We start from the raw sequence: 55,731 nt of genomic DNA, 5'->3' as shown, positions 1-55,731 counted from the left end.
GGCAACAGTTTCTTGAGGATGGCGGCTTTTCTTTCTTCGGAATATCTCGGCATAGTGTCCTCCATTAGCCCTCCATAGCTGGATTTTAGGGCGATTCAAGATCTGGACAACTATCCTGACACCGGGGGGAGGTGCGCCACTTGAGATCGTGAAGCAATACCTAGATCAGCAAGAAGGGTTTGATTAAAGCCACCACTTCGTGGTGGTGCGCCTTTCACCACCACCTAAATTAACTCGCTTTGGCTCATTAGATTTAGATGGAGCACTAGGCGCTATTGGGTAGACGCTCTTGTTGCTATCCACTAGGCTGTGAGTACATCATATTGTCAGGAGGACGTATGCTATCTCCGTGCTTGATTGTCGACGATCATGAGATGATCCGAGACACGATTGGATTAATGGCACAGGCACTCGGTATTAAATCAGTGATCACCGCAGCAGACGGCGCCGAGGCGATATCTCGCGCCTATCATGACGAGCCGAGCCTTATCATTACCGATTTACAAATGGATCCTATCGATGGTTTAGAAATGTTGCGTCTCATGCGAAGTGGCCGCTATCATCTACGCCACGACACACCCATCATTATTCTGACCGCAAACGCTTCTAAAGCCGTGATCAGCGAGTGTATCCGCTTTGATGTTGACGCGTTCATGATAAAACCTGTTAAAAAGCAAGACCTTGAAAATCGTGTCAAGCAACTGTCCAAACATACCAAGGCGAAAAAACCCCCACAGTTCTATTTCGAGATGTACCAGTCTGACCCGGCCAAATCGACAGAGTTCGAGCACAATGGTGCGGTTGTGTTTACGGAAGAAGAACAACAGCAAATCGAATGCATCACCGAACCTGTAGAAGAGACGCCGATAGCGCCTGATACACTAGGAGATGTAAAGGCATCACCGCAACCCTCTAGTGAGCCCAAAGATCGCAAATTTATACGCTGGCAAGAGAAGTACACAGTCGGTCATCAAGAATTGGATAACAGCAATAAGCAATTGTTGGCTATTATCAACGATACCTACGAGGCCATTGCTTACCATCACGATGATGATGACAAAGCTGACTTCGATGCCTTAGCTCAACGTTTCCGTGACTACATCGCTTCGCACTTTCTGCTAGAAGAAGACATTCTTGAAGCACGCGCCTACCCCAAATACAAAGAGCATGCAGCCATCCATCAACGCCTAGCGCGACAGGCTCAATATGTACTGCTTCAGTGCCAGGCCGATCCCACGCTCTATCGCTCCGAGTTTTTTAAATTTCTACGCTATTGGTGGATTCATCACGTGGTTCACGAAGACACGAAATATCGCGACTTCCTGGTACAAGGTCTTTAATACTTGCGTCCCGACTCACAGCCTTGCTCAGCGCTGTGAGTCTGCCCTACATCCACAACTTACCATCCACTAGACAGCAAAAGCAGTCTGTTTAGCAAACCATCGTATCGATTGGGAACCTGCCCACACCTTTAGGCCAGTAAATGTTACGCCTCGAAACACTTACTTTAATAAAAAATTTAACAATATAAATATACATATAAATCATTAACTTAATTATTATTGACAGGCCGAACACAAAAATTCGGGGTTGATAAACCAAATCAATCGCCTATTATGTAAAGCGAATTCGTTAGAGCACAAAACAATTATGTGGCGATCAAAAACGACAGATACGGCAGTGCTGGATTCTGAAGTACTCGACCGTAAACAGACAAAATCTAACACGCAGTTCGTGTTTCGTAAGCCTGCCATCGGCGATGGTGGCAACATTTATCGACTAATCACGCAATGCCCGCCGCTGGACGTGAACTCCGCTTACTGTAATTTTTTACAGGCGACGCATTTTAAAGAAACGTGTGTTGTTGCAGAGCGAGAAGGCGATGTGCAGGGCTTCATCTCCGGTTATATCCGCCCTGAGCAGCCAGATACCTTTTTCGTCTGGCAAGTTGCGGTGTCGCCAAAAGCACGTGGTGAGGGGCTTGCCCTATCGATGATTGAGGCGCTACTGGCTCGCAAAGTCGCGCAAAACGTTCACTTCATCGAAACCACAATCACAGAAGACAACGCCGGTTCTTGGGCGCTGTTTAAAAAGGTAGACCGCCTCTATGGCTCTGGTGGTCAACGCTCGGTGTTCCTTGATGAACAAGAGCATTTCAACGGTGAGCACGACACCGAATACCTTTTCCGAATTCCACTCAAAAAATAACAGGATGAGTTATGGATATCTTTAAGTCGCAGGAATCAAATGTTCAATGTTATGCCAACAACTTTCCCGTTGTATTTGAGAGCGCAAAAGGCTGTTGGATGACTGACGTAGACGGTAAGCGCTACCTTGATTTTCTAGCCGGCGCTGGTTCACTGAACTATGGACACAATAATCCGACGCTGAAAAAAGCGCTGATCGAGTATATCGAGAAAGACGGCATTACACACGGCCTAGACATGTATACAGAGGCGAAAGCACGCTTTCTCGAAGTATTTAAAAATCACATCTTGGCCCCACGTGGTTTGGACTACAAGTTCCAATTCACAGGCCCTACTGGTACCAACGCTGTAGAAGCGGCAATGAAGCTAGCTCGCAAAGTGACTGGGCGTTCAAACATTGTTTCTTTTACTAATGGCTTCCACGGTTGTACTTATGGTGCACTCGCGGTGACAGGTAACCATCACCATCGTGGTGGCGGCGGTATTCCAGTCAATAATTCAGTCACGCGTATTCCGTATGACGGCTATGCAAACGTTGATGGTCTCACCTTGTTTGAGACGATGCTTAATGACGCTTCAAGCGGTTTAACCGGTGGTGATAAACCTGCCGCTGTATTACTTGAGGTCGTTCAAGGTGAAGGTGGCTTAAATGCCGCATCTAATGAATGGTTACAACGCTTACAAACTATCTGTAAAGCACACGATATCCTGGTGATTGTCGATGATATTCAAGCAGGTTGTGGGCGTACGGGGACTTTCTTTAGCTTTGAGCCTTCAGGCATCAACCCTGATATTGTGACCTTGTCCAAATCCATTGGTGGTTACGGCTTACCTATGGCAGTCGTTCTACTCAAACCTGAGCTAGATCAATGGGCACCGGGTGAGCATAACGGTACATTCCGTGGTAACAACCATGCCTTTGTGACCGCTGCCGAAGCCATCGAAACCTATTGGCTAGATGATCAGTTCCAAACCCATATTCAAGCGCGTGCGGATCAGCTCAACAAAGTCCTGCAAGATATGCTTGCTAAAAATAGCGACTTATTTGAGATCATCAAAGGACGAGGATTGATGCAGGGTATTGCCTGTAAGAACGGTGATATTGCCGACGACATAACCAGCTTGTGCTTTGATAATGGCATGATCATCGAAACAGCCGGCCCAGAAGACGAAGTGATTAAATTCTTCTCTCCGCTGACCGTCAGTGAAGCTGAAATGGAGAAAGGCTTACAAATTTTCGTTAAGTCCGTTGAGCAGTACAAGAAAGAGAAGCTCAAAAAAGCATCATAAAGACATAACGAATAGACAAATAATAAGGAACAATCATGATTGTCCGCACATTAGAAGAATGTCAAAACAGTGATCGCCGCGTGGTCGCAGAAAATTGGGAAAGCGTACGCATGTTGCTACGTGATGATAACATGGGATTTTCATTCCATATCACCACCATTTATGCGAACACAGACACGCATATCCATTATCAGAATCATCTAGAATCAGTCTATTGCATGTCTGGTGAGGGTGAGATTGAAACGACTGACGATGGCAAGGTTTATCCAATCAAGCCCGGCACGCTGTATATTCTAGATAAACATGACGAGCACCAGCTACGCGCAAATAAAGGTGTTGATATGGTCATGGCCTGTGTGTTCAACCCGCCTATCACAGGGAAAGAGACACACGATGAAAACGGTGTTTATCCATTAGTCGATTAACCGTCAAGGGGCAGCGGGATGCTGCCCCTGTAAACCCAATCGACCTTTTTGTTCATAAAGCCCACAAGGAGCTCACATGAATCATACCGTTGAAAAGATCGGCGGTACGTCGATGTCAGCCTATGACGCTGTCATGGATAACATCTTTTTGTACCCGTCAAACCCATATAACCGAATTTTTGTTGTTTCTGCTTACGCTGGCATCACGGATGCATTGCTGGAGTGTAAGCGTTCGGGTAAACCAGGCATTTATCGCTTACTCGCCGCGAACAACCCAAAATGGCGCGATGCGATGGATGAGCTAGAACAGCGTATGCTATTGATTAATAGCAACATGTTCCCTGACCCTGTTTTTCGTGAGCGTGCCGATAATTTTATTCGCCAGCGAATGGAAAAAGCGCATAGCTGTATCGAAGGCATACTCGAAACCTGTAACTATGGGCAGTTTTCTCTGGAAAGCTATTTGCCGCAAGTCCGTGAGTTCCTGTCGTCAATTGGTGAAGCACATAGTGCACACAACTCGACGCTGCTCCTCGAAAGTGTTGGCATCAACTCACGATTTGTCGACCTGTCTGGCTGGGACAATCCGGATGAAGGCAAAGGTGATCTCAATACAGTCATCGCCAATGCGATGGACGACATTGATTTCAGCAATGAGCTGCCCATCGTTACCGGCTACGTCTACTGTGATGAAGGTCTGATGAAGACCTACGACCGCGGCTACAGTGAAATGACCTTTAGCCGAATTGCAGTGCTGACTAAGGCAAGCAGCGCCGTGATTCATAAAGAATACCATTTGAGCAGTGCAGACCCCCGCATTGTCGGCCCTGAACGTGTACAGCCAATGGGCCTCAGCAACTACGATGTGGCTGACCAACTGGCAAACCTTGGTATGGAAGCGATTCATCCTAACGCGGCCTCTGGCATGCGCGCTGTAGGTATTGAACTGGTCGTTAAAAATACCTTTGAACCTGAGCATGCTGGTACGGTGATCTCTCACAAATACCGTCCAAAGGACAATGAGATCGAAATCATTGCTGGCCGTGACAAAGTGCTTGCGCTACACATTTTTGACCAATCAATGGTCGGACATTGCGATCAAGTCAGTTACGACGTGATGGAAATCATTCGTGAAGAGAACGTTCAGCTAATCAGTAAAGAGATGAACGCTAACTCCATTACTTACTACTTAGATGGTAAGACCGCGAGCCAAGATAAGGTCATTAATCGGGTTGAAAAGCTATATCCAAAAGCGAAGATTACCGGTGAAATGGTCGCACTGATTTCTGTTATCGGCAGCCGTATCGATTCAAACCAAACAATGAGTAAAGGGATGCTTGCGCTACTTGATGCGGAGATCAACCCTAAAGCGGCTCACTCTTCAATGCGCGATGTGGATGTGCAATACGTTGTCCTTGATAAGTATTACCATGCCGCTATCTGTGCATTACACGCTTGCTTTATTGAAAAGCCCGCACCAAAACCGACAGTGCGTGCTGCATAACCTAGCAGCAACACATTGTGAGTTTGAAAATGCCTCCAACCTGGGGGCATTTTTATGCGCATTTTTCGCGTAGTTGACCAAGCTTACCCTTATAAACCACCAGCCTAATGTTTAATCATTATTGATAATGCCTAGATAGAAGGTAAAATGCCGCACTTTATTTGGTTAAGTGTTCTTCGTTTATGATCGACCCTAATTTGCTTCCTGTTTACTTAACAGCCGTTGCCGCGCTGCTATTCGTCCCCGGGCCAGATATGTTATTGATTATTAGCGCGAGTCTTAGCTATGGTCGACGGGTCGGTGTTGCCGCGAGTTTAGGCAACGCTACCTCTGGACTGATTCTTACCGTATTAGCGGCCACTGGCGTTTCAGCCGTGATTGCAATGTCCCCGATTGCGTTAACGGTTCTCCAGTATGTTGGTGCAGCGTATCTACTCAAAATGAGTATTGATACGTGGAGAGCATCACCTGCTGAAAGCGAAGCGGTACAGTATCAACAAAAAATGGGGCGCTATCTCTATAAGCGTGCCGTGATGACGAACCTGCTCAACCCTAAAGCGTTACTCTTTTTTGTTTTATTCTTGCCGCAGTTTATCTCACAGCAGATACAAGCATCATCGAGCACTCAGCTATTAACGCTCGGCCTTCTACTTAATGCACTCGGCCTTGCGTTTAATATCATACTGGTCGCGATCGTAGGTAAACTTGGTAAGCAGATGCTGACCAACACCCACATTCAAAGCTATCAACACAAAATTATGGCCATCGTCTTTGCATTATTGGCTATTTGGCTTTTTACTCAGCAGTTATCTGTATAGCGAGCTCCGCAGCGAAGCGGTAAGCCTGCAAAGATGAAAATCCAGCAATCAACAAACGTGAACTTAGACATCAAACTTTGTCATAATGGTCGCTCAGCTATCAATAGGAGAACGTGTAATGGATGAAAACACCGCCACGCTACTTAACTTGCGTGTTATAGAAGTTAGCGATTATCAACCCTTAGCAGAGTTGATGGACCTCGTCTTTCCAGATGTCGGCGGTGCTTGGCCAAAAAGCACGATCATGCAACTGGTAACGGCCTTCCCTGATGGCCAGATATGCATTGAAGATAACGGTAAAATCGTCGCCGCTGCCCTCACACTCAAAGTCTCTTACAACCGTTTTTCTCTCCCTCATACTTATAGCGATATCATTACTGACGACGGCGTAGTGTTTCATGATGCCAAAGGTGATGCGCTTTACGGGTTAGATGTGTTCGTGCATCCGGACTACCGCGGGCACCGCTTGGGACGTCGTCTCTATGAGGCGCGCAAAGATCTTTGCCAAGCATTAAATCTAAAGGCAATTCTAGCGGGTGGGCGCATTCCTGGTTATCACAAACATACCGATGTGTCAGTGACTGACTACATTAACAAGGTAAGACGTAAAGAGATTCACGATCCTATCCTCTCGTTTCAGCTGTCTAATGACTTTGACGTCAAACGGCTAATGAATCGTTATTTGCCCGAAGATGATAAATCCGCAGGTTACGCAACATTATTGGAGTGGGATAACTTCTTTTATGAGGAAGACGCATCATCGGTGCACGATATTGATAAAACCATTGTGCGCCTCGGGGTTGTGCAATGGCAGATGCGCCACGTGTTATCCGTTGACGATCTGCTCAACCAAGCCGAGTTTTTTGTTTCTTCTTTAGCCAATTATCAATCGGACTTTGCCCTATTCCCGGAGTTTTTCTGTGCACCGTTAATGGGGCTTGCACCAGATAAACGCTCGGTGGAGGCGATACGTTTTCTTAGTGAGTTTACCCAAGCCATTAAACAACGCTTTTCTCAGCTTGCGGTGACTTACAACATCAATATTATCGCAGGGAGTATGCCCGTCCTCGAAGATGGCAAGCTCTACAATGTGTCTTACCTGATGCATCGAGACGGCAGCATTGACGAACAGTACAAAATCCATATCACGCCACATGAGCAACGAGACTGGGTGATCGATGGCGGTGATACAGTAAAAGTTATCGAAACCGACGCAGGCCGCGTTGGCATTCTTACTTGTTATGATGCGGAATTCCCAGAGTTAGGGCGGATCCTTGCCGAGCAAGGGGTACAGATTTTATTTGTTCCTTTCTGGACAGATACCAAAAATGGTTATCTTCGAGTCCGTTTGTGCGCTCAAGCTCGCGCAATTGAAAACGAATGTTATGTTGCTATTGGTGGTAGTGTCGGCAACTTGCCCCGTGTCGATAACGTTGATATTCAATATGCCCAGTCGGCGGTCTTTTCACCGTCTGATGTGTATTTCCCTCACGATGCGACACTCGCAGAGGCGAACGCAAACACGGAGATGATGATCTTCGCGGATGTTGACCTTGATAAGCTCAAAATGCTGCATGAACGAGGCTCAGTCACCAACTTGAAGCACCGCAGACCTAAGCTCTATGCCAGTCATTTAAGCCAAGAATAAGCCAAAGCCCGGTGACTCAGGCAAGGGCCATTTAGACATCAAGAGAGTGTGATTCGTGTCTATCGCACTGACTTTGTCAAAGGTCAGTGCATTTACTGGTGCAAAGGAACACTCTCTTGATAGAATTACCCCGTATCTGCGAAAGCGTTATTAAGAGAGATTCCCAATGGGACGAAGTTTTGAAGTTCGTAAAGCGTCAATGGCCAAAACCCAAGGCGCAAAAATTAAGGTTTACTCAAAATACGGTAAAGAGATTTACGTATGTGCTAAAAATGGTGGCTCAGATCCAGAGAGTAATCTATCACTGCGCCGCTTGATGGAAAAAGCCAAAAAGGATCAAGTGCCTGGGCATGTCATTGACAAGGCACTTGATAAAGCTAATGGCTCTGGTGGTGAGAACTATGAAGTAGCTCGATACGAAGGATTCGGCCCTGGTAGCTGTGCGGTGATTGTTGATTGTTTAACCGACAACAACAGCCGTACCTACATGGATGTTCGCCAATGCTTTGTCAAAAATGATGCCAAAATTGGTACACCGGGCGCGGTGTCTCATATGTTTGAACATCAAGCGGTGTTTCAATTTCAAGGTACAGATGAAGAAGGCACGCTGGAAACCCTGGTCATGGCTGATGTGGATGTCTCCGACATCGAAGCAGACGAAGGGGTGATTACGGTTTTCGCGCCTCATACAGAGTTTTTCAAAGTGAAAAATGCGCTGAGCGACTTTCTTGGCGACACGCCGATTGATCTTGAGGAGATCACCTTTGTCCCTCAAATCGATACTGAGGTCAGTGGCGATGATGTTGAACGTTTTGAAAAGTTCCTCGACATGCTTAATGATTGCGACGACGTACAAAACGTCTATCACAACGCTGAGCTAGTATAGTTCCGTGCTTGACACACTAGAGCGCCTCACCTCAGAGATGGCGCTCTATTTTTCATCAAGTTGGGTTAATAACATTTGTGAGAACAACGCCCAACTCTGACGAAACCGATCCTCGCCTTGCGATAAATAGCTTTGTAAGCCCGCCCCGAGAAAGAAAGCGTCCACTACCCGAATTGCCGTATCTATCTGATACTGCGGAATCTTCCCTTGATAAAAGTACTCAATTGCTCGGGTATATTCAGTTAAGCCGTGCTGAGAAAAACGTTGTATTGCCGCACGAAATTGCCCATCAAATAATGCTTGAGTCGTGAAGCTATACATCGCCTTCATCGCATAAGGCTCGCATTGCATGGTCAGGTATAAGGTATCGCCTGTCACCGCTAAATAACTGTCAAAGTCCTCGAAATTAGCCGGTTCAGCCACGGCTAAAAACATCGAAATGAGCTCATCCACAGCCGCATATTTTACTGCATCAAGATTATCAAAGTGATGATAGAGCGCGCCTTTGCTGATCCCCGCTTTTTTACCCAACTTTGTTGCTGTGAGTGCCGCAAGCCCTTCATTACCAACGATTTCCAATGTGGTTGAAAGAATATGTTGCCGCATCGCCCGCGACGCAATTTCATGCTTATTCATCGTTATTTGATCAAATTTGAAAGTCCAAGTGAAAAAATAAAACATACCGAATGTTCATTCAAATATTTACGCGCAAAATGTGACCGATAACCGAATGATTTATCGACAGCTATGCGTGCCAAAAAAAGGATAAGTGAAAGTCGATGTTGTAAAATAACAGCCGAGTACGCAAAGACAGGTGCGGTCTCTGTGTCTACAATAACAAGAGGAAAATCAACGAAAGTCGGATAGGAACGATGAAAAGATTATGGGCTTTATTACTGATTATGAGTGTCTCGGTATCCGTGAATGCCAAAACGACTTATGTGGTAGGCGTACAGAGCTTTTCTCAGTATTATCCCTTTTCAGCGTATTCTAATCGCAGTTATTCAGGGTTTAATCGCGAGTTACTCGATATGTTCGCCAACACGCATCACTATCGCTTTGTGTACAAAGCTTTACCACTCACAAGCCTTCCTTCCCGTTTTGTCGATGGTGTCGTTGATCTTAAATATCCAGATAGTCCCGATTGGGATCGCGACATCAAAAAAGGCGTCAATGTCATTTATAGTGAGCCTGTGGTTGATTATATCGACGGCGTCATGGTTATCGACCAAAACTATGGCCAACCTATTGACCAATTACAGCGACTAGGAACCGTCGTAGGCTTTACCCCTGAACTTTATCAATCACGTATCCGTTCGGGCCAAACACGCTTAAATGAGAGCTACAAATATGATTCTTTGATGATGAAGCTTGTCAGCGGTCGTATTGATGGCGGCTATGCCAATATCGCTGTTGCACAGTTTTATCTTGATCAAATGGGCTTTAAAAAAGGATCGGTACGCTTTGATGATACCTTGCCCCATGAAAAAGGGACTCGACGGCTTTCCACCATCCATCATCCCAAGCTCATCGACGAATTCAATCAGTTTCTATCCGATAAGCAAGAGGCGATATCTGCACTAAAAGCGCGCTATGGCATAGAGTAAGGGAGGATTATCAGAGCAACGCTGTCAACGCCTTCCTTTGAGGGAGCGAATCAGTTAATGCTTTAATTCAGTATACGATATTGTATACTCGAGCCGCCCGTTCGGGCAGGATAAGTGTGTTGTGTCAATATAGTGAAGAGTACTCTTGAATAATCAGCTTATCAGTTTGGATTTATTTTACGCGATAGAGCATCTAATGCCCGGTAAGCGCACGGCGGCATTGTTTCGTCGCTCGATCAAACATCTCCCTGTCACGACCTTGTCTCTCCCTCACTATGATTCTGCAGCCGGACTTCAGCTCGCGCTCTTTCGCCACTGTCGAAACTATGTCGCGTTTACGCAAGGCAAACCCATCTCACCCGATTTTGACTTTTCTGGTACCGCTGAACAGATCCTAGCGGCAGAGTCGGTAATGAAGGCATTTATTCGCGGCGCCTATTGGTGGGTTGAGTATCATATGGGGCTATATCGTGAAGACTGGAGTCAAGAGCAGACGCAACGTTGGTTAAGAGATTTACGGCTGTTGGTACAAGTTATTATTGGGATTGGTAATTGCACGAATGCTGCCTTTTTAATCACCCACCGTGGCCCGATTCAAGCGCTCACTTATGATACGCATTTAGAACCCTTCCTAAACAATTATTAGCGCGGTGATTGAGCGCGCTATTCATTGACCGTTTCGCTGTTTCGTCATGTTTTTTCGATAGCCTGAGTTCAATACTCATAAAATAGGCTCTTGTATGAAGCGATTGAAACGCTATCAATATGAGCGATACGCCATACTCTGTCGTGCCTCTTACCCTACCTATTTTGATCACACCCAGTATGGATTCAGTCCCCATGGCCGGCGTGATATTTATGACCGATGGAGACGATGTATTATCCGGGTGCTGTGGCGGGAAAACGATGATGCGGTCGTGGTCTTTCGTGGTTCGCAAACCGCCTGGGATTGGTTGGTCAACTGTGCGTGCACGCCTAAAACGATCACTATCGATGGTAAGAAGTGTCACGTCCATTGGGGGTTTCACTATCTTCTCACACAAAAAAGTTTGTCATGGCAACCTCACAAACGCCAATACCGACACATGACAGACAGCCAATTTGCCGATATTGCCCAAGCGGCCGATCACACCGTGCTTGAAGGAGAGACAGTACTCACTAAATTAATCTCTGCGTTAACCCCTTTTTTACACGCAGGTAAACATATTTCTTTTATCGGCCATTCTTCAGGGGGCGCCATGGCGATTGTCGCTGCAGCAAAGCTAAATCATCAATTTGGCGGGGCGATCAAGCGCATCGTGACGTTTGGACAGCCGGCTGCCGGAATGTGGCGTTTTAAGCAATTATACCCTTTCTCAACACGTACCTATCGTATCTGTTGTGATGTCGATATGGTCACATTCTTACCTGCCATTCCCTTCGTGTACTGGCATGTAGGACGATTACTTTGGTTACACGAGAATAAAATTTATACCAATACACCCTCTTTATTCCGAATCTTGCGCGTCCTCTATAGTTGGTTAACGCGCCCGATTGCCTACCATTACATGGATAAATATATCCGGCGCAAGGATTACTTTGACCAGCACTAGCCCTCACATCAGTCAGGCGGTGAAGTGTAAACTATGTTGAAGCGTGATCCTGTGCGCACGGATCCCGGCTGACTCGAGAAGTTAACCAATGATTCATGAGGTTTTAACAGTGGCTCACCATGCTCGCAGACGCGCCCACAATTTATGATGGGTCAGTATAACTATTTAATCACGATCAGAAAGGAACCATGCCGTGAGCAAGCATATTGATCAACGTCCATTAGATACAGAGCCTGACTTCAACCGCTTTATTGATGCAGCATTAAGTCGTCGCCGTTTTTTACAAGGCACCGGAGCGGCCAGTGCTGTCGCTTTTTTTGCTGCCAATCCAGTTGCGAAAGCAGTAGCAGATACAATGAGCCAAAGTGAACTGCTCGGCTTTGAGGCGATCCCAACATCAACAACTGATACAGTGAACGTACCTTCAGGATATAAAGCTGACGTACTGGTCTCTTGGGGCGATCCTCTTTTCGCTAACGCACCTGCTTTTTCCCAACAAAATGGCGCCGATGCCCAAGCACTCCAATTTGGTGATAATAATGATGGCATGACGTTTTTTCCTCTAGCCAGTGATCGTGCTTTATTAGCGGTAAATAATGAATACATCAATGATGAATATTTATTTGAGCACGGCGGTAAAAATATTTCGGCCGATGATGCACGTAAGTCACAAGCGGCGCATGGCGTCTCTTTGGTTGAGTTGAAAAAAATGGATGGCCGCTGGCACGTCAACCAAGAGGGCCGCTTGAATCGTCGTATTACGGCCTACACTGAAATGGCCATGACGGGCCCCGCAGCCGGGCATTCGTTACTCAAAACCGCCGCCGATCCTTCAGGAAAAAAGATCCTGGGCACCTTTAACAATTGCGCTAATGGCGAAACACCCTGGGGCACGTACCTGACTTGCGAAGAGAACTTTAACGGCTATTTTGCCAGCGCAAAAAACGTTACCTTGGGCAAAACGTATCAGCGCTACGGTATCAGCGATTCTGATTGGGGCTATGATTGGTACAAACATGACGAACGCTTCGATGTGGCTAAACATCCCAACGAGCCACATCGCTTTGGTTGGGTGGTTGAAATTGATCCTATGGATCCGAACTCAACGCCGAAAAAGCGCAGTGCACTAGGGCGCTTTAAACACGAGAATGCCGCACTCACTGTTAATGACGATGGTCATGTTGTGGTTTACATGGGTGACGACGAGCGTGGCGAACACCTTTATAAATTTGTCTCTGAGGGAAAATACGATCCGAGTAAAGGTAGCGCTAATCGTGATTTGCTCGAAAATGGCACCTTGTATGTCGCCAAATTTACTGGCAGCGACGACGAGCTAAACGGCCAAGGTGAATGGTTAGCGCTGACCTTTGGCAAAAACGGTCTCACGCCAGAAAACGGCTTTCCTGATGAGGCCAGCGTGCTCATTTTTGCCCGAGAAGCAGCAACACAAGTGGGGGCCACTACCATGGACCGCCCAGAATGGGTGGCCGTGCATGCCGACAAAAAACACGTTTTCTGCACGTTAACCAATAATAAGTACCGCGGCGTCAAAGACAATCACCCCCTCAATGCCGCTAACCCCCGCACGGAAAATCCTTATGGCCATATTATTCGTTGGGCTCCTACTCAAGGCGATCATACCCGTGACACCTTTGAGTGGGATATTTTTGTGATGGCAGGCCATCCTGAAAAGCAATCTGGCCTAATGGCAGGCACAGACAACATCAACAAAGACAATATGTTTAACAGCCCGGACGGCATCGGCTTTGATCGCGCCGGACGTCTTTGGATCCAAACCGACGGCAATTATTCCAACGAAGGCGATTTTGCCGGCATGGGCAATAACCAAATGTTATGCGCGGATACTCAAACAGGCGAAATTCGTCGCTTCCTCACTGGGCCTACCTCATGTGAGATCACTGGGCTGACGTTTACCCCTGATTCACGCACTATGTTTGTCGGCGTCCAACACCCTGGTGCTCACTTTCCTGCTGGTGGCAACGCTATACCGCGCTCTTCGGTCATCATGATCACCAAAGAAGACGGCGGAGTCATTGGTAGTTAAGCCGTTTAACTCACGAATTGCCGCCAAGGCCCTTGTGTTTATGAGGGCTTTTTTATATGTCGTGCAAATCACCACACCCGGCGTTCAAACACGTGCGGCCCATAAGCTTATATCTTGGTGCCGAGCAGCTGAATGAACACTATTTGCAAAGTATGCGTTTTATTTTTGTTAACTTAGGGGCAGAATAGCGCCATCACTCGGGTAGGCGTTAACGGAAACCATGGAGATAGATTTGTTGTCTGAGTTAAGCAATATTGTCCAACTACTGTTAGAAAACAAGTTATTAACCACCATCGGAGTGGTTGTCGTAGTCAGTCTCGTTCGCCGACTGATCCTACGCCACATTCGTGGTGACAGTAATTTTCTTAGCGAAGATCAGCGTAAATGGATGTCTCGCACGAAAAACGGGGCGTTTACTACCCTGTTACTTTTTCTATTCCTGTTTTGGAACACCGAAATCAATGAATTTGCGTTATCATTGACTGCCATCGCCGTTGCTGTTGTCGTCGCCTCAAAAGAGATCATTTTATGTTTCACCGGTTCAATTCAACGCGCGAGCTCTCGCTCGTTTCGTATTGGCGATTGGATTGAAGTCGGTAACACACGCGGTGAGGTGATCGAACACAATTTAATGGCGACGAAAATTCAAGAAATTGATACCCATAATGGCCATTATTGCTACACCGGAAAAACCGCGACCCTCCCAAATAGCTTGTTCTTTGCCACCACGGTGAAAAATCTTAACTTTATGAAGCGGTATGTGTATCACCATTTTCATCTGGTGATCCGCGGCGATATTAATTTATATCCGCATATTCCCGCGTTATTGGCACGTATTGACGATCATAGTGAAGATTTTATGGATATCGCTCGGCGATACAATCATGTGATAGAGCGTCATGCGGGCGTCGATTTACCCGGCCCTGAGCCACATTTATATTTATCGCACACCGAAACAGGCGAACAGCTTGTTCACGTTCGACTCTTTTGCCCAACAGAGCGCGCAGCGGAACTGGAGCAGCTGATCCGTGAAGATATTATGACATTGTATTGCGAGAAGCTGCTTCCCATCGCAGACGGTAAACAACTGGAAGCGGAAGAGCCACAGACAACAGATACCTCTGTGCCGTTGGCCAACGCGTAACAACTAGAAGCGCTCATTCCCCTCATGAGCGCTTTTTTGATCGAAAGCACTTTTTTCGAAAGATTTTGGGGTCGAAAAAAGCAAATTATCGTCGAAAAAAATTATAGCAGAAACAGTGTCCCTAAACCCAAAAAGGCGACAAAGCCGACAATGTCCGTCACTGTGGTTAAGATCACTGAGCCGGAGAGTGCTGGGTCAATTTTCAGTTTATTTAATAGCACTGGAATAAATATTCCTGCCAAGGCGGCACTGATAATATTAGCGACTATTGCACTCCCAATCACCGCACCTAAGCCCCAACTATCAAACCAATATCCTGCAATAACACCAATCACCACAGCCCATAAAATCCCATTAAATAAGCCGACTTTAAACTCTTTCGTAAGCAGGGGTTTTAAGTTGGCCTTAGAAATTTGTCCAAGTGCTAAACCACGTACGATCAAGGTGAGCGTTTGGCTGCCGGCAATTCCTCCCATGGATGCAACAACTGGCATTAATACCGCCAGCGCCACCACTTGTTGTAGCGTAGCTTCAAACAAACCGATAAACCAGGAGGCGAGAAAGGCCGTCATTAAGTTGATACCCAGCCATAGTGCGCGATTTCGAGCACTTTTCATCACCGGCGAGAATAAGTCCTCGTCTTCATCTAGACCCGCAGAGGCCATAATTTGCGCTTCGGCGCGCTCGGCTTGCATCTCATAGGCGGTGCCCAAATCGAAACGACCAATCAAGAGCCCTCCCTCGTCGAGTACGGGTAAGGCAATCTCTTCACTGTTTGCCACTTTGTCAGCACTGGCGTAGATGTCGTCGCGCGCATTCAAGCTAGGAAATTGGTCTCGAACCAGCTCGCTAATTTTTAATCGTCCATCCGCGCCAAATAACTGGTGGATTGGCACCGCACCCACCCAAAAACCTCGACTATCGACCACAAATACGTGATCACAATACTTTGGCATGACACGCCGCAACCATCGTAATACCACGTTAATTTTCGTTTTTGCAGGGACGACCAAAGGCTGATGATCACACCAATGCCCAACCTGATTATCTGCATACTGCTGGGCGGAGGCATAACGTTGCTTTTGCTCTGAATCCATCCGACCTAGCGCTTCTTCCAGTAATGGCTCGGTCAGCACATCTTGCAGCTCAAGTAAGGTATCAGCATCCAAGTTGGCGAATAGTGCATGCAACTGATCATCATCCACCGCACGGATAATCGCTTCACTGGCATCATCTCGCATTTCAGCCAGCACAGGCAGCTGCAATGACGACGACAGTTGTTCCCAGAATCCCACACGATCGGTCAACGGTAAGGCTTCTAACAATAACGCAAGGCTATCTAAACTATGTGCTTGCTCAATATCTTGCACGACATCAAGCGAACCTTGATCGACTTTTGACAGCAGATCATCAATCACTTCTTGTCTCTCACTGGTTTGCATGGTATTTCCTTTATAACGAAACCATGGGCGGAAAACGCATTGGCTAGGCCCGATGAGGATCATCCGTCACCCCCAAAATGCCATGACATCGCCGCAATTGGTATGCGATGGTTATCACATATCATCGCTGATTTTTCTGATTCTTACCACGCATAATCATTATCGCTTCTATGGTGAGACAAGGGCTAAATAACAACGAGTAATGATGACAATGCCTGTAAAATCGAACGATAAAGTCTGTGTCGGTTGGCGCGAATGGGTGAGCCTTCCTGAGCTCGATATAGCCCGCATCAAAGCGAAAATCGATACGGGTGCACGCACCTCCTGTTTACACACGTTTAAAATTGAAGAGTTCGAGAAAAGCGGCCAGGCGTGGGTAAGATTCTGGGTCCATCCGAACCAAGGCGATGACGAAACCGCTATTCAAGCCGAAGCACCGGTTCTCGCACGACGCCTCGTACGTGATTCCGGAGGACACGAGCAACTACGATATGTGATACAAACAACGATAAAAGCGGGAACCTTGTGTTATCCCATCGAAATGACACTCACCGCACGCGATAACATGCGATTTCGTATGTTACTGGGACGCACCGCAATGGCAGGTAAGATCATTGTCGATCCCATGTCTTCATTCCTCCTCGGTAAATAAGGAGCCCCAAGCGCAATGAAAATCGGTATTCTTTCGCGTAACAAAAATCTTTACTCTACGCGCCGCCTCATCGAAGCCTGCGAACAACGTGGCCATGATTACAAGATCATCGACGCATTACGCTGCTATATGAGTATCAACTCAACCCAACCGTCTATTCATTTAGCAGGGGAAGATCTCGGTGGGTTCGATGCGATTATTCCACGTATTGGCGCGTCCGTTACCTACTATGGCTGTGCTGTTTTACGCCAGTTTGAAATGATGGGCGTCTTTCCGATGAACGAGTCTGTCGCCATCACACGTTCGCGGGATAAGCTGCGTTCTATGCAGCTGCTATCACGCAAAGGCATCGGTATGCCGCACACTGGTTTTGCCAGTAAACCGGGTGATATTGCCGATTTGCTGACGATGGTCGGAGGCACGCCAGTGGTGGTGAAACTGCTTGAGGGAACCCAAGGTATTGGCGTTGTGCTCGCCGAGACCAAAAAAGCCGCAGAAAGTGTGATCGAAGCATTTATGGGCCTTAAAGCCGATATCTTAGTGCAAGAATATATTCGAGAATCAAGCGGTGCTGATATTCGCTGCTTTGTTATCGGCGATAAGGTGATTGCGTCGATGAAACGCCAAGCACAACCTGGCGAGTTTCGATCGAATCTTCATCGTGGCGGGACCGCGACCCTCGTTCGGATCACACCTACAGAGCGCAGAACCGCAGTGGCGGCAGCCAAAGCCATGGGACTGAATGTCGCGGGCGTCGATCTGTTACGTTCAGAACGTGGCCCGTTGGTCATGGAAGTCAATTCATCACCAGGTTTAGAAGGCATCGAGCGCGCAACAGGAAAAGATGTTGCCGGACTAGTGATTGATTATATAGAAAAAAATGCCAAACCTCAGAGGACACGCACACGTGGGAAGGGCTAAACAAAGCGACGCCATCGAGATCGGTGGACAACATATTCAAGCCGGTCAGCGAGCGAGTCTCGAACTTGAAATTGCTCGTTTGTACACACATTCACCGCTTAACGTCAGTGTTGAAGTACTGCATGGTAAGTTAAATGGCCCTGTGCTGCTTGTTTGTGCCGCCATCCACGGAGATGAGCTCAACGGTATTGAAGTGGTTCGTCAAGTCATGGCCAAAATCGATCCGAAAAAGTTACATGGCACCTTAATCGCGATTCCTGTTGTGAATGTGTTTGGGTTTATTCACAAATCACGGTATCTCCCTGACCGCCGAGATTTAAATCGCTCATTCCCCGGATCAGAGCGAGGATCAATAGCGGGAAGAATGGCGTATCAGCTCTTTGAGCAAGTGATTCGCCAATGTAGCCATGTTATCGATTTACATACCGCGGCCATTCATCGCACCAACCTGCCTCAGATTAGAGCCAATCTGGAGAATCAAGAGGCGGCGGCGATGGCAACCGCATTTGGCGCGCCTGTGGTGGTCGATGCCGCATTGCGTGAAGGATCGCTACGCGCCGAAGCTGAGCGTATTGATATTCCCGTGATCACCTATGAAGCCGGTGAGGCGCTTCGTTTTGAGCCTTATGCGATTAATGCCGGTGTACGAGGGGTGATTCGTGTGATGCGCTATCTGGGCATGTTACGCCAAACACGTCGAAAAACGCCTTATCAGCCCGTCACAGCCCGATCAACAAAATGGGTGCGTGCAGAAGCCGATGGTTTATTGAGAAGTCACGTGGCGCTTGGACAAAGTGTCAACCGCGATCAAGTCATTGGCATTATCAGTGATCCCGCAGGCACAACAGAAACCGAAATCAAAGCCCAGCAAAGTGGTATCGTCATTGGTCAGCATACCCTCCCTGTAGTGAATGAAGGGGATGCGATTTTCCATATTGCGTTCTTCTCACAGCCCGATGACTTGATTGAGCAACATATGGAAGATTATCGCGATCAAGTGAAAGATGATCTCGATGATGAAATAAAATGGGGGATTGGCACCCTATCAAGTTGATCCCAGCAGTAAAAAGCAACCGTACTACTTGCATCGATCACCAGGATTCATAACACTAGACGCCTGTAGCACGGACTCCTGTCCGGTCAACAAGAGGAATAACATCATGCTGACATGGCAAGACATCGTCGCTCGAAGTGAAAACGGCAATCTCACACCGCCGTCGCGAGTAGAAAAAACCGAACAAGAGTGGCAAGCACAACTCAGTGATGACGCTTTCCGAGTGACACGCCAAAAGGGCACAGAACGCGCGTTTAGCTCGGGCATGTGTACTCTATTTGAGCCAGGCCTCTACGGCTGCGTGTGCTGCGGCACCTTGCTGTTTGATGCCGGCGAAAAGTTCGATTCAGGCACAGGTTGGCCGTCGTTTACCCAGCCAGCGCAAGACAATGCCATTGCCTATCACAAAGATACAACCCATGGCATGACGCGTATTGAAACCACCTGTGCCAGCTGTGATGCTCACCTGGGTCACGTCTTCCCTGATGGTCCCGAGCCATCCGGCTTACGTTTTTGTATGAATGCCATTGCACTTAAAAAAATGGATTAATGCTTTAAAGGGCGAGTCTGCCTCGCCCCGTATTTTACTCAGCGATACCGCCTTGTGTCAGTTTGGTTGGATCAAGCAACTCAGCCAGCTTTTCTCGGCCTAGGTCAGTTTCTTCTTCGGCAACATCCAAAATAGGGCGGCCTTGTTGATACGCTTTTTTCGCGATGTCAGCCGCTTTCAAGTATCCAACTACAGGATTAAGCGCCGTCACTAAAATCGGATTGCGAGACAGTGCAGCTTGCAAATTGTCCTCTCTGACCTTAAAACTACGAATGGCTTTATCTGCCAGCAGTCGGCTAGAGCCTGCGAGTAAATGAATACTTTGCAGTAAGTTTGAGGCAATCACAGGTAACATCACATTCAATTCAAAATTACCCGACTGACCGGCTACAGTGACAGTGGTGTCGTTGCCCATGACTTGTGCCGCGACCATAGCAGCGGATTCTGGAATAACAGGATTCACTTTCCCCGGCATAATAGACGATCCCGGCTGTAACCCCTCTAGCTCAATTTCTCCTAACCCGGCAAGTGGGCCCGAGTTCATCCAACGTAAATCGTTACTCAGTTTCATGGTTGCCACTGCGGTGGTCTTTAACTGACCATGCAGTGCCACCAGCGCATCCTGACTACCAATGGCGAAAAAGGGATTCTCGCTCGCCGTGAATGAGGAGTGGCTACACGCACAGATTGCTTTGGCAAAACGCTCGGCAAATAATGGATGAGCATTGACTCCCGTCCCTACTGCCGTGCCACCCTGTGCCAGTGCGCGCACCGATGATAGGCTTTGGGTAATTTGTACCATCGCATGTTCTATTTGCTGCGACCAAGCCTCCAGCTCCTGTCCAAGCGTCACAGGCATCGCATCCATTAAATGGGTACGACCCGTTTTCACGATGTGGCCGACTTTGCTTTTCTTTTCCTGTAACGCGTCACGTAAATGCACTAACGCGGGAAGTAAGGCTTTTTCACAGCCCAAAGTAGCACTGATCTGAATAGCCGTAGGAACAGAGTCGTTACTGCTTTGGCTCATATTGACATGATCGTTGGGGCTGACCGTTTCACCACATTTTTCAGAGGCCAAGGTTGCCAGCACTTCATTCATATTCATGTTTGAGCTAGTGCCTGAGCCGGTCTGAAATACATCCACCGGAAACTGCGCTAAATGCTCACCATCCATGATGGCTTCGGCACTTTGGCGAATCGCGTGGGCGATGTTGCCATCCAGTAAGCCTAGTTCTTCGTTAGCCGTTGCCGCTGCATGCTTCACCATAGCTAACGCGCGAATAAAGTCCGCTGGCATGGTCAGTTCGCTGACCGAGAAATTGTTTACCGCTCGTTGGGTCTGCGCTTGATACAAGGCATCCGCCGGCACCTCAACATCGCCCATACTGTCTTTTTCGATACGAGTTTTTGTCATGGTCATATCCTTTTGTTTCACTATACTTTTCGATAATAGTTATCATTAACATATTAGCCACGGTTATTGAAACGTATACGCCTTACGCATTTCAAAAATGTCGTGCTAGGGCTTGTTTGATGTCCTAAGATAGCGCCACGATAAAAAACAACGAGTAAAACCATGCAAGAAGAAGCCAGTACGCGTATCGAAGATCTGATTACGGTCGTCGAGAATCAAATTACTGACCAAGAGCCTAAAAAAGTCGCCGAGACAGTTATGCGTCTGCGTATGACCGGCTATTCCCGCGAAGAAGCTATTGAATATATCGCGTGCGCATTGATGGTTGAGATTTACGACGTTAGTCAAAATAACGGGCAGTTCACACTATCACGTTACGAAGCCAACTTAGACACCTTGCCGGACATGCCATGGGCCAATGAGATGAATTTGGACTTGGGTGAGTAAACAAAAATATTCCTGTCCATAACTCGCAATCACAAAAAAGCCGCTCAGCGCGGCTTTGATGTTTAGAATGGATAAACTTTCTCAAACTCTTCAAGCACCACATCCGAGTGCTCATCAAAATGTAGGCCGTGTGTTTTGGCGTACTGGGAGAAGTAACCCCAATGCGCTTCGTGCCAACATTGGTAAGAGCCATCTCCCTCTCCCTCACGTGCCGCAAATTCGGCACTAACTTGGTTAAACGGGCAATAGCTCACCTGTGTGGTTTTGACGATACACACGGGTCGCTGGTGACCATTAAGAACAATCTTATAATGTCCTTTTTGCGGGATCACCGCACTTTTCTCTTCCAAAGAGCTGCGCAACCGGCAATGCGCTTTCTTTTTGTTTAGGCTCACTAATGTCGCGACTTCATTCGCTCTCACCGTGTGATGACTTAAGGTGTCCACCACTACTTGATCATCGGCTGGCCATTGGTCAGAGGGAAGAGTCGCAAGATATTGATGCCAAAAGGCGTTTTGTTCTTCAGTCATGGGTCTCGCCTTAATTATTATTGGTTTCTTTTTAAATGATTTCTTTCTGAACAGCTTCTTGGGCAGTGCTAACAGTGGTGATCATAACGTACGGATAGGCATTCGCCTATGAGCGAGCTAACGTTTCAAGGTTGCATTGTGAATAAATTCACACTTAAATCTCAATCGAGGCCAATTTTAACTAAAAAAAGCGGCTCTTTTGGCCGCTTGAGAGGTTGATTAACCTTAATCGCTAATAAATGGCAATAAGGCTTGGTGTAGCCGGTCAATTTCATCAACGGTGTTGTAATGCATCATACCGATACGGATCACACCGCCTTTGTCTAAAATATCAAGCTGCTCGCACAAACCTTGGGAATAAAAGTGGCCATTCCACACGCAAAAATGTTGCTTCCCTAGCGCTTGCGCCACATCCGCGGGCGTGACGCCTTCAATCCGGATCGCAAAGGTTGGGGTTCTATAAGCCAACTGGTCATCATCCGTGACCCCATAAATGTGAACATTGGGATAGGCCTGCATCAGGTCAATAAAATGGGCGGATAACTGCTGTTCATGCGCCTGATACTGGCGATAGCTTTGTGCCAATCTTTCTCTTAGTGAACAATCAGGATCGCCCCACTGCGCGAGATATTCCACCACCGCAATAAATCCGGCAATCGCCTCAAAACTCTGAGTACCTGTTTCAAATCGACCGGGACCTTGGTTTGTGGCTGGCTCGACTTTGTAAGGTTTCAACGTCTGTACCCACTCAGGCGCCACATATACAAAACCCAGATGTGGGCCAAAAAACTTGTACGCCGAACAGGCAAGAAAGTCACAGCCTAATGCTTGTACATCGACCAAATAATGCGGAGCGTAATGGACAGCATCGACATAGACTTTGGCACCAACCTTTCTTGCCATCTCTACCACGTTTGCTACATCCACCAAACTACCAGTGGTATTTGAGGCCAGCGTCACCGCAATCAGTTTGGTTTTGTCCGTAATAAGACTGGCAAGGTGCGTCATATCGATCGAATAATTGGATTCATCCACTCGCACCTGCTTAACAGTCGCCCCTTTATCGTGTGCGGCCTGCTGCCAGCTAGAGACATTAGAATAATGATCGAGTGCCGAGACAATCACCTCATCACCAGCTTGCCAATCACGGCTGATTGCGCGACTTAACGAAAACGTCAACGTTGTCATATTCGGGCCAAAGACCATACAGTCCGATGATGACGCATTGACAAAAGCAGCGGCGCTCTCACGTGCCTGTTGCATCATTGCGGTAGTGTGATGCCCAGAAAAAAATTGTCCCCCCAAGTTCGCATTATAGTGCCCCAGATAAGTCACCATGGCATCCAGTACAGATTGCGGTACTTGCGCCCCCCCTGGCCCATCAAAAAAAGCAACGGATTGGCCGTCAATAGTTTGCGTCAATGCAGGAAAATGGCCTCGTACTGCATGGGGAGAAAAAACTGCCGGTATCATCGTTACTTCCTTGTTGCTGTGAGTACAAATACATCCATCGTGCCTGATTGCGCATCATTAACGGGAGTAATCGGTTCAGCATAATGCCAAAGGGCACGATCATCGAGGGCCGCCATTTCACCCGGCATCAATGGGAGACTAAAGAGTGGTGCGCTAGTTTTGTGACGAAACACCTGAAAATCACCGCCATCAATATTATCGCGGCCAATGCTCACAATGGCGATATGATCAAAGCCGTCTTGGTGAACGCCTTCTGGGGCGACCTGCACAGATTGATTATCCGCCTGAATACGAATCTGGTGGATTTCGATATCATTATCATCACTAAGTTGATAGAGGTCGCGAAAGGTTCGGCACATCGCATGAAACCCTGGTGTTTGTACTGTCTCGGGCTCGATATCTTCAAACGTCCGTGCCACATCACCTTGGAATTCATTGATATCAGAAGTTTGCATAAATGGTCGTGGCGGCAGCTTTTCAACCCCGCCGTCAAAGACATGAACGATCGAGTAACGACGCAGGCGAAATCCACCATCCGCATGCGAAGTGCCAGGTAACCGGTTAAATGAAGGTTGCAGTTGCTTGATATGATGATCATCTAACTGATTAAGCTGCATGAGTAGGGTTGAGGTATTCATGGCTGTCTCCTTTTGTCATGCCGAAGCACACAGTGATGCAATGCAATTGTCAGACAAAAAATTTAACAAATGCGCTACATGGAATAATCAATTAAATCCCCTACTATTTCCAGTTTTACCCCTAGATTTATCGACCAAAAAAGCCCTAAATAGCATTTTAGACTAGTTAAAAACGTTAAGCGATTGAAACGCTCCAGATGCATGATTAACATTTCCAAAACATTAGCATTAATGGCTAACAAAGATGAAAATAGCGATATTTTCCATAGGCAGAATGACTAATTACTGTCACGAAAAGTTGCCATTTAGAATAAATCAGTATGGTTCATTGATACCAAATAAGCCCTTTTTAGCGGAAGCGCCCGCTGATGCAGAGCCTTCTATACTCTCATTGAGTGCGCTATTTGCGCACGTTGTGAAACAAAAGGATTGATCAATGAGAACCATCGACCGTATCGTGATAACGAACCTTTAACTTCAACAAAACCCCATTTACAATAATGAAGGTAAAATAAGCAATCCCCAAGAGAGACTGTTGCCTGCAACGCATGATGACCGTTTCTTTTACTCACAATAACCGACCAGGGGAGGCACCCGTGAGCAATACACCTGATTCCAAAAGCCAAGACAGCTTCAACACCCGGCGTACCCTACACGTCAACGGTGAGAGCTATGATTATTATCGACTTGATGCATTGCCCGAGCCATTCGATATCAGTCGCTTACCCTACTGTTTAAAAGTGCTGTTAGAAAACTTACTACGTAAAGAAGACGGTAAGAATGTCTCTGCGGATGACATTCGTACGCTTTGTCAGTGGCAAGCCGACCACGCCGGACAAGATCAGGTCAATTTCACTCCGGCGCGCGTTGTCCTTCAAGATTTCACCGGCGTGCCTGCCGTGGTTGACTTAGCCGCTATGCGTGCTGCCATGCGCGACTTAAACGGTGATCCGGCCAAAATCAACCCACTCGGCGCGGTTGACCTGGTCATTGACCACTCCGTTATGGTGGACGACTACGGCCATGTTGATTCTCTCCAGAAAAATACCGAGATTGAGTTCCAGCGTAACGGCGAGCGTTACCAATTTTTACGTTGGGGCCAACAAGCATTCTCTAACTTCCGTGTCGTGCCTCCAGGTACTGGGATCGTGCACCAAGTCAATCTCGAATATCTCGCTCCCGGCGTACTCGTCGAAGAAAAAGGTGGCAACAAGTTAGCCATGCCAGACACACTGGTTGGTACAGATTCTCACACCACCATGATTAACGGGCTCGGTGTGCTTGGCTGGGGGGTTGGCGGTATTGAGGCCGAAGCCGCAATGCTTGGGCAGCCTATTACTATGTTGATCCCTGAAGTGGTCGGCTTTGAACTAAAAGGCGAATTGCCCGCGTCAGCTACTGCCACTGACCTAGTACTCACCGTCACCCAAATGCTGCGTGAACGTGGTGTGGTGGGTAAGTTTGTTGAATTTTATGGCCCGGGCCTCGCGAAGCTGCCGTTGGCTGACCGCGCGACCATTGCCAATATGGCACCAGAGTATGGCGCAACATGCGGTATTTTCCCTATTGATGAAGAAACGCTCAGTTATATGCGCCTGACAGGCCGTACCGAGGATCAAATTACCTTGGTCGAAACCTATGCCAAAGCACAGGGCTTGTGGCGCGATGATGATGCACCGGTGGCAGATTACAGCGATACCTTGCAACTTGACCTTGGCGATGTGGTGCCAAGTCTTGCCGGTCCGAAACGGCCACAAGATCGCATCGCCTTAACCGAGGCAAAAAGTCAGTTTGATCAGCTGTTAGAAAAAGAGCAAGCAGCGGCGAATAATGTGATTGCAAGCTTTGCCAGCGAAGGCGGGCAAACAGCCGTGGACAACCCAAGCCTACGCGAACAGGGCAAAGTGGCGGTCGAATACAAAGGAGAAACATTCAACCTTGAGCACGGCGCGGTTGTGATTGCTGCGATCACCTCTTGCACCAACACCTCGAACCCTGCCGTACTGGTGGCAGCCGGATTAGTGGCACAAAAAGCGCGAGATTTAGGCTTAAATACTAAGCCTTGGGTTAAGACATCATTCGCCCCGGGCTCACAAGTAGTGCCGGCTTATTTAGAAAACGTCGGCCTGCTCGAGCCGCTTGCCGCGCTTGGCTTTAATATCGTTGGCTTTGGCTGTACCACCTGTATTGGTAACTCAGGACCATTGCCTGAGCCAATTGCAGAAGCCATTCGTTCCGCGGATTTACTAGCCACTAGCGTGCTATCGGGCAACCGGAATTTCGAAGGCCGTATTCATCAAGATGTGAAAGCTAACTATCTAGCCTCACCACCACTAGTCGTTGCCTACGCACTGGCGGGCAATATGAATATTGATGTTCTCAAAGAGCCGCTAGGAAACGATCAACAAGGCAAGCCCGTCTATCTTAATGATATATGGCCAACGCCAAAAGAAGTGGCAGACACCATTCAAGCAGCAATGACCGACGGGCTTTATAAAAACAAATACGCAGATGTGTTTGCAGGGACCGAGGCATGGCAACAATTACCAGTGCCACAAGATGAGATCTATTCATGGCCCGATTCAACCTACGTTAAAAAGCCAACGTACTTTGACGGCATGACCATGGCACTTCCTGAGATAAAACCTATCAAGGGAGCGCGCTGTGTGGTCAAAGTAGGTGACTCTATTACTACTGACCATATCTCACCCGCCGGCGCAATTAAGCCAGATAGCCCCGCGGGCGAATACTTGAAATCTAAAGGTGTAGAGCCGAAAGATTTCAACAGTTATGGCTCGCGCCGCGGTAACCACGAAGTCATGGTGCGCGGTACCTTTGCCAACGTACGTTTAAAAAACCAAATGGCGCCGGGCACCGAAGGCGGTATGACTACCTATTTGCCCACCAATGAGCAAATGAGCATCTATGAAGCGGCTCAGCGCTATCAAGCCGAGGGGACACCACTTGTGGTGCTTGCGGGTAAAGAGTACGGCACGGGATCAAGTCGTGACTGGGCTGCAAAAGGCACTAACCTATTAGGCATTAAAGCCGTCATTGCTGAAAGTTTTGAACGTATTCACCGTTCTAACTTGGTTGGCTTTGGTGTGCTTCCGTTGCAGTTTAAAGACGGTGACTCCGTCGAATCGCTTGGCTTAAATGGTACGGAAGCATTCGACTTTGACGAGGTTAGCGGCGAACCGTCCACCCTCAAAGTGCGTGCCATGCGGGATGATAAAACCATTGAGTTTAACGTCAATGTCCGCATCGATACCGCGGTTGAGTGGGATTACTACCGCCATGGCGGCATTCTTCACTACGTGCTCCGCCAGCTCGCCAGCTAATACTGGCATTGATACACAAAAGGCCCTACGGGGCCTTTTTTTATTGCTTCGCCATCATGGTTTCAAATGCGTCGATCACCTGCTGTGCATCAATGGCAGCCATCACGTGATCGCCTTTCACCCGCGTGCTCCATGCCAATTGATCAACGGACTTGCCATATTGCTGTTCAGCAAAGGTTTCATAAACACTGACCACATCCGCGAGATTGTTATAAGGGCCGGTCCGCTTCGGGTTGCTATGGCCATAAAGGCCTAAGACAGGCGTGCCTTGTGTGGTTGCCATGTGTGCGGGGCCAGAATCGGGAGCCAGCACCGCATCGGCGCGTGCGAGCACCGCAGCTAATTGCTTGAGACTGGTTTGTCCCACCAAGTTAACCAGTGGTGCGTTAGCAGCAGCGATAATGCAGGCGGCCAGCGTTTTTTCACGCGCCGCCGGCGAACCACAAAGTGCCACCTGATATCCTTTACCGACTGCGTAGTCGGCAAATTCAGCGTAGCGCTCTGGTAGCCAGTTGCGCTCATCTTTACTCGCGGCTGGACTGATCACGACAGTAGGCTTGTCACCCAGTTGCGCTTTAGCAAAGGCATGATCGTCTTCAGAAAGTGGTAGTTGCCACTGCGGCGGCATAACCGGCACGCCCAAGTATTGGGTAAAGGCGAAAAAGCTATCTAACACATGGCAAGATTGGGTATCGGGGATCCGTTTATTAGTAAACAGCCACTGTCCCTCTTTCGCTCGGTGGCGGTGAAATCCCACGCGATAGCGCGCGCCGATCCCCACCGTCAATAAACTGGCGCGTAAAGCAAGCTGCATATGCACTAACGCATCAAACCGACGCCCTTTCAGCTGCCGCCAGACGTGACGCATGCCTGCCAATCCCGCTTTTTTATCAAACACCACCAGCTCCACCCCATCAAGCCCGGCTAAAAGCTGTGCTTCGACTTTACCAACCACCCAAGTGATCTGCGTCTGCGGCCAATGGCGCTGCACGGCTTGAATCGCCGCGACCGCATGACAAACATCGCCAATCGCAGACAGGCGTAAAAAACACAGGGAGCGTGGGGCATGAGTAAACAGAGGCATAACAAATTCCAATTAAGTTATCGCGCCGATTATGCAGTTGGCTCGGTTAAATGTAAAATGCCAGCCTATCGACTAAATTGTTACGAGAATGTATTTATGGGCGCTAATACATCCCCCTCAGAAAAGCCGCGAGGACTGATACGTATCATTAAAGCCACTGGCTATTCTTGGGCTGGATTAAAAGCGGCATATCACCATGAAGCCGCGATCCGTCAAGAAGTTGTATTATTGGCTGCGGCGCTAGTCGTATTGCTCTGGCTGCAATTACCACTGACGGAATCCTTGATGATGTTCAGCGTCATTGTGTTAGTGATTATCGTCGAACTACTTAACTCCGCCATTGAAGCCGTGGTCGACAGAGTGGGTGTAGAGCGCCATGAACTCAGTGGTAGAGCCAAGGACATCGGCTCTGCGGCGGTGTTTGTCAGTTTACTTTTAGCAGGTGTAGTCTGGCTTACCATTTTATGGCATCACTTTGGTGTCCCACTTATTCGATAAAACACGTCGTCATACAACCTGGCAACGCGCCCGTTACGTTGCCAATTGATTAACTCAACTGTGATAAGAAACCATGTCTTTTAAATCGCGACTTCAAACCCATAGCTGGTTTATTGCCATTAACGCCCTTGTATTGATGGCAATAGCCAGCCGCTACTTTGCGTTTCTGCCTAGTTTTCCCATTGAGCCACTAGGTATCACCTTTATCGTGGTCAGTACCTTTAGCCAGATGGCCTTACTTGCCGCTATTGTTGGCTTGGTGACACTCCCGCTGTTACTGCTGCCAACCAAGGTGCGTCAGCCGTTACTTGCCTTGATAGCCTCAGTGGGTGTGATCACCCTTTTCATTGATACCATCGTCTTTGCCCAATACCGATTCCATATCAATGCCATGGTGCTGGATCTGATCCTCGCCGGACAGATTGTCAGCTTCCCTTTGATTACTTGGCTGATGGTAGTAGGTGGCGTGCTTGCCTGCGTCGCCGCGCAATGGGCGCTACTGACTGTGCTGTCACGGACACGCTTTTCCTTCCAGCACAAGGTCGGCAAAAAATTTGCGCTGCTCACGTTTCTTACCTTGCTCGCCACCCACGGGATTCATATTAGGGCCGCAGCCTATGCGTATCAGCCCGTGACAACGGTGAAACGTTATTTGCCGCTTTTTTATCCGGCCACCGCTAACAGTATGATGCGTAAAAACGGCTGGATTGATGAACAAGCTCTAGCGCGCCAAAAGGCGATGGATGTAGATCGCGAAGCCGACCTTAACTATCCCCTTTCGCCGCTAAGTACGACTGAGGTTGCGCAGCCGGTGAATATCATGTTTTTGGTGGTTGACTCATGGCGTGCGGATACCTTCAATGCTGACAACACCCCTAACCTTTGGGCGTTGGCACAAAATGGCCGTACCTATTCACATCACCTTGCGACGGGGAACGCCACCCGTACCGGCATTTTTGGTCTGTTTTATGGCATGCCCGGCACCTATTGGCACAGCTTTCTTGCCAATCAGCAGTCACCGGTATTGATGGATCGTCTGCAGGCACTCGATTATCAACTGGGTATTTTTACCGCCGCGCAATTGGAAAAGCCGGAATTTAACCAAACCGTGTTTGCCAAGGTGTCCGATTTACGTAACGGTTCTGAGGGCGATTCTCCCGCCGAGCTAGACGCAGATCTGACCCAAGATTGGATCCGTTGGCATCAGCAGCGTGAGTCCAATCGTCCTACCTTCTCATTTTTGTTTTACGATGCGCCACATGGCTATGATTTTCCTGCGGACTTTACCCCCAAGTATCAACCGATGTTGGACGAAATTAACTATCTCAAACTAAATAACGAGACCGATCCGACACCGTTTTTCAATCGCTACAAGACCAGCGTGCGCTACGTTGATAGCTTGGTGGCCGAGGTCATTGAGGAGCTAAAACAAAGCGGAGAATTCGATAATACCTTGATTGTGCTCACTGGCGATCACGGCCAAGAAATGAATGACAATCAACTGAATTTTTGGGGACATAACAGTAACTTTACTGACCCACAAATTCATGTGCCTTTCGCGATGGTCGGCCCCGGCATCGATGCAAAACAGGTAGATACTGGCAAGCAGCTAACCAGCCACCAAGATGTTGCGCCCACCCTGATGAAGCATTATTTAGGCGTAACGTCCGATTCGGCCAGCTACGCGATTGGTCATGACTTACTTGCACCCAACCCCGGGCAAGATTGGGTGTTATCGTCAAACTACAGCGGCTATGCGTTAGTCACCGACGACACCATTTTAGAAGTCGGTGCGGGGGGGCAATATCAATACATGGATAACACCAACCGACCGATAGAAAACGCGTCACCTGACTTTGCGCAAATGGAAAAAGCCCTCGAGCAAATTAGTCGTTTCCGCTAGTCCGTTGTTTGCGTGACTCCCCTTCATGCGCCTCTGTCTTCCAGAGGCTCATCTATCCATTTTTCTGCAGGTTAGAACCAGTCAAAAAACTGCACAAACGTCTGCCATTGCGCTGATGCATCCGCCAGCCGCGCCGGATAAAAACGCACGGTCTGGCCGGGTCGCGTTTGCGCCAACATGCTTAAGCTGGCACGGGTTAAACAGCCAAGCTTAGGATAACCACCGAGTGTTTGCCGGTCGTTAAGTAGTACAATTGGCTGACCGTCAGGGGGCACTTGCACGGCCCCGAGCGCAATGCCTTCGGAAACAATACCCGGTTGCTTGCTCACGACGCTTGGTCCATTGAGCCGCACACCCATACGATCACTGTGCTGATCGACCGTGTATTCGCCATCAAAAAATGCCGTTAGCGCCTCGGCGCTGAAGCTATCAAACTGATACCCCGGCACAAGCGCCAGTGGAGTCAGGGCATTGTAGTCAGGAATAAAACGTGTCGGCACACCGCGCACCTTTGGCAACAGCGCATGCGGTCGACAAGGCAATACATCTCCTTTGGTGAGCGCCATGCCTCCCGCCTGTTCACCTAATCCGGAATGCAGGCCGCCGAGTTGATTACGCATCACCGTCGCTGCACTGCCAAATGCGCCATCGACCGTCCACCCGCCACGCACTGCGAGATAGGCCCGCAAGCCACGGCGCGCGTAGCGTAAACGCAATTCATCACCCGCATTTAGCGTCAACGTCTGCCACATTCCCATGCGCTGACCATTAATACAAGGTTGCATGTCTGCGCCGGTGATGGCGATCGACATCGCGTGGTCAGCACGAAAACGTGCTTGACCCATGGTTATCTCGACAAGCGGTGTATTCGCGGGGTTATCGAGTAAATAATTCGCCCAAGCAAATGCGTGGCAATCGACCGGCCCGCCTTGGCTTAAGCCAAGCTGACCCACCCCGTAGCGCCCTGTGTCTTGCACCAAGCTCAATACGCCGGGGTCGAGCACCGTTAATCCTGCCACCATTGACCTCCTGCCGCGCGGTAATCAGACTCTGACATTGGTTCAAAACAGACGGTGTCACCTACATCAAACGGCATCATGGGCGATTGACGGGGATTGAATAGTACCTTGGGACAATTGCCAATAATTTGCCAACCAGCAGGAGACGCAGCCGGATACACCGCGGTTTGCTGTTGTGCAATGCCCACACTGCCGGCGGGGATCTGATGACGAGGCGTGGTATGACGGGGCATGGCTATTGTCTCATCCACCGACGCAAGAAAGGCAAAGCCGGGCGCGAAACCAATCGCACAAACGGTGTAAGTTCGTTGGCTGTGTCGCGCAATCACCTCTTGCTCACTTACGCCGGCAAACTCGGCGACCGCAGCTAAATCGGGCCCAACCGAGGGGTGATAATACACCGGCAATGTCACCTGTTTTCCGCTCCCAGCGTCACGGGTGACTCGCAATGAGTCGCCTTGATTCATCACCCACGTTTTCAACGTTTCTGGCGAGAGTAAGCGAACATTCACTTCCACCAGAACGCTGGTGTAGGCAGGAATTAACTCAACCACACCACGGCCAAAGTGTTGGCGGATTCGCTCACACAGCGCAGATAACTGTGGGACTAAAGCAAGATAGATCTTATTGCCCAACCGGATCATTACCGTCGTTTCACTGACCTGCTCAACCTTGAGTGTCATGGTGTTAAGGCCTTTCTGAGTTGTTTTATCGCCTCGACCGATTGTGGGTTATCTCCATGCACACACACCGTATCCGGCGACAGAGAGAGCGTTTGTCCCTCAAGGGTTGTCACCGTGCCATGTTGAGATAACTGCAACACCTGCGCAATCATCGCGTTGGCGTCATCTAACACAGCGCCCGGTAAATCGCGCGGCGCCAATTGCCCTGACGCCAGATAGGCTCTATCGGCAAAGGCCTCAAAAATCAGCGGCACACCGGCTTGTTGGGCAAGTTGGCGATGTGGACGGTTATCAGGCAGTGCCAGCACCATTAATGGCGTATTAGGCAGCGTATCAGCCACCGCGGCCAATACCGCCTCAAAGCAACCATTGTCCACCATCATGGTGTTATACAGCGCACCATGGGGCTTCACATAATCAAGGCTCGCATTAAAGCGTGCACAGATCCCTTGTAATGCGCCGATTTGATAGCGAACGAGGTGACTAATTTGTGCTGGGCTATGATCAATATGACGACGGCCAAAGCCCTGCTTATCGGCGTAGCCGGGATGAGCACCAATACTCACATTGTGCTTTACTGCAAGTGCGACCGTGGCCGCCATTACATCAGGATCAGAGGCATGAAAGCCACACGCGATATTGGCCATATCAATCCATGGCATCAGCGCGCTATCCATTCCCATCGTCCACGCACCAAAGCTCTCACCCATGTCTGCGTTTAGTTTCATCATTCCCTCGATTTCACTGACTTTGCTCTACCTTACGGTTTTTATAGTATAAATTTTTTCAATTCATATGGTTAGTCAAAACAAGCTTGAACAAGTAAGTTAGGCAACCACTAAGTATTACAAGATATTTCCCAACCCATATCAAATAAAGGGCTTTTGGTGCGGCAAATGAGCAGGATGTCTCCCATACTTTAGCGAAATCGAAACCATCATTAACACAAGGTATCCGGTATGTTGAAGTTAATGCTGCGCGGAAAGCTCTTAGTGCTTGCCATCGTACCCTTGGTATTATCCATTTTCGTTACGTTGTTTATCACTACCTACTACGAGCGTGAGCTGGTCGAAGAGAACATTGCCACTTTTCGAACCAAATTAATTGATGAGCGAAAAATGCAGCTTCGCGAAGCGACCGAAATTGCCGCGACTGTGGTAAAAAACGCTCAGCAAGCGAGCGGCGATGCCACACAAAATGTCAAAGACGCACTTCGCGAAGTGACCTTTGGTAAGGCGGGCTACTTTTATATTTACGATCGTCAGGGAACCAATATCTTTCACGCGCTGAAACCTGAAGTCGAAGGACAATCGTTAATTAACCTTACTGATCCCAAGGGCAACAAAATTATTGTGGGTCTGCTCGAAGCAGCGCAAAGTGGCGATGGCACCTTCACCTACCTCTATCAAAAGCCGGGCACCGATGAACTGATTGAAAAGATTGGCTATGCCGATATGGTCAATAACGGCCAATGGATGTTGGGCACAGGGGCGTATATTGACGACATTGAGGCACGCGTTGCCGATTTCCGTGAAAACGCAGAGGAAGCATTAGCAGCACAAACCGCGAGGATGATCATCGCCGGTATCATTATTCTGGTCATCACCTTCGTTGCCGTCGCTTTTGTTGCCCAACGAATGTCGACGCCGGTGAAAGACATGCTGGACAACCTCAATGATATTGCCGACGGTGATGGCGACCTGACCCAACGTTTAAAGGTTAAAGGGCACGACGAAATAGCTTTGCTGGGCAATGCATTTAACCGCTTTATTGACAAGCTACAAACCACTATCCGCAGCGTCGTCGAAGTCACGGAAAAAGTAAGCCAATCTGCCAATGATATAGATAGCCAAGCCGCACAGTTTGCTAGCCAATTACAAACGCATGATAACGAAACCGAGCAAGTAGTGACTGCGGTGACCGAAATGAGTTCTGCCGCACAAGAAGTCTCTCAAAGTGCCACACAAGTTGCAGATGCCACCAGTGCCGCCACCGGTGATGCACGTCAGGCACAAGACAAAGTCGAGTTTTCCATTAACTCCATGAAAACACTTGTGGAGCAAATGAATACATCGAGTAACAACGTTGATTCGCTCAACGAGCAGTCGCATAAAATCACCGGCGTGCTGTCTGTGATTGGCGATATTGCCGAACAAACCAATCTATTGGCCTTGAATGCGGCGATTGAAGCGGCACGGGCCGGTGAACAAGGACGAGGCTTCGCAGTGGTAGCCGATGAGGTGAGAACCCTCGCGAGCCGTACGCAAAAGAGCACTCACGAAATTCGAGAGATGTTAGACGAGCTGCAGTCTTATGTGAATCAGGCCGTCGAGGGCATGAAACAAAGCAATGACACCTGCCAGCAAACCTCAGAGGCATCCAACGAAATTGGCAGCGGCATTGATTCGGTGAGCAATGCTATCACCCAAATCAATGACATGACCACCCATATTGCGTCTGCGGCCGCGGAGCAAACCACAGTCACCGAGGATATCCACCGCAATTTGATTTCTATCCGGGATATTGTGAGCCAATTACTCAGTGCCAGTAATGACTCTGCGCACACAGCATCAGACTTGAACCACTCCGGTGACGAGCTCAAACGCCTAATTAGCCAATTTAAAGTCTAAGGATTAGAGCCAATCAAAAAAGGCGCTGACGGATTCAGCGCCTTTTTTCTGTTCCTTTTCTGTTCCGCCGTCGGCTTAGCGTTCTACTTCAGGCAGCGCGCGCGCCATTAATGCGCCGAGTAAACCAAAAACGGACAATACCGAAATGACGACCATGATCCCCCATTGACTAAGCCACGCAGTAGCCGCGCCCATCAATAACAAAACGAGACCAATGAGTGTATTGCTGACTGAAACATAATCAGTGCGCCGATTACCTTCGGCCATATTCACAATGTAGGTTTTACGCCCAAGACGCACGCCCTCGTGAGCAATGGTCAGGACAAAATAGACGCCAGGCAACACCCACGCCAATGAGAAAAGCGTGGGGTACCACTGACTAATACTGACCACCACCAGCCCCAGTACCGCCGTGACCACGGCGGCGATCATCATCACTTGGCGGCTAGAATGATCGGCAAAAAGTCCCCAAAAAGGTGCAGAAATGAGGCTCGCAACGCCGCTAATTGCGACAAAACTTGCGGTGGTGATCGCCAACGCTTGGCTATGCTGACTGGCTAACAACACATAATAGGGCGCGGATAAGGCCGAACACAGTAACAGGGAGCGCGTGATCACAAAATGGCGCAGCCGTCTATCATCCACCAGTAAGCGTAGTTTAGAAAGCGCATGCGTCAGCGCATTGGCACCGCCTTCAGTGGCCCCTTCGTATTCATCCACCTGGCTGTAGAGCGCCGCTGCCACCCACCAGAGCGCAGCACCGAATGCTAGTAGCGCACAGTACACCCAAACATGTTGCTGATCAGAAACACTAAATAAACCCACACCGGCGGCAATCGTCACCGCCCCCGCCAAGCTTGACGACCACCCATTCAAACGTCCTCGTTGCGGCTTAGGAATGGTTTTCCCTAACACATCTTTGGAGGCAACTGAGCACAGGCCTCGCGCCAAACTAAATACTACCAGCAAGCCAACAATGCTCCAGCCAGCTTCTTGACCGGTTAAAAGCAACGCGGCGATCGCCATTGCTAGGATACACGCCCCTTGAATGACAGAACCCGCCACCCATGCCCACTTACGTACCGCGAATTGGCGGACATAACCGGCGATACCTAACTGAGGCACTAACGAACCCGCCTCTCGGATTGGCACCAATAAGCCAATTAACGCTAACGGAGCGCCCACTGCGTTGAGCAGCGCTGGCAAGACAATTTTCGGGTTAGACACCGCGTCGCCAATTTTGGTGAGTCCTTGGCTGAGGATAATACGAAAAAAATTCCCCGGCACTTCGCGACACGCACTGCCATCAATGTCTTTACACGCCCGCGCGTCTTCCTCGTTAAATAGCTTTTGATGAAGATCATCCGCCAGTTTATCCACACATCCCCCCAACTCTATGATTTATTTGCTTGATAGCGGCACTAGAGTCAATCATTGTAAATCTTTATGTCGAAAACGTGTTAACCAATATTCGCGGTAACGAAAGTAGCAATAGGTCGACGCAAACAAAAAGAAAAGATAAGACAAAGAAAACACAAACGGGGAGGTAATAAGCGAGTGCTTTAACCCGAGGAGTACACCCGCCGCAGTCACTGTCATTTTGGCCGCCACACCGAGCAACAACAAAAATAAAGCAAACTGCGGATAATGCGTGCTACGGAAGGTGATCCAATAACAAACTCCCACGGCTGTACTAGCGACGCCAAAGCCTAAAAGATAAGAATGAAAGTGTTCACCTGCCAGCACGCCACCCAAAACGGTAAGTGCTGTTATGACGAGAAAAACCATACGCTGCCGCCTTTTCTTTTCAGTATGACACTGAATAGCCTTATCGAGCAGCGGGAGACTAAGAGATTGCGATCTTGTTAGCAGGCTTGATACATACCGATGGGATAGACGCCTCGCGGTGGGTCCACAAAGCACCATACCGGTTGTTCAATGCATCGACCGTAACCACTTGCCCCTGACGCCGAATACGCATGTTTGTCCCCAACTCAATACCAGTCAATCCTGCCGCGTCAAACACACCATCCACATAATTAAAGCTATCGACAGCTAAATCAACAATACGAAATGCTCGACGGCGAACACTCAAACAAGCAACCCAGCATTTAGCCGCTAAAACTTGGCCAGGAGATTCGGCACGCACAGCAAAACGCCATCCTTCACCGTCGCCATAAAAATCCATTGGGAAATGGCGCCTAAACGTCTTTTTATTGTTGTAAGATTTCATCGCAATCAATCCTATACAGATGCGCTATCATATCTAAAAGGGAAAAAACATACGAGGATTGGTAATAAGAATGAAAAACACACTGTTGGTATGGATTATTGCGTCTGTGGCCATGCTCTTCAATACGCTTGCCTACGCGACGACGCAACAACAGGCGAGAGTACTTTTTATCAATCCAGGCTTTGCCAATGAGAGCTTTTGGCAGGATGTAGACGATTACGCCAAGGCTGCTGCCAAGGCGTTGAATCTTGACCTTACCATTCGACATGCAGATCGTAATCACTTTGCAATGCGCCAAATTCTCTCTGCCACTTTAAATAAACCGACTCGTCCCGATTATGTCATCATCGTTAATGAGAAATTAGCCGCGGATGATCTGCTACCGATGTTACGCGATTATCCCATTTACGTTCAGGTCATCTTAAACGATATAGATGAACAGACAAAAATATCCATAGAAAAAGATACGCATTGGCAAGAATATCTCCTAGCTAGCATCATTCCGGATAACGAGGCCATTGGTCATACGATTGCGAAGGCAATGGTAAACGCAGGTAACAATGAGTCTGGCGACGCTGTTATGATTTCGGGCGATCTCACCACGCCAGCCTCCGTTCAACGCGAAGCGGGGGGTCAACGTTTTTTTGATGAGCAACCAAATATTACTTTGCGTCAGATTGTCCATGGTCAATGGGACGAGTCTATTAGCCAAGAGCAGATGCACACCTTGTTGCAACGTTACCCGGATGTACGTTACGTGTGGACGGCCAATGACCACATGGCCTTTGGCGCAATGAAAGCCGCGAAGCAAGCAGGAAAGACACCAGGCGAGGATATCTTCTTTGCCACAGTTAACACATCAGAAAAGGTGCTCGCTTTACGTGAGGCTGGTACTATTTCAGCACTGGGAGGTGGGCATTTCACCGCAGCCGGTCTTGCATTAAGCCATATTTATGCGCACGATAGCGGCTTACCAACACCAAAAAGATGCAATAATGCACTTTTTCGTTTAATTACACCCGATTCACGCTTTTTTACACAGTTGCGCAAACAAGCTTGGCACGAGATTCCATTTTTAAAAATGGCTCGACGGACCGAAAGCCGATGTACGCCTCATTCAACGGATATGGATAACTAAGTGACAAAACGCGCTATAAATTTACGTGGTCTTCAAACTCGCGTCGCCTTTATCGTGCTCGCCATTAGTTTGCTCTTTGCTATTGGGACGACCCTGACGCAAATGTATATCAACTATCAGCGAGCACTAACAACCACAACGCAACTGGTGGAGAGCCGCAGCCAAAATTCAGCTCGGGTCATTAGCCATGCATTATGGATTGTTGATTTAGAACTCGTACGCCGCAGAGTCAAAGGGTTAGCGATGACGCCCACCGTCTGTCGGGTCGACGTCACAGGTTTTGATGGCACGACGGTTACCGAAGTTAATCACACCAGTCGTCATTGTGACGCCAACCACCAAGCACTGCTGAGTGTTCAAGGTAATAATATTGGTACTCTGAATATCGTTCTTGATCACAGCGAGGTAAAGCGTGAAGCATTGAGTAGTATCGTGCCTATTGCTGCCGTCCATTTTACCGAAACATTGATGATTTCATTGCTGATTCTCTGGGTGCTAAATCGGCTTTGCTCTCGGCCACTCAAGCAACTTGCAACGACTTTAGACTATTACCAAGCCGATAGAATCAGCCAAAGTAGTGTGCCGATTCAATTAATTCAACGTAATGATGAGATTGGTAAAGTTTCTCGTTCAATCAATTCGCTCCAGTCCCGAATCAAAGACGATTTATTACAAAAACGCATCACAGAACGCGAGCTACGCCAACATCAAACGTTGCTCGAAGAACAAGTAGAACAACGCACAAAAGCACTGAATTGGCAGTCGAATGCGAGCTCATTATTGGCTGATATCTCGATTCAATTTCTACGCGCTGACTCTCAACATATCACCGAGGACGTTGAGCTTATTTTCCCGCAAATGGCGTCACTATTAGGAGTAGAGGCCATCGGCTGGTATGCCTTTGATTCGAACCGCGCTGAACGTCGCTGTTATTGGCCAGAAGAGGCCGACTTTGCACCAAAAACAGTGGATTTAAGTGACATGCACATGATCAAACGCTGGCTTGCAGATACCGATACATTGGTGGTCCCTCACGTTGGCCAGCTGGGCGATGATGCCATGAATGAACGATCGTGGTTGCGTCAACGACATATTCTCTCTTTCGCGGCTTTTCCACTAACCGACGGCCGCAAGAGCTTTGGGATGATCACGGTGGCGAATCGTCAATTACCGTTTATCTGGGATAACAACAAAACGTTACTATTGAAGCGCTTTGCGACGGCGATTAGTGAAGTCATGATTCGAGAGCGCAACCACTTTGCTATGGAACAGTTGCAAGAAGAACTGATCGCAGCCAACGAAAAACTGAAAGTACAGGCAGAGACAGATGACCTCACCCGCCTGAGCACACGCCGCCCCTTTAAACGTGAGCTAAAGAGCCATATCCGTCATGGTATTGAGAATGACTTACCTGTTGCGGTAATGATGATCGATGTCGATCACTTCAAAGCGTACAACGATGAGTATGGGCATCTAAAAGGCGATGATGTACTCACTAAGATTGCGCGGGTACTGCTCAAGCAACCCCAAGCCTTTCAAGGCTCGGTTGCAAGGTTTGGGGGAGAAGAGTTTGCTATCACGCTTTCAACCCACTACGCCTCTCAGCTTCATGCATTAGCTGATGCGATTCATGATGACATTGCGGCACTTGGCCTCACCCATGCGAAAAACCCAGATGGCAAGACGATTACAGTGAGCATTGGCGGGATCATTTTGCAACCGACCGATGAAACCACTGACTCTTATCTGCTAGAAATGGCAGACCAACGTCTGTATCAAGCGAAAGAGGAAGGACGGAATCGTATTAATATACTTGACCGCCATCATCAAAAATAGCGAGCTCGCTCACGTCATGTCCTTTATCCTTCTGGCGTTTCATGACAGCATCATGACGGTATGCTACAACCCAATGTCAAATGAGGTTGTAGCAACCGTTGGTCCAAATGGATGTCACTTGCTAAACATGTCCGCAAGCTGATAGCCATGATCGACGCTAGAGAAGGAAGTCCGATGAAAGTCGTCTTTGTCCGCCATGGAAAAACCGATTACGCTTTGGCAGATGCTCGTCAGATGAGTCAGTTAGAAAAAGATTATGCGCCACTACAACGTGCGTGTATTCCAGACATCCAGGCCTTGGCCAATCACTCTGCCTTACAACAAGCGGATATTATATTGTCGTCGCCCTATACGCGCGCCCTGCAAACAGCAGAAATTCTCAACCGACAGCTGCAAAAAGATCTGTTTGTTGAGCACGATTTACGCGAATGGCAAGCGGATATAAAGGGGAGCTATATTCCTCTTTCTGAACGCGATCGTCGCTGGATTGAGTATAGAGAGCTGTTTGCCAACGGTAATGAGGTTACTAACGCCGGTTATGAATCCGCAACAGCTTTGCACCGTCGCGTGAGCGCTGTGCTCGACATGTATCACGAGTATTCAACCATTGCCGTCGTCGCACATTTTAATGTGATAGAAGCGATCGTGGGTTATCGTGAACAAGGCATTGAATACGGCGAAGTGATTGAATTTGATTATCAACCTAACGTGTAAACCGTCATCTTCATCCTAGCGGTCGTATAGCGATAAAAGCAAAAGGGACGCCGAACGCGTCCCTTTTAGCCTATCCTCTAGCCCGTCAAGCCATTGTTGGCAATGACCTGTTTATACCAGTCAAAGCTTTTTTTACGGGAGCGAGAAAAGTCACCACTGCCATCGTCATGACGATCAACATAAATGAACCCATACCGCTTGCGGTATTCTCCGGTGGTGAAAGATACACAATCAATACATCCCCAAGGCGTGTATCCCATCACATCCACACCATCGAGTGAAATCGCCTCTTCAAGCGCTTCAATGTGTTGCGACAAATAGTCGATACGATAATCATCGTTGATTGCGCCGGTTTGATCGGGAATATCCACCGCCCCTAGACCATTTTCAACCACAAAAATGGGCAATTCATAGCGTTCGTACAACTCTGAAAGTGCATAACGTAGCCCTTTCGGATCGATCTGCCAGCCCCAATCCGACGCCGGCAAATGTGGATTCAATCGACTAGCGCTGAACAAGGCATTTTCATCTTGTTCTGGCGGATTAGCATCGACAATATTGGTCATGTAGTAACTGATTGCCAAAAAATCCGCCTGACCATTTTTTAAGATCTGCGCATCATCATCGTGCATCACCACCTTAATCCCTTTGCTTGCCCATTGAGGCCAAATGTAGTGAGGGTAATGACCCCTTATCTGTACATCACTGCACAGGTATTTATCTCGCATCGCTTGCTGTGATGCTAACATGTCATCCGGATGGCACGTCGCAGGATACAAAGGCATCATGTGGATCATGCTGCCAATGCTAAATTCAGAGTTAATAACATGTCCCAGTGCGACCACTTTGGCACTGGCCACAAATTGGTGATGTAGCACTTGATACAAGGTTTGCTCAGGGTGGTCGTGCTCGGTAAACACCACCCCCGAATTACAATAACCAAATAAAGGATAATCCCAGTTAAGCTGGTTATTGATCTCGTTAAAGGTAATCCAATAGGTGACTTTGTCACGGTAGCGCGTTAATACGGCTTCACAAAAACGAACGAAGTGATCCACGACCGCTCGATTTGCCCAGCCACCATATTCACTGACAAGGTGGTGCGGCATCTCAAAGTGCGACAATGTAATGACAGGCTCGATATCATGCTCTAACAAGCAATCAATCAATCCATCATAAAACGCCAGCCCCGCTTCGTTAGGGGTCGCTTCATCCCCATTTGGGAAAATACGGGACCACGCAATCGACGTCCGAAAGCATTTAAATCCCATCTCTGCGAACATCGCAATGTCGTCGCGGTAACGATGGTAAAAATCAACCGCTTGATGGTTGGGATACGTTTCTTCAGCCTGGACTTGCTCGGTAATCTTACGCGGCACGCCGTGCTCACCTTTGGTAAGCACATCAACGATACTCACGCCTTTACCATCACAGTTCCATCCACCCTCGACCTGATGCGCGGCAACCGCGCCACCCCATAAGAAATTGTCAGGAAACTTATTACTCATGCCTTACCTCTCCTTTGTTTTTATCTCAGCCTAACCGGTTCAATGCTGCTGAAGTGTGAACTGACGCAAAGATTGCCTGAACACTTTTCCTCTCTTAACCTTTGAATAAAAAACCAATATAAAAGAAAAATTATTCTATTAATCTCTACAAGTATCGATGCTAAGCTAGCACCACGACATAAGCGGATGTTTTTCCATTCAACACAAGGAGTTCTCATGAGTCGCTTCAGTCAAGTGGCCATCGTCGGTGGCACCCATGGCAATGAGTTTAGCGGGATTTACGCACTAAAACAGTGGCAAACCAATACATCTGTTACGACTCGGGATAGTTTTTCAACGGAGCATGTGTTCGCGAATCCGTCGGCTTATCATGCAAACAAACGTTATCTCGATTGTGACTTAAATCGACAATTCGATCCTCAAGGGCTCGCCGATCTCACCTTAACAAACTACGAGCAAAGTCGCGCAAAAGTCCTCAATCAACAGCTAGGTCCTAAAGGCGACCCTCGCGTCGATTTCATCATCGATTTACACAACACCACCAGCAACATGGGGCCTACGCTCATTTTGCTCGCATTAGACACATTCAATAAACAGCTTGCTGCCTATATCAGTGAGCGTATGCCCGATGCCATTATTTTAGTAGAAGATCATCTCGAGCCGCTTCAACACGCTTTTTTATGCTCAGTGGCGAAGCAAGGCGTCATTGTTGAGGTTGGTCCTCAACCGCAATCCGTATTACGCCATGATGTAATGGAATCCATGCAAGAAATGACGACGCATATTCTCGATTTTGTGCATCTCTTTAATATCGACAAGGTGCCAGAGCTGCCCGCGCAAGTAACGGCTTATCGCTATAAAGAAACCTTACATCTACCCCAAAATGCACAAGGAGAGCGCATCGGTATGGTGCACCAAAACGTGCAAGACAAAGACTTTGAGCCGATAGTACCTGGCGATCCTTTATTCATGTGCTTTGACGGTCGCGAAGTCGCTTGGGAAGGAAAGTACACTGCGTATCCGCACTTTATTAACGAGGCAGCGTATTACGATAACAATATTGCGATGTCGATGGCAGAAATGTTTAGTCTAACGGTATAATTGAGAGGTACAACTGAGAGACGTATAAAGAAACGACCAACATCGAACCGATGTATCAATGACTCGGTGATGTGGCCGCTCAGAAAGTAGAAACAACGCTCGCTCGCAATTAACTCACTGGCTTAGTTGCGGGTTCTTTCTTTAAAGCCGTTTTTTGCCAGTAGCGATCATAATGAAAGAAAATGTGTGTCCTACGCAATTCAGCCGCTCTTTGTTCTACCTTTTCAATGACGTCATTTGATACTCGCGAAGACGCGAGCTCAAACTGTTCCATTGCCTGCTCTCTCAAAGTCACGAACCGTCCTTGACCAACCACATCCAAGTAGGCAGAAAGATAAACGAGCCCATCAGTATACTCAGCGTCTTCAGGCATGTAGTTTGTGGTGTACAGACGCCCCAGGGCAGCAAGAGACATAAGATCCCCTTGTTCAATCGCTTTTTCGCGCCACGCCACCGCTTTATGGCTTTCCCCTCGACGGATAAAATCACGATATAAACTCTTAGTACCGGGGATCCCACCCGCATTGGCAATCTGTTTTTTTACTTCAGCGGCCGCATCAAGGCGAGAGCTGGGGAAAAGATAAAAGCCGCGCTCAGCCAGTTCTATTTGCGATGCTTTATGTAACAAGGCATCAACATCATTCGCCGCAATCGCCTCTTCTAAATACTGCTCGGCTTTCTTTTTGTCTGTTGGATAGATGTACTGATACAGACTAAATGCTGCGTCTTTAGGTGCTTTTTCATACCAAGCTGCTAGTGCTTCTTCATACTTATAGCGCCAAATAGTACGATGATTTGCCGATAACCAATGGCCTTTTTCAACCAGTAATTTCATGGCTGGAATATAATCCGCCTTTGCGGCCTGCGTGAGATACTGCTGCGCAACCGGCGAATAATCGAGCTTATTACCATCATCACTGACGAGCACAGCGTATAAATAAGCGGCAGGAACAATACCTTGATCCGCCGCTGCACGTAGATATTTTTCAGCTCGTTGGTAATGGAACTGAGCGCGAGACAAACGTCCATGCTCAAATATTGCCTCTGGCGTCATCGCCTGGATATCATAGTCATCCGCGATTTTTTCAACCGGCTCTAGTTGCACAAAAGGTGTGGCTTCAACTTCAACTTGTTCAGCATGTACTTGTCCACTTAGCATGACTAGGCATGCATACACGCTTGCTTTAAGCATTGACGGGGTATTAACCAATGTTGACACTTGAACCTCCTACAATCACACCGCCACAACTCACTGCATCACCAATACGAGCGGCAGGTTTTCCATCAATCATAACGCTACCGGAACCCGCATTTACCGCTCGCCCATGAGGCGGGTGTTTCGGTTTACTATGCGATGCCAGGGGATCACCTTTACGAACTACGGGTATCCCGTCAACTTTTACTGTTGACGACCCCGCCACAATCGGTGTAGGTGGGAATCCATCATGCGCGGTTCCCACATGGCCAACAAGTGCTGCTTTGGGCATATCTTTCCTCAAATTTCTTAGTTTGCATTAAACGATCAAGGTTTGTTCACTGAGCGTGGCGATTTCGCTGGCTGTCCTTGGTACCCAGAGCCACTACCAGGACTTCCGCCAGCGTTTAAATTGATCGCTGGACCAATAAGGTGCACCCCGGCCGCATCAACCTTCATTACGCTCCCACCGGCGGTTACCGTAACCTCCGTACCTGCATCAAGCACGACATTTGCGCCTGCTTTTAGATGCACCTCACGTCCTGCCGTTACGGCGAAGCGGTTATCGATTTTTTCATGTATCCCTCCAGAAACGGCAATTGTGGCATCTTTTTTCACTCGTGTTCGTGATTGCTTATCGACCGTCACATGCTGGTTACTCATAACAGCCGACAAAGAATCATGGTCCACTTTTTGATGCTCATTATGCCGCACCTGCGTAACGACATCATTTTCCACGCCTGATTGCCAATCACGCTGAGCATGCAAATACACTTGCTCACTGCCCGATTGATCTTCAAACGTGAGCTCGTTGTAGCCCTCGCCTTGGTGGCTTTCACTGCGCCAAACTGTCTTGGTTTTATGGGCCGGCAATGTATAAGGGGATACATTGGTCGCGTGATAGGTCCGGCCAGTGATGATCGGTTGGTCGGGGTCACCATGTAAAAACGACACAATCACCTCATGGCCAATACGTGGAATGGCCATCATGCCGTATTGGCTCCCCGCCCAACCTTGAGACACCCGTATCCAGCAGCTACTTTTATCGTTTCCACTCGAGTAACGATCCCAAGGGAAATGAACTTTTACTCGGCCATGTTCGTCACAGAAAATTTCTTCGCCTTCAGGCCCAACCACAATCCCTATTAAAGGGCCGTCCACCTGTGGCTTAGGGTGTGGAGTGGCCCGCCAAGGGATAGAGGCCGGGATCACCGTAAACCGATTATGATAGGTAGTGGCGCCAGTGCCGCCTTCTTCTTCAACTGCTTGAGGTTGGGTGCCGTAATGCTGAGCGCGCACTACTTGCCACTTTTGATTCATGGTACGGTCGAGATGATCTTGCATTTCAAATGCATGACCCGCCTGCACAAGAAAATGATTACTTTCCCCAGTCGCCGTGACTTTGTCACGTGCCAGAAATTCTTGGCGTATCTGGGTTAAATGTTTACCTTGCGTATCGTCTTTATATCGACCTGGAAAATCATAAACATCGTAGTCTTGGCGCTGATGGTCAATGTCGGACATATTCACTTGCTGTAAGAAGCTATAAATCGGCTTTTTAAAGCTATAATCCTTCATCTCCAGTGATGACGGGATTATCCGAGTGTGCTTTTCGATGGCACGAATATAAGGCTCATCGACGACACCTGCAGCCTGAGCGTTATGCACAATCGGCTGTTTAAGGGCGGGAAGCGAAAAGGGCGAGTCAGTGATATATAAAAGCTGCTTGTCCTCTTTCCACACAAAGCAATACATCAACCCCTCTTCTGCGGCAATACGATGAAAAAAGGCGAGATCCGTTTCTCGGTATTGAACACAAAATTCACGCTCTGCATATTCTTTTGTCAGCCCAAAACCGACATCCGTAATACGCATTTCTTGCAACAAGATCGAAATAACTTGGGGAACCGTCTGATGTTGGAATACACGACTATTTTGCCGTAGTGATAGACGCTCAATTTCAGCCACTAATTCAACATCATAATAAGTGTGATGATGACCAATATTCCCTTGGGAAAATTGACGAATGATACCGCGAATACGACGCTCACATTGCCCGTTGCGATAGAGAGCAAGCGTGGCTTGGCAATCCACTAATTGGTCAGGGGTTAGGGAATGATCGCGACTTGCCAATGCAATCGAATAACGAAACCCGTTGCAAGCTTGCTGGTCGAACGCCGCAGCAGAGAGGGACTCGTTGCCCTGATATTCTCTGACCACAAACGTGTCTGGCTCTAGGCCTTCGACGCTAAATTCAAAACGTAATTTCGCCATGATGTCTCCCGAATCTTGTTCCCGCAACAGTGAACACTTGTCTAGCAACGCTCTCTGGAAAACGAACGCTGCTAAACAAATGGTGAAGCGCCGGCACAAAGCCGACGCAACCTAGCAATAGCAATTAAGCTTCAACCGGCTTGCGCCAGTCATCAGAGCCTGAAGTACCTGCGTTGACGTGGTCCCAGGTGATTTTGCGATAAGACATCGACACGGTCAGGTTCTGAGTGAAGTCTGACTTCGCCGGATCTTGGCAGTGTGGCATTTCACAATGGATATCCACGATAGAGGCGCTTTCTAATTTGGTGGTAAAGAAGTTTTCTTGCTTACCTTCAATCGACGTGCGGTACCATTTTAACTCCACAGTAGACATTTTTTCGCCAGAAGACAGCGCGTTGTAAAGCAATGGAACAGCTTTATTCAATGCCACGGTAAACTTAAATGGCTTGTGGACACGTTGTCCTGATGGCTGACCAGACTGAGGATCAGTCGGTACCGTCACATTATGGTCAAACTGTTGTACCAGCATTTCGTCTTCGTGGCCTTCGACAAAAGAATCACCGATAGAATCCGCGGTGCAGGCACCGGCAGTAATTAAACCCTGGGTTTCGCCTTCAATCGAGATATAACATGGCGTTGGCATAATCGCTCCTTTTTGTATGATTCGAGTTCAAACAGCGACTGTTGCTGTCTAGCCCTACTAGCAAGCTAGTTTTATGCCAACTTTTAAATCTTTATATATCAGTAATTTAGTTATGAGATGACCAATTTTTTGCACGACTCAAGCAACTTTTTGCTTGGCTTGGCAAAAAGTTGCTTGGCATATCGCTGAGCGTCTACTAAAAATCGCAGCTGAATAGCCGGAGCGACTATTTCGTGGATCTGTGAGGAAAGGATGACACAGAATTCTGAACACTACCGAGGAAAACGCCAAGTCGCTTTCTCGACACCGGACACAGACTTTTGCACACTGCTAAAAGTTTTTGTAAAATCCTTTAAAAAATTCGACAGTCGTTTCATCCAACTTCAGATCAGCATAATATCCTGAGACGTATTCTCTTGCTTTTTCCCGAATCTTTTCAAGCTGCTCTTCTGTTACTCTCTCCCCGGTAACTTTGTCATAATACTTATGCCTTCCTATATCTCTATCATATTCGAAATCAAAGAAACCACTAGCACTACAATCACCTTCCTTTCCGAGAAGACTATCAGCAGCGCTACAATAGAAATACGCACGTTTCGACGTTCTTTCGTCTTCCGAGCCTATATCATACTCCCTCTTTAAACGTATTAATCCGGTAGATGCACTATACAAAGATTGAGACTTCCTTCCTTTTATTCCAGTTTCTATCGCACTAATCGCTCTTCTTGGCTCTTTATTCTCTTCGAATATATAGAACAACTTATAGGCCGCAATTCCATCGCCATTTAAAGCCATCTTTTCCAAATATTCGATCCGTTTATCTTCATTCAGAAAAGACCAAAAGTTGTTATCATAAAAAAAAGTAAAGCCTTTATTCTTATATAGTTTTTCGGCTAGCTCACCATAGCGATATTCTCGATAAATGGGAATATATTGCCACCAGCTAGGATCATGATATAATAGTGCGTACATTGCTTTACCATTACCCTCTTCGGCGAGTTTCTCCCAACCTTCGATTGCTTTATCTACCCATTGTTCGTCACATGGCCAACCCAAATAACCACAGAAAGAACGATCAACTTCCGGCATATTGGTACCTGCAAGCGTCGCCATTGCCCAAGGATTACCTCCCTCAGCTGATTTTAAAAGGCTAGAACCCGCTTCTAATGTACCTAATGTTTTAAACTGAGTATAAGCTAACCAATAGGCCGCATTAGCATCGCCATGTTCAGCCAAAGGTTTAAATATCTCACGAGCCTTTTTAAACTGACCTTGATTTAATATATCAATCCCTTTCTCCAACGTTTCCGCGCGAGATAGAAATGGAAAAATACAAGCAGTAATTATTAAAACTTTCAACAAATTCACATTAACCACCGATTATTCTTTGGAATCTTTTTATTTTCAATTCATTTATCTTTGAATTATCATTTATATGAGCGACGTCATACTCAACCACTTCCTGATTTCCTGATAAGTGGGAGATGAATCGCTTTTATAAGGAATCCAAGGTCTCATAGCATCAAGACGTTCGCTACAAAGGGAGCGTTCGTCGCCTCCAATGCTCGCTGCTCCATTTCGCGAATAAGATGAAAAGGAAGCAGTGCAATTTGCGTCAGAATAAGCTGATAGGCAATGCTACCGCTCAGTGGGTGTTGTATCACTCACTGGACAGTAAATATTTAAAGTACACACTCAACACTTGGAAAAAAGCTTTACACTTAAAACGAAACATTGGTCTTAGTCAAACAGAAAATCGTCCCCGAGCACATCCTCGAGCCTGACGCTATCACAGCTGACCATTCACATTCACTTCGAAGGTCAACTAGATGTTCACATAGACTATGAAGATTTGGCTGACACAGAATATTGAACACGCTCGCAGTTGACTTCCTCTCGCCAGTTTAACTATGAGCGTTGCACTTATTATCTGAATTCAGGATGATATAAGAGCACTCTATATATTCTTTCTAAACCCTTTAAAGAACTCTACTGTTGTTTCATCTAAATATAGGTTTGTGCTGCTACCATCTACTTTTTCTTTAGCTTCCCTTTCTATCTCTTTTATATCTTTAAGTGTTACCAACTCTGCGCTATACTCATCAAAATAAATTAGTTCTCCATGCTTATCCACTTCATGTTCAAAGTAGTTACTTAGCTTACAGTCGTGATTACTATATATTTCTTTTGCAGCCCTACAATAAAAGTAAGCTTTTGTTGATTTTTTACTCTGATCACTTCCAATATCCTTATCTCGATTAATATAGATAACAGACAATGCTTTCCCCTTTAAAGAGTAATAATCATTTTTCTGCACTCCATAGTTAAACCAGTTCAACGCCTTATCAAAATCACCTTTTTCCTGATAAAGATATGCAAGGTTGTATGCAGCGAGTAGAAAACCGGAGCGTGCAATCTTTTCCATGTATTTTATACGTAAAGACTCGTTACTTTTAGACCAATATTCATCATCAAAGAAAAAGGAATAGCCTTTACCTAGGTATATTTCCTCAGCTAATTCTCCATAGCGAAAGTACTTGTAAATTGGTACATACTGCCACCATTTCTTATCATACTTTAATAAGGCGTACATTGCTTTACCATCACCTTTTTCAGCAAGTTTTCTCCAACCTTCTATGGCAAGATCCGCCCATCGCTCTTCACAAGGCCAAGATAGAAAAGAACAATAAGTTCGCTCAACGCCCTCCAATTCAGATCCAGCTAGTACTCCCATAGCCCAAGGATTGCCAGAATTAGCGGACTTTAAAAGACTATCCCCTGCAGAGATCGTTTCTGATGTTTTTAATTGTGTATACGCTAGCCAATACATCGCTACACTATTATCTTTCTGTGAAAGTGGCCTAAAAATTTTTTTAGCTTTTTCGTACTCCCCCTTATTCATAACCGTTAAGCCATCACCTAAGGTTGTTGCATATGTATTTAAAGATAGAGCTATACTTATACTAATAATACATTTTAATAACTTCATCTAAAATCCTACTATTTTTCTATATCCGTATTTGGCTATCTCTTTCATTCTATCTTTATCATCACAGTGAACTACCATATACTCCTTAACACGCTGATACGATGGTAAGTAAATATCTTTTTTATATGGAACCCATGTGACAACTAAAGCATCGAAGAGATCAATGAGTTCATTTTTCTTTAAATCTAGTTCTTGTCTCAATTTCAGGTCAAGCAAACCAACATTATCATAGGCCTTATCCCAAAACATTAATATTTTATCAATATTTTCCGCATACCGTTGCCATTTCACCTCTTCGGGAAGCTCCATCTCAATCTCTTCTCCGATCCTTTGCATCACGTTCTCGAACTTTTTCTTGGCATTGTCACTTACTGGGTGGCTCTCTCCTCTTATCCACTCTAAAAGCTTGGTCATCGCAGCCACTTGATCGAGGTTATCCTTCGCTGCTTCTGCATCGTTAGCCCAAAAACCTAGATCATGATAATGCAATAGAACGGAAAAGAGCTTGGCGTAGGTTTCAGCCGGCATTTTCTTTATCCAATCTCGCTGACCGGATGTCTCAACGTCACTATTAATGAAGTTCGCCACAAAGGGAGCGTTCGTCGTCTCCAATGCTCGCTGCTCCATGTCTCGAATAAGATGAAAAGGAAGCAGTGCAATTTGCGTCAGGGTAAGCTGATAAGCAACGGCAACTGTCAGTAGCCTGTTAAAAGCATAAAAGGCTTCACTGCCATCGCTTTCATGGAATAGGCCAAAGCGACTGAAACTCGGGTGCTCCATCACATCTAACAACCGTGAGATAAATTCGTCGTAAGCAAGCGGATCTAACTCAAACGCCAGCTTGCCAGAGAAACCAGCGATAGACGCGGCGCCAAAGTCGAAACGAAAGATTAAGCGACCATTATCTAAGGTACATTGCAAGATAAGTTTCGCTCCAACGCCTAACTGCGCGGTGAGGCGAGTGGCGAGCTTAAACAACTGTTTCATGTCCGAGCTACCCACATTTTTCCATAAGCATGCAAGACTGACTTGTCCACCTACCTCTGCACCAGCAAAGGCCGACACCTCAGTCTTTGCACCCGCCTTAATATTTCGCAGTTCACTATCATCCGCTAGCCCTAGGTCTTGCTTGCTTTCCAAACGTGTTGCAATAAAGGTTTGAGATGTCCGTAAGCCTGTAGCCCCTGTGGCAGCATCTTGACCAAGTGCAATCTCATTCGAGTATTTCATGCTTGCCGCTAACATACCGTGGACAACCGCTTCAATGTCGAAGCGAATGTCTCCTAAGCTCACTTCACGACGCTCATTGTCAACGGTGTAATAGGGAACTTTGAGATCGTACATGTTTTCAGCTGGAATGGAGAATTTTGTTGCTAATTGGCCACTGGCGAAATCAAGCGACGCCCCCAACTGCGTGTTCCCCACTAAGTTTAAGTTGACGCTTTCAGCTGCTGCCTGCGCTGAATACGTAAATCGCATAAATTGTGCGCCGCCGCTAACGTCCATCTTAACGGTGTTGCCGAAAATCTCAGTTTGCTGGGTTCGCCACGGTAGCACATACTCATAGGCCTCATCTAAAGCGACCTCTCCCCCCACGTTAGCCAATGCAAACGTCTTTTTAATTTCCGCATCATTCCCCAAGGCGTCTCTTAACGCATCCTTGAATGCCTTTGGGTTTATCACTCCTTGCCCTGTTGGTAGCGTGGGTTCATAAACTCGCGCACAGCTTTGTTTATTCCTTGCTGGATCATTATCTATAACCGCACACGTTGAGCGTATATACATGGCTTCGTTTGGCTTAGAAGTGAGCGCACACTCAACAATCGTCGTATTCAACGCCATGGAGTCAGGCACAATTTGATTGTTCAAATTTTCTGGTGCCCAATCTTTGTGCTCATCCCAAAGCAATATGCGCTTTTTCTCTCGCACTTGCCCTATGAGGACCGAATCCTCCTGACCGTCTAGAATAGGTGATGACAACCGACTCTTGGCAAGCGCTTCTAGCGCATCGAAGCGCTCTTGAATGTGCTTTGAATAAACAAGAAGCCTCCTCACATAGTCCGCATATTGTTGGTTTTTTGATACTAAGTCAGTAAAGGCAGCAATTCGCTTAGCGATTTCTTTGATTATGGTAATTCTTAACGCGTACGCAGAGTAGTAGCCTAACGTTGATATATTAAAGCTTTCGATCAGTCGTTGAATTGTACCAATACTTTGGCTGCCGATATTCTCTTGCAGAGAAGCGACAGCATCAGCGCCATTGAACAGTTCACTTTCGCTTAAGCATTGCTCTTTGACGTAAAACCCAAACTGATTAAGCCGGTACATGTAATAAGCTATTTCATACTCTCCCGTCATGTATACAGGAGGTAGTGTCTCGTGTTTCGGGAGAGCGTCAAAAAAAGCGACAATGCCTCTAAGATATACTCTTCTTTGTTCTACTGGGCGAGGTAGCTTTGTAGAGGTGGACACCTCATTTGAATTAGTGAAGTCACCGAGGGATGCATTAATACGACAATCTACTAAATCATTAATCAAGCGCTGGATATCTGAATCTCTGCTTGAGGTATAGTAGTTCAACTGATCACTATATCTATAAGTCGCACCATCCTCTTCAATTGAAATCGTTTTTGCATGCTGAGTGGCGATCTTCTCTAATTCATCGATAAGCTCGATAACAATATCAAGACAGTCAGATTGTAGTTCCTTAACGATACTCGCGCGTCTTCTTGCGAAGCGATTATCGACATCGGATCTTGGCTCTCTAACATTCACGGCACCACGACCAGTGACCACAATCGTATACTCTAGATAGTTATCATCACCGGTTTCTTGCCAACGCCCCCGCTCGACATTCAACGCTTCTATCCGTTCGTTAAAAGACGCATGAATATCGCGCACGTCCTCTATATCAGGCGTGCTGGGAAGGAATTCAATATTTGATGCCATGCTCATTTCCAAGGCTAATCGCGCTTGGAGGGCTTGCATATAGCGCTGTTTTAATGAAGGTTCATCTGGGTGCTCTTCATCATACTTTGCCAAGAAAAACTCGTGTGGCGTCGCTTTTACCTGATCCATCACACCAAGTTTTTCTAGATTAGCTAATACTGTCTCTTTGTCTCCTTGCACCGCCTCTTCACATAATTGTGCTTCTTTTTCAATAATGTCGTAGGCTTCTTGAGTTAAGAGATAGACACTTGGACGTGGTGAGCTTCCCTCTGCTGGATTATGAGGCACATAAAGCGCATCGACGTATTCAATAGAGCATTTTCTTTTAGTCAAATTATCATTAGGAACAACGTCTAATGGCTCCTTTGTCTCAGTGGACTTGTCATCCGGTGTCGGCACAGAAAGCGTATTGCCGACACGAATAGTATCGATATTCTTAATTCTATCGCTGTTCAGCTCTTGAAGAGTACTAACATCCGTATTAAACGCTTCAGCTAACTCAGAGAGAGTATCTCCTTGCTTTATCGTGTACTCTTGGCTCATGTTAGTAACTCCTCAACGATTGGAATAGGCAAATAGACAGTGTCAACTTCCGTCCCTTTTCGGGGGTTAAATATTAATTGCGTGGCGTCTGATAATTCAGAGAATGCGGGAGATATATATGCATAATGTGCCGTCTGTAATAGCGACATCAGCACAGTTTGATCACACAGGCTAGCAAGATGTAATAGCGTCTTGGGCGAGTAGAAGCGCAGCAGATATTGACGTTGGTTTTCATCAAAGACTGTGATATTCGCTTGCAAGCTAGATACTTGCTCGAAAATATCTAGATGCTCTGGCATCGCAAAAACCACGCCACTGCTCGCCCACTGAGGGTCCGTCAGCCAACGCTGATAAACCGAATCTTCTTCACTAACCCTGACACAAATAGGGCTATTTACTAGCTGGGGCTCCCATATAGTATCTCGATACAAAGGTATCCATTCTACATTACCCTCTGCGCAATGCTGACAAATGTCCGGCACGCGATTTTTATCGATCACTAACAACCAATTCATCACAGAATCCTACTTACATGGGCAGTCTTTCAATGGACAAGAGCCGTCAGTCTGCCGTTGACATATCTCCATCATAGGAATATCCAGTTTCGCGATAGCGGGTAGTGCACTCGCGAGAGACGCATCGATCGGTGCTGCTGAGTTGACAGGATCAGGAAGCGACTCCACCCCAAGCGGTAGGGCAGCAACTTTACCGGCATAGCCACTGCCGGCGCCGGGGCTGCCGCCTGAGTTGAGGTTAATCGCTGGGCCCACAAGGTGGACACCGCCGCCATCAATGCTGACAAAACTGCCGCCAGCTTTCACCGTGATGCTACTTCCGGCCTCAATCACCGCTTTTTGACCGGCTTTGATGTGAATTTCGTTACTGGCGTCATTTACCCACACTTGCCCGGCTTTGACATGCAGCGAGCCGTCGACAATCAGGGTTTGGTCTTGTTGGGTATACTGGCGACTCTCTCCCTCGACGGTATGATGCGCATTGCCCATCACACGATGAAAATGGTCGTTGTGTACCTGATGGTGGTTGTCATGACCTATCTCGGTCACGCGGTCGTTTTCTACCTCGGTGTGCCAATCTTTTTGTGCGTGTAAATACACTTGCTCACTGCCCGATTGGTCTTCG

49 protein-coding genes are annotated in these 55,731 nt (G+C 47.5%); 26 read left to right on the top strand and 23 right to left on the bottom strand.

Features of this window, described 5'->3' with window-relative positions:
• Positions 1-338 precede the first annotated feature (338 nt).
• The 8 genes from BZJ21_RS10270 to BZJ21_RS10235 all read left to right on the top strand — a co-directional run bounded on the left by BZJ21_RS10270 (position 339) and on the right by BZJ21_RS10235 (position 8,778).
• Positions 339-1,340 carry a bacteriohemerythrin gene (locus tag BZJ21_RS10270; protein WP_077461415.1) on the top strand — a complete coding sequence of 334 codons (1,002 nt, stop codon included), beginning with the start codon at positions 339-341 and terminating at the stop codon, positions 1,338-1,340.
• Positions 1,341-1,650: 310 nt separating this feature from the next.
• Complete coding sequence (gene ectA, locus BZJ21_RS10265; protein ID WP_021024033.1) at positions 1,651-2,208, top strand: diaminobutyrate acetyltransferase; 558 nt, start codon at positions 1,651-1,653, stop codon at positions 2,206-2,208.
• Positions 2,209-2,219: 11 nt separating this feature from the next.
• Complete coding sequence (gene ectB, locus BZJ21_RS10260; protein ID WP_021024032.1) at positions 2,220-3,497, top strand: diaminobutyrate--2-oxoglutarate transaminase; 1,278 nt, start codon at positions 2,220-2,222, stop codon at positions 3,495-3,497.
• A 35-nt stretch (positions 3,498-3,532) separates the two neighbouring features.
• A complete protein-coding gene (locus tag BZJ21_RS10255) occupies positions 3,533-3,922 on the top strand; it encodes an ectoine synthase (protein WP_021024031.1) in 390 nt (129 codons plus the stop codon).
• Positions 3,923-3,998: 76 nt separating this feature from the next.
• A complete protein-coding gene (locus BZJ21_RS10250) occupies positions 3,999-5,426 on the top strand; it encodes an aspartate kinase (protein WP_021024030.1) in 1,428 nt (475 codons plus the stop codon).
• Between the two features lie 182 nt (positions 5,427-5,608).
• Complete coding sequence (locus BZJ21_RS10245; protein ID WP_021024029.1) at positions 5,609-6,244, top strand: LysE family translocator; 636 nt, start codon at positions 5,609-5,611, stop codon at positions 6,242-6,244.
• 118 nt (positions 6,245-6,362) lie between these two features.
• Entirely contained in the window at positions 6,363-7,892 is a 1,530-nt protein-coding gene (locus tag BZJ21_RS10240; RefSeq protein WP_021024028.1) for a bifunctional GNAT family N-acetyltransferase/carbon-nitrogen hydrolase family protein, read from the top strand.
• 166 nt (positions 7,893-8,058) lie between these two features.
• Complete coding sequence (locus BZJ21_RS10235) at positions 8,059-8,778, top strand: YebC/PmpR family DNA-binding transcriptional regulator (protein ID WP_077669725.1); 720 nt, start codon at positions 8,059-8,061, stop codon at positions 8,776-8,778.
• 45 nt (positions 8,779-8,823) lie between these two features.
• On the opposite strand, the gene BZJ21_RS10230 is transcribed toward BZJ21_RS10235, so the two are convergent.
• Positions 8,824-9,414 (bottom strand): TetR/AcrR family transcriptional regulator, encoded by a 591-nt coding sequence (locus BZJ21_RS10230; RefSeq protein WP_158075518.1) that lies wholly within the window; start codon positions 9,412-9,414, stop codon positions 8,824-8,826.
• 236 nt (positions 9,415-9,650) lie between these two features.
• Here BZJ21_RS10230 and BZJ21_RS10225 point away from each other — a divergent pair, with 236 nt between their 5' ends.
• The 5 genes from BZJ21_RS10225 to BZJ21_RS10205 all read left to right on the top strand — a co-directional run bounded on the left by BZJ21_RS10225 (position 9,651) and on the right by BZJ21_RS10205 (position 15,186).
• Positions 9,651-10,385 carry a type 2 periplasmic-binding domain-containing protein gene (locus BZJ21_RS10225; protein ID WP_077461418.1) on the top strand — a complete coding sequence of 245 codons (735 nt, stop codon included), beginning with the start codon at positions 9,651-9,653 and terminating at the stop codon, positions 10,383-10,385.
• A gap of 145 nt (positions 10,386-10,530) precedes the next feature.
• Positions 10,531-11,031, top strand: a complete 501-nt coding sequence (locus BZJ21_RS10220; protein ID WP_025744358.1) for a hypothetical protein — start codon at positions 10,531-10,533, stop codon at positions 11,029-11,031.
• Between the two features lie 94 nt (positions 11,032-11,125).
• Complete coding sequence (locus tag BZJ21_RS10215) at positions 11,126-11,977, top strand: lipase family protein (RefSeq protein WP_077669723.1); 852 nt, start codon at positions 11,126-11,128, stop codon at positions 11,975-11,977.
• Positions 11,978-12,170: 193 nt separating this feature from the next.
• Positions 12,171-14,042: a PhoX family protein gene (locus BZJ21_RS10210; protein WP_077669722.1), complete on the top strand. Its 1,872-nt coding sequence runs from the start codon at positions 12,171-12,173 to the stop codon at positions 14,040-14,042.
• A gap of 235 nt (positions 14,043-14,277) precedes the next feature.
• Positions 14,278-15,186, top strand: a complete 909-nt coding sequence (locus tag BZJ21_RS10205) for a mechanosensitive ion channel family protein (RefSeq protein ID WP_077669727.1) — start codon at positions 14,278-14,280, stop codon at positions 15,184-15,186.
• Between the two features lie 101 nt (positions 15,187-15,287).
• On the opposite strand, the gene BZJ21_RS10200 is transcribed toward BZJ21_RS10205, so the two are convergent.
• Positions 15,288-16,628, bottom strand: a complete 1,341-nt coding sequence (locus BZJ21_RS10200; protein ID WP_077461421.1) for a magnesium transporter — start codon at positions 16,626-16,628, stop codon at positions 15,288-15,290.
• A gap of 211 nt (positions 16,629-16,839) precedes the next feature.
• Between BZJ21_RS10200 and BZJ21_RS10195 the strand changes: the two genes are divergently transcribed.
• From BZJ21_RS10195 to msrB, 4 genes are all read left to right on the top strand, one after another.
• A complete protein-coding gene (locus BZJ21_RS10195; protein ID WP_201788217.1) occupies positions 16,840-17,280 on the top strand; it encodes an ATP-dependent zinc protease family protein in 441 nt (146 codons plus the stop codon).
• Between the two features lie 15 nt (positions 17,281-17,295).
• Positions 17,296-18,201, top strand: a complete 906-nt coding sequence (gene rimK / locus BZJ21_RS10190; RefSeq protein WP_025744775.1) for a 30S ribosomal protein S6--L-glutamate ligase — start codon at positions 17,296-17,298, stop codon at positions 18,199-18,201.
• Positions 18,188-19,255: a succinylglutamate desuccinylase/aspartoacylase family protein gene (locus BZJ21_RS10185; protein ID WP_077576712.1), complete on the top strand. Its 1,068-nt coding sequence runs from the start codon at positions 18,188-18,190 to the stop codon at positions 19,253-19,255. Before rimK ends, BZJ21_RS10185 begins: the two co-directional genes overlap by 14 nt.
• Before the next feature lie 106 nt (positions 19,256-19,361).
• The gene (gene msrB, locus BZJ21_RS10180; protein WP_025744776.1) at positions 19,362-19,805 is read left to right on the top strand and encodes a peptide-methionine (R)-S-oxide reductase MsrB; all 444 of its coding nucleotides are present in this window, start codon (positions 19,362-19,364) and stop codon (positions 19,803-19,805) included.
• 34 nt (positions 19,806-19,839) lie between these two features.
• Here the strand turns inward: msrB and BZJ21_RS10175 are convergent, their stop codons facing one another.
• Positions 19,840-21,228 carry a class II fumarate hydratase gene (locus BZJ21_RS10175; RefSeq protein ID WP_077669720.1) on the bottom strand — a complete coding sequence of 463 codons (1,389 nt, stop codon included), beginning with the start codon at positions 21,226-21,228 and terminating at the stop codon, positions 19,840-19,842.
• A 156-nt stretch (positions 21,229-21,384) separates the two neighbouring features.
• Here BZJ21_RS10175 and BZJ21_RS10170 point away from each other — a divergent pair, with 156 nt between their 5' ends.
• Positions 21,385-21,669: a hypothetical protein gene (locus BZJ21_RS10170; RefSeq protein WP_077669719.1), complete on the top strand. Its 285-nt coding sequence runs from the start codon at positions 21,385-21,387 to the stop codon at positions 21,667-21,669.
• 62 nt (positions 21,670-21,731) lie between these two features.
• Here BZJ21_RS10170 and BZJ21_RS10165 read toward each other — a convergent pair whose 3' ends face one another.
• From BZJ21_RS10165 to BZJ21_RS10155, 3 genes are all read right to left on the bottom strand, one after another.
• Positions 21,732-22,199 (bottom strand): ASCH domain-containing protein, encoded by a 468-nt coding sequence (locus BZJ21_RS10165; protein WP_077669718.1) that lies wholly within the window; start codon positions 22,197-22,199, stop codon positions 21,732-21,734.
• A gap of 225 nt (positions 22,200-22,424) precedes the next feature.
• Positions 22,425-23,672, bottom strand: coding sequence for a cysteine desulfurase-like protein (locus tag BZJ21_RS10160; protein ID WP_077669717.1), 1,248 nt, complete (start codon positions 23,670-23,672; stop codon positions 22,425-22,427).
• A gap of 2 nt (positions 23,673-23,674) precedes the next feature.
• On the bottom strand, positions 23,675-24,310 hold the full coding sequence (locus BZJ21_RS10155) for a 2OG-Fe dioxygenase family protein (protein WP_077669716.1): 636 nt from the start codon (positions 24,308-24,310) through the stop codon (positions 23,675-23,677).
• A 596-nt stretch (positions 24,311-24,906) separates the two neighbouring features.
• Here BZJ21_RS10155 and acnA point away from each other — a divergent pair.
• Entirely contained in the window at positions 24,907-27,651 is a 2,745-nt protein-coding gene (acnA, locus tag BZJ21_RS10145) for an aconitate hydratase AcnA (protein ID WP_236719546.1), read from the top strand.
• 40 nt (positions 27,652-27,691) lie between these two features.
• Here acnA and BZJ21_RS10140 read toward each other — a convergent pair whose 3' ends face one another.
• Positions 27,692-28,735 carry a glycosyltransferase family 9 protein gene (locus BZJ21_RS10140; protein ID WP_077669715.1) on the bottom strand — a complete coding sequence of 348 codons (1,044 nt, stop codon included), beginning with the start codon at positions 28,733-28,735 and terminating at the stop codon, positions 27,692-27,694.
• A gap of 96 nt (positions 28,736-28,831) precedes the next feature.
• Here BZJ21_RS10140 and BZJ21_RS10135 point away from each other — a divergent pair, with 96 nt between their 5' ends.
• Both BZJ21_RS10135 and BZJ21_RS10130 read left to right on the top strand, forming a co-directional pair.
• Positions 28,832-29,233 (top strand): diacylglycerol kinase, encoded by a 402-nt coding sequence (locus tag BZJ21_RS10135; protein ID WP_077461428.1) that lies wholly within the window; start codon positions 28,832-28,834, stop codon positions 29,231-29,233.
• Positions 29,234-29,306: 73 nt separating this feature from the next.
• A complete protein-coding gene (locus BZJ21_RS10130; RefSeq protein ID WP_077669714.1) occupies positions 29,307-31,136 on the top strand; it encodes a DUF3413 domain-containing protein in 1,830 nt (609 codons plus the stop codon).
• 71 nt (positions 31,137-31,207) lie between these two features.
• Here the strand turns inward: BZJ21_RS10130 and BZJ21_RS10125 are convergent, their stop codons facing one another.
• The 3 genes from BZJ21_RS10125 to BZJ21_RS10115 are packed head-to-tail and all read right to left on the bottom strand — an operon-like array spanning position 31,208 to position 33,569.
• The gene (locus BZJ21_RS10125) at positions 31,208-32,158 is read right to left on the bottom strand and encodes a 5-oxoprolinase subunit C family protein (RefSeq protein WP_077669713.1); all 951 of its coding nucleotides are present in this window, start codon (positions 32,156-32,158) and stop codon (positions 31,208-31,210) included.
• Positions 32,143-32,838: a 5-oxoprolinase subunit PxpB gene (gene pxpB, locus BZJ21_RS10120; protein WP_077669712.1), complete on the bottom strand. Its 696-nt coding sequence runs from the start codon at positions 32,836-32,838 to the stop codon at positions 32,143-32,145. Before pxpB ends, BZJ21_RS10125 begins: the two co-directional genes overlap by 16 nt.
• Complete coding sequence (locus BZJ21_RS10115) at positions 32,835-33,569, bottom strand: 5-oxoprolinase subunit PxpA (RefSeq protein WP_330359243.1); 735 nt, start codon at positions 33,567-33,569, stop codon at positions 32,835-32,837. Before BZJ21_RS10115 ends, pxpB begins: the two co-directional genes overlap by 4 nt.
• A gap of 228 nt (positions 33,570-33,797) precedes the next feature.
• Here BZJ21_RS10115 and BZJ21_RS10110 point away from each other — a divergent pair, with 228 nt between their 5' ends.
• Positions 33,798-35,468, top strand: a complete 1,671-nt coding sequence (locus tag BZJ21_RS10110) for a methyl-accepting chemotaxis protein (RefSeq protein WP_077669710.1) — start codon at positions 33,798-33,800, stop codon at positions 35,466-35,468.
• 75 nt (positions 35,469-35,543) lie between these two features.
• On the opposite strand, the gene BZJ21_RS10105 is transcribed toward BZJ21_RS10110, so the two are convergent.
• From BZJ21_RS10105 to BZJ21_RS10095, 3 genes are read right to left on the bottom strand one after another with little or no spacing between them, the layout of a single operon-like run.
• The gene (locus BZJ21_RS10105) at positions 35,544-36,848 is read right to left on the bottom strand and encodes an MFS transporter (protein WP_077669709.1); all 1,305 of its coding nucleotides are present in this window, start codon (positions 36,846-36,848) and stop codon (positions 35,544-35,546) included.
• A gap of 51 nt (positions 36,849-36,899) precedes the next feature.
• On the bottom strand, positions 36,900-37,256 hold the full coding sequence (locus tag BZJ21_RS10100) for a hypothetical protein (protein ID WP_021024285.1): 357 nt from the start codon (positions 37,254-37,256) through the stop codon (positions 36,900-36,902).
• A 58-nt stretch (positions 37,257-37,314) separates the two neighbouring features.
• On the bottom strand, positions 37,315-37,701 hold the full coding sequence (locus tag BZJ21_RS10095) for a hypothetical protein (RefSeq protein ID WP_131826342.1): 387 nt from the start codon (positions 37,699-37,701) through the stop codon (positions 37,315-37,317).
• Between the two features lie 70 nt (positions 37,702-37,771).
• Between BZJ21_RS10095 and BZJ21_RS10090 the strand changes: the two genes are divergently transcribed.
• The 3 genes from BZJ21_RS10090 (at position 37,772) to BZJ21_RS10080 (ending at position 41,389) form a co-directional block, all read left to right on the top strand.
• Entirely contained in the window at positions 37,772-38,839 is a 1,068-nt protein-coding gene (locus BZJ21_RS10090) for an ABC transporter substrate-binding protein (RefSeq protein WP_077669707.1), read from the top strand.
• A complete protein-coding gene (locus BZJ21_RS10085) occupies positions 38,840-40,675 on the top strand; it encodes a GGDEF domain-containing protein (protein ID WP_077669706.1) in 1,836 nt (611 codons plus the stop codon).
• A 174-nt stretch (positions 40,676-40,849) separates the two neighbouring features.
• On the top strand, positions 40,850-41,389 hold the full coding sequence (locus BZJ21_RS10080; protein ID WP_077669705.1) for a histidine phosphatase family protein: 540 nt from the start codon (positions 40,850-40,852) through the stop codon (positions 41,387-41,389).
• 77 nt (positions 41,390-41,466) lie between these two features.
• Here BZJ21_RS10080 and BZJ21_RS10075 read toward each other — a convergent pair whose 3' ends face one another.
• Entirely contained in the window at positions 41,467-42,897 is a 1,431-nt protein-coding gene (locus tag BZJ21_RS10075) for a 6-phospho-beta-glucosidase (RefSeq protein WP_077669704.1), read from the bottom strand.
• Positions 42,898-43,113: 216 nt separating this feature from the next.
• Between BZJ21_RS10075 and BZJ21_RS10070 the strand changes: the two genes are divergently transcribed.
• Complete coding sequence (locus BZJ21_RS10070) at positions 43,114-43,998, top strand: aspartoacylase (protein WP_077577327.1); 885 nt, start codon at positions 43,114-43,116, stop codon at positions 43,996-43,998.
• A gap of 109 nt (positions 43,999-44,107) precedes the next feature.
• On the opposite strand, the gene BZJ21_RS10065 is transcribed toward BZJ21_RS10070, so the two are convergent.
• From BZJ21_RS10065 to BZJ21_RS16310, 9 genes are all read right to left on the bottom strand, one after another.
• The gene (locus BZJ21_RS10065; protein ID WP_131826341.1) at positions 44,108-45,217 is read right to left on the bottom strand and encodes an SEL1-like repeat protein; all 1,110 of its coding nucleotides are present in this window, start codon (positions 45,215-45,217) and stop codon (positions 44,108-44,110) included.
• Positions 45,201-45,485: a type VI secretion system PAAR protein gene (locus BZJ21_RS10060; protein ID WP_077669702.1), complete on the bottom strand. Its 285-nt coding sequence runs from the start codon at positions 45,483-45,485 to the stop codon at positions 45,201-45,203. The genes BZJ21_RS10065 and BZJ21_RS10060 overlap by 17 nt, the downstream gene beginning before the upstream one ends.
• Positions 45,486-45,520: 35 nt before the next feature.
• A complete protein-coding gene (gene tssI, locus BZJ21_RS10055) occupies positions 45,521-47,467 on the bottom strand; it encodes a type VI secretion system tip protein TssI/VgrG (protein WP_077669701.1) in 1,947 nt (648 codons plus the stop codon).
• Positions 47,468-47,591: 124 nt separating this feature from the next.
• Positions 47,592-48,110 carry a type VI secretion system effector Hcp-2 gene (gene hcp-2 / locus BZJ21_RS10050; protein WP_021024295.1) on the bottom strand — a complete coding sequence of 173 codons (519 nt, stop codon included), beginning with the start codon at positions 48,108-48,110 and terminating at the stop codon, positions 47,592-47,594.
• A 330-nt stretch (positions 48,111-48,440) separates the two neighbouring features.
• Positions 48,441-49,478, bottom strand: a complete 1,038-nt coding sequence (locus BZJ21_RS10045; protein WP_158075517.1) for a hypothetical protein — start codon at positions 49,476-49,478, stop codon at positions 48,441-48,443.
• A gap of 589 nt (positions 49,479-50,067) precedes the next feature.
• The gene (locus BZJ21_RS10040; RefSeq protein ID WP_077669699.1) at positions 50,068-51,099 is read right to left on the bottom strand and encodes an SEL1-like repeat protein; all 1,032 of its coding nucleotides are present in this window, start codon (positions 51,097-51,099) and stop codon (positions 50,068-50,070) included.
• On the bottom strand, positions 51,100-54,591 hold the full coding sequence (locus tag BZJ21_RS10035; RefSeq protein ID WP_077669698.1) for a LysM peptidoglycan-binding domain-containing protein: 3,492 nt from the start codon (positions 54,589-54,591) through the stop codon (positions 51,100-51,102). It abuts the gene before it with no gap.
• The gene (locus BZJ21_RS10030; RefSeq protein WP_077669697.1) at positions 54,588-55,106 is read right to left on the bottom strand and encodes a DUF4123 domain-containing protein; all 519 of its coding nucleotides are present in this window, start codon (positions 55,104-55,106) and stop codon (positions 54,588-54,590) included. The genes BZJ21_RS10035 and BZJ21_RS10030 overlap by 4 nt, the downstream gene beginning before the upstream one ends.
• Positions 55,107-55,115: 9 nt before the next feature.
• The coding region (locus BZJ21_RS16310) for a bacteriophage T4 gp5 trimerisation domain-containing protein (RefSeq protein ID WP_449329002.1) at positions 55,116-55,731 on the bottom strand (616 nt) is incomplete at its 5' end.

Source organism: Salinivibrio costicola subsp. alcaliphilus (assembly GCF_001996185.1).
Lineage (GTDB): Bacteria > Pseudomonadota > Gammaproteobacteria > Enterobacterales > Vibrionaceae > Salinivibrio > Salinivibrio costicola.
The sequence above is the reverse complement of the archived record's forward strand: the minus strand, read 5'-3'. Positions and strand labels throughout refer to the sequence as shown.

Bases quoted from the DNA above. Each gene is read 5' to 3' on its own strand.
- BZJ21_RS10270 (WP_077461415.1), top strand. From the start codon at position 339: ATGCTATCTCCGTGCTTGATTGTCGACGATCATGAGATGATCCGAGAC.
- ectA (WP_021024033.1), top strand. From the start codon at position 1,651: ATGTGGCGATCAAAAACGACAGATACGGCAGTGCTGGATTCTGAAGTA.
- ectB (WP_021024032.1), top strand. From the start codon at position 2,220: ATGGATATCTTTAAGTCGCAGGAATCAAATGTTCAATGTTATGCCAAC.
- BZJ21_RS10255 (WP_021024031.1), top strand. From the start codon at position 3,533: ATGATTGTCCGCACATTAGAAGAATGTCAAAACAGTGATCGCCGCGTG.
- BZJ21_RS10250 (WP_021024030.1), top strand. From the start codon at position 3,999: ATGAATCATACCGTTGAAAAGATCGGCGGTACGTCGATGTCAGCCTAT.
- BZJ21_RS10245 (WP_021024029.1), top strand. From the start codon at position 5,609: ATGATCGACCCTAATTTGCTTCCTGTTTACTTAACAGCCGTTGCCGCG.
- BZJ21_RS10240 (WP_021024028.1), top strand. From the start codon at position 6,363: ATGGATGAAAACACCGCCACGCTACTTAACTTGCGTGTTATAGAAGTT.
- BZJ21_RS10235 (WP_077669725.1), top strand. From the start codon at position 8,059: ATGGGACGAAGTTTTGAAGTTCGTAAAGCGTCAATGGCCAAAACCCAA.
- BZJ21_RS10230 (WP_158075518.1), bottom strand. From the start codon at position 9,414: ATGAATAAGCATGAAATTGCGTCGCGGGCGATGCGGCAACATATTCTT.
- BZJ21_RS10225 (WP_077461418.1), top strand. From the start codon at position 9,651: ATGAAAAGATTATGGGCTTTATTACTGATTATGAGTGTCTCGGTATCC.
- BZJ21_RS10215 (WP_077669723.1), top strand. From the start codon at position 11,126: ATGAAGCGATTGAAACGCTATCAATATGAGCGATACGCCATACTCTGT.
- BZJ21_RS10200 (WP_077461421.1), bottom strand. From the start codon at position 16,628: ATGCAAACCAGTGAGAGACAAGAAGTGATTGATGATCTGCTGTCAAAA.
- BZJ21_RS10195 (WP_201788217.1), top strand. From the start codon at position 16,840: ATGCCTGTAAAATCGAACGATAAAGTCTGTGTCGGTTGGCGCGAATGG.
- rimK (WP_025744775.1), top strand. From the start codon at position 17,296: ATGAAAATCGGTATTCTTTCGCGTAACAAAAATCTTTACTCTACGCGC.
- msrB (WP_025744776.1), top strand. From the start codon at position 19,362: ATGCTGACATGGCAAGACATCGTCGCTCGAAGTGAAAACGGCAATCTC.
- BZJ21_RS10175 (WP_077669720.1), bottom strand. From the start codon at position 21,228: ATGACCATGACAAAAACTCGTATCGAAAAAGACAGTATGGGCGATGTT.
- BZJ21_RS10170 (WP_077669719.1), top strand. From the start codon at position 21,385: ATGCAAGAAGAAGCCAGTACGCGTATCGAAGATCTGATTACGGTCGTC.
- BZJ21_RS10165 (WP_077669718.1), bottom strand. From the start codon at position 22,199: ATGACTGAAGAACAAAACGCCTTTTGGCATCAATATCTTGCGACTCTT.
- BZJ21_RS10160 (WP_077669717.1), bottom strand. From the start codon at position 23,672: ATGATACCGGCAGTTTTTTCTCCCCATGCAGTACGAGGCCATTTTCCT.
- BZJ21_RS10155 (WP_077669716.1), bottom strand. From the start codon at position 24,310: ATGAATACCTCAACCCTACTCATGCAGCTTAATCAGTTAGATGATCAT.
- BZJ21_RS10140 (WP_077669715.1), bottom strand. From the start codon at position 28,735: ATGCCTCTGTTTACTCATGCCCCACGCTCCCTGTGTTTTTTACGCCTG.
- BZJ21_RS10135 (WP_077461428.1), top strand. From the start codon at position 28,832: ATGGGCGCTAATACATCCCCCTCAGAAAAGCCGCGAGGACTGATACGT.
- BZJ21_RS10130 (WP_077669714.1), top strand. From the start codon at position 29,307: ATGTCTTTTAAATCGCGACTTCAAACCCATAGCTGGTTTATTGCCATT.
- BZJ21_RS10125 (WP_077669713.1), bottom strand. From the start codon at position 32,158: ATGGTGGCAGGATTAACGGTGCTCGACCCCGGCGTATTGAGCTTGGTG.
- pxpB (WP_077669712.1), bottom strand. From the start codon at position 32,838: ATGACACTCAAGGTTGAGCAGGTCAGTGAAACGACGGTAATGATCCGG.
- BZJ21_RS10115 (WP_330359243.1), bottom strand. From the start codon at position 33,569: ATGATGAAACTAAACGCAGACATGGGTGAGAGCTTTGGTGCGTGGACG.
- BZJ21_RS10110 (WP_077669710.1), top strand. From the start codon at position 33,798: ATGTTGAAGTTAATGCTGCGCGGAAAGCTCTTAGTGCTTGCCATCGTA.
- BZJ21_RS10100 (WP_021024285.1), bottom strand. From the start codon at position 37,256: ATGGTTTTTCTCGTCATAACAGCACTTACCGTTTTGGGTGGCGTGCTG.
- BZJ21_RS10095 (WP_131826342.1), bottom strand. From the start codon at position 37,701: ATGAAATCTTACAACAATAAAAAGACGTTTAGGCGCCATTTCCCAATG.
- BZJ21_RS10090 (WP_077669707.1), top strand. From the start codon at position 37,772: ATGAAAAACACACTGTTGGTATGGATTATTGCGTCTGTGGCCATGCTC.
- BZJ21_RS10080 (WP_077669705.1), top strand. From the start codon at position 40,850: ATGAAAGTCGTCTTTGTCCGCCATGGAAAAACCGATTACGCTTTGGCA.
- BZJ21_RS10075 (WP_077669704.1), bottom strand. From the start codon at position 42,897: ATGAGTAATAAGTTTCCTGACAATTTCTTATGGGGTGGCGCGGTTGCC.
- BZJ21_RS10070 (WP_077577327.1), top strand. From the start codon at position 43,114: ATGAGTCGCTTCAGTCAAGTGGCCATCGTCGGTGGCACCCATGGCAAT.
- BZJ21_RS10060 (WP_077669702.1), bottom strand. From the start codon at position 45,485: ATGCCCAAAGCAGCACTTGTTGGCCATGTGGGAACCGCGCATGATGGA.
- tssI (WP_077669701.1), bottom strand. From the start codon at position 47,467: ATGGCGAAATTACGTTTTGAATTTAGCGTCGAAGGCCTAGAGCCAGAC.
- hcp-2 (WP_021024295.1), bottom strand. From the start codon at position 48,110: ATGCCAACGCCATGTTATATCTCGATTGAAGGCGAAACCCAGGGTTTA.
- BZJ21_RS10040 (WP_077669699.1), bottom strand. From the start codon at position 51,099: ATGAAGTTATTAAAATGTATTATTAGTATAAGTATAGCTCTATCTTTA.
- BZJ21_RS10035 (WP_077669698.1), bottom strand. From the start codon at position 54,591: ATGAGCCAAGAGTACACGATAAAGCAAGGAGATACTCTCTCTGAGTTA.
- BZJ21_RS10030 (WP_077669697.1), bottom strand. From the start codon at position 55,106: ATGAATTGGTTGTTAGTGATCGATAAAAATCGCGTGCCGGACATTTGT.